Source organism: Enterococcus sp. 125944 (assembly GCF_051909435.1).
In the GTDB taxonomy this organism is placed as follows: Bacteria; Bacillota; Bacilli; order Lactobacillales; family Enterococcaceae; genus Enterococcus_D; species Enterococcus_D gallinarum.
Genome location: NZ_JBQASY010000016.1, coordinates 55,060 through 96,720 on the forward strand (window position 1 = coordinate 55,060; position 41,661 = coordinate 96,720).

The 41,661-nt window shown below is 40.1% G+C and carries 42 protein-coding genes, 2 tRNA genes and 1 riboswitch (1 of these 45 only partly in view); of the genes, 3 read left to right on the forward strand and 41 right to left on the reverse strand.

From position 1 onward, the window contains the following. The 15 genes from ACTFWY_RS13325 to ACTFWY_RS13395 all read right to left on the reverse strand — a co-directional run. Nucleotides 1–1,902, reverse strand: the 5' portion of a protein-coding gene (locus ACTFWY_RS13325) for an ATP-dependent Clp protease ATP-binding subunit (RefSeq protein WP_081131176.1). 573 nt of this gene lie to the left of the window's left edge; only the first 1,902 of its 2,475 coding nucleotides appear in the window; its start codon is at nt 1,900–1,902; its stop codon lies beyond the left edge, outside the window. Nucleotides 1,903–1,907: 5 nt separating this feature from the next. Continuing rightward, the gene (locus ACTFWY_RS13330) at nt 1,908–2,375 is read right to left on the reverse strand and encodes a CtsR family transcriptional regulator (RefSeq protein WP_003128852.1); all 468 of its coding nucleotides are present in this window, start codon (nt 2,373–2,375) and stop codon (nt 1,908–1,910) included. Between the two features lie 239 nt (nt 2,376–2,614). After that, a complete protein-coding gene (pknB, locus tag ACTFWY_RS13335; RefSeq protein WP_005469756.1) occupies nt 2,615–4,606 on the reverse strand; it encodes a Stk1 family PASTA domain-containing Ser/Thr kinase in 1,992 nt (663 codons plus the stop codon). Continuing rightward, nucleotides 4,599–5,342, reverse strand: coding sequence for a Stp1/IreP family PP2C-type Ser/Thr phosphatase (locus ACTFWY_RS13340; protein WP_005469755.1), 744 nt, complete (start codon nt 5,340–5,342; stop codon nt 4,599–4,601). The genes pknB and ACTFWY_RS13340 overlap by 8 nt, the downstream gene beginning before the upstream one ends. Before the next feature lie 15 nt (nt 5,343–5,357). Further along, nucleotides 5,358–6,716 carry a 16S rRNA (cytosine(967)-C(5))-methyltransferase RsmB gene (gene rsmB, locus ACTFWY_RS13345; protein WP_081131177.1) on the reverse strand — a complete coding sequence of 453 codons (1,359 nt, stop codon included), beginning with the start codon at nt 6,714–6,716 and terminating at the stop codon, nt 5,358–5,360. Then, on the reverse strand, nt 6,706–7,659 hold the full coding sequence (gene fmt / locus ACTFWY_RS13350) for a methionyl-tRNA formyltransferase (protein WP_005469753.1): 954 nt from the start codon (nt 7,657–7,659) through the stop codon (nt 6,706–6,708). Before fmt ends, rsmB begins: the two co-directional genes overlap by 11 nt. Beyond that, complete coding sequence (gene def, locus ACTFWY_RS13355) at nt 7,652–8,143, reverse strand: peptide deformylase (protein ID WP_003128845.1); 492 nt, start codon at nt 8,141–8,143, stop codon at nt 7,652–7,654. Before def ends, fmt begins: the two co-directional genes overlap by 8 nt. A 10-nt stretch (nt 8,144–8,153) precedes the next feature. Next, nucleotides 8,154–10,553, reverse strand: a complete 2,400-nt coding sequence (gene priA / locus ACTFWY_RS13360) for a primosomal protein N' (protein WP_221686075.1) — start codon at nt 10,551–10,553, stop codon at nt 8,154–8,156. 131 nt (nt 10,554–10,684) lie between these two features. Next, a complete protein-coding gene (gene rpoZ, locus ACTFWY_RS13365) occupies nt 10,685–10,990 on the reverse strand; it encodes a DNA-directed RNA polymerase subunit omega (protein ID WP_005469752.1) in 306 nt (101 codons plus the stop codon). Between the two features lie 5 nt (nt 10,991–10,995). Further along, nucleotides 10,996–11,610, reverse strand: coding sequence for a guanylate kinase (gene gmk, locus ACTFWY_RS13370; protein ID WP_003128842.1), 615 nt, complete (start codon nt 11,608–11,610; stop codon nt 10,996–10,998). A 119-nt stretch (nt 11,611–11,729) separates the two neighbouring features. Continuing rightward, on the reverse strand, nt 11,730–12,011 hold the full coding sequence (locus ACTFWY_RS13375; protein ID WP_003128841.1) for a hypothetical protein: 282 nt from the start codon (nt 12,009–12,011) through the stop codon (nt 11,730–11,732). 12 nt (nt 12,012–12,023) lie between these two features. Further along, complete coding sequence (locus tag ACTFWY_RS13380; protein WP_003128840.1) at nt 12,024–12,908, reverse strand: YicC/YloC family endoribonuclease; 885 nt, start codon at nt 12,906–12,908, stop codon at nt 12,024–12,026. Nucleotides 12,909–12,921: 13 nt separating this feature from the next. Beyond that, complete coding sequence (locus ACTFWY_RS13385) at nt 12,922–13,137, reverse strand: YdbC family protein (protein WP_003128839.1); 216 nt, start codon at nt 13,135–13,137, stop codon at nt 12,922–12,924. After that, a complete protein-coding gene (locus tag ACTFWY_RS13390) occupies nt 13,130–14,788 on the reverse strand; it encodes a patatin-like phospholipase family protein (protein ID WP_081131178.1) in 1,659 nt (552 codons plus the stop codon). Before ACTFWY_RS13390 ends, ACTFWY_RS13385 begins: the two co-directional genes overlap by 8 nt. A gap of 80 nt (nt 14,789–14,868) precedes the next feature. Continuing rightward, nucleotides 14,869–15,582, reverse strand: a complete 714-nt coding sequence (locus ACTFWY_RS13395; protein ID WP_003128837.1) for a class A sortase — start codon at nt 15,580–15,582, stop codon at nt 14,869–14,871. A 229-nt stretch (nt 15,583–15,811) separates the two neighbouring features. Between ACTFWY_RS13395 and ACTFWY_RS13400 the strand changes: the two genes are divergently transcribed. After that, entirely contained in the window at nt 15,812–16,594 is a 783-nt protein-coding gene (locus tag ACTFWY_RS13400; RefSeq protein ID WP_003128835.1) for a hypothetical protein, read from the forward strand. A gap of 40 nt (nt 16,595–16,634) precedes the next feature. Here the strand turns inward: ACTFWY_RS13400 and thiT are convergent, their stop codons facing one another. The 8 genes from thiT to ispE all read right to left on the reverse strand — a co-directional run bounded on the left by thiT (nt 16,635) and on the right by ispE (nt 24,583). Further along, entirely contained in the window at nt 16,635–17,177 is a 543-nt protein-coding gene (thiT, locus tag ACTFWY_RS13405) for an energy-coupled thiamine transporter ThiT (protein WP_409532053.1), read from the reverse strand. Nucleotides 17,178–17,269: 92 nt separating this feature from the next. Next, a riboswitch (TPP riboswitch) is annotated at nt 17,270–17,371 on the reverse strand. Between the two features lie 142 nt (nt 17,372–17,513). Further along, nucleotides 17,514–18,488 (reverse strand): ribose-phosphate diphosphokinase, encoded by a 975-nt coding sequence (locus ACTFWY_RS13410; protein WP_003128833.1) that lies wholly within the window; start codon nt 18,486–18,488, stop codon nt 17,514–17,516. A 101-nt stretch (nt 18,489–18,589) separates the two neighbouring features. After that, nucleotides 18,590–19,978: a bifunctional UDP-N-acetylglucosamine diphosphorylase/glucosamine-1-phosphate N-acetyltransferase GlmU gene (gene glmU / locus ACTFWY_RS13415; RefSeq protein WP_003128832.1), complete on the reverse strand. Its 1,389-nt coding sequence runs from the start codon at nt 19,976–19,978 to the stop codon at nt 18,590–18,592. A gap of 125 nt (nt 19,979–20,103) precedes the next feature. Further along, the gene (gene purR / locus ACTFWY_RS13420) at nt 20,104–20,928 is read right to left on the reverse strand and encodes a pur operon repressor (protein WP_003128831.1); all 825 of its coding nucleotides are present in this window, start codon (nt 20,926–20,928) and stop codon (nt 20,104–20,106) included. Between the two features lie 136 nt (nt 20,929–21,064). Next, nucleotides 21,065–21,898, reverse strand: coding sequence for a metal ABC transporter permease (locus ACTFWY_RS13425; protein ID WP_003128830.1), 834 nt, complete (start codon nt 21,896–21,898; stop codon nt 21,065–21,067). Then, nucleotides 21,871–22,551, reverse strand: coding sequence for a metal ABC transporter ATP-binding protein (locus tag ACTFWY_RS13430; protein WP_003128829.1), 681 nt, complete (start codon nt 22,549–22,551; stop codon nt 21,871–21,873). Before ACTFWY_RS13430 ends, ACTFWY_RS13425 begins: the two co-directional genes overlap by 28 nt. A 12-nt stretch (nt 22,552–22,563) precedes the next feature. Then, entirely contained in the window at nt 22,564–23,496 is a 933-nt protein-coding gene (locus ACTFWY_RS13435; RefSeq protein WP_156247643.1) for a metal ABC transporter substrate-binding protein, read from the reverse strand. Between the two features lie 235 nt (nt 23,497–23,731). Beyond that, nucleotides 23,732–24,583, reverse strand: a complete 852-nt coding sequence (gene ispE / locus ACTFWY_RS13440; RefSeq protein WP_176333292.1) for a 4-(cytidine 5'-diphospho)-2-C-methyl-D-erythritol kinase — start codon at nt 24,581–24,583, stop codon at nt 23,732–23,734. A 169-nt stretch (nt 24,584–24,752) separates the two neighbouring features. On the opposite strand from ispE, the gene ACTFWY_RS13445 reads away from it, so the two are divergent. Next, nucleotides 24,753–25,160: an Hsp20/alpha crystallin family protein gene (locus tag ACTFWY_RS13445; RefSeq protein WP_005469744.1), complete on the forward strand. Its 408-nt coding sequence runs from the start codon at nt 24,753–24,755 to the stop codon at nt 25,158–25,160. A gap of 68 nt (nt 25,161–25,228) precedes the next feature. Here ACTFWY_RS13445 and ACTFWY_RS13450 read toward each other — a convergent pair whose 3' ends face one another. The 3 genes from ACTFWY_RS13450 to ACTFWY_RS13460 all read right to left on the reverse strand — a co-directional run bounded on the left by ACTFWY_RS13450 (nt 25,229) and on the right by ACTFWY_RS13460 (nt 27,136). Then, nucleotides 25,229–25,981: a DUF6681 family protein gene (locus ACTFWY_RS13450; RefSeq protein ID WP_003128824.1), complete on the reverse strand. Its 753-nt coding sequence runs from the start codon at nt 25,979–25,981 to the stop codon at nt 25,229–25,231. An 8-nt stretch (nt 25,982–25,989) separates the two neighbouring features. Continuing rightward, complete coding sequence (locus ACTFWY_RS13455; RefSeq protein WP_003128822.1) at nt 25,990–26,415, reverse strand: hypothetical protein; 426 nt, start codon at nt 26,413–26,415, stop codon at nt 25,990–25,992. 169 nt (nt 26,416–26,584) lie between these two features. Beyond that, nucleotides 26,585–27,136 carry a hypothetical protein gene (locus ACTFWY_RS13460; protein ID WP_005469738.1) on the reverse strand — a complete coding sequence of 184 codons (552 nt, stop codon included), beginning with the start codon at nt 27,134–27,136 and terminating at the stop codon, nt 26,585–26,587. Nucleotides 27,137–27,262: 126 nt separating this feature from the next. On the opposite strand from ACTFWY_RS13460, the gene ACTFWY_RS13465 reads away from it, so the two are divergent. Beyond that, the gene (locus ACTFWY_RS13465) at nt 27,263–27,784 is read left to right on the forward strand and encodes a type 1 glutamine amidotransferase domain-containing protein (RefSeq protein WP_029487366.1); all 522 of its coding nucleotides are present in this window, start codon (nt 27,263–27,265) and stop codon (nt 27,782–27,784) included. 120 nt (nt 27,785–27,904) lie between these two features. Here ACTFWY_RS13465 and ACTFWY_RS13470 read toward each other — a convergent pair whose 3' ends face one another. The 15 genes from ACTFWY_RS13470 to ACTFWY_RS13540 all read right to left on the reverse strand — a co-directional run bounded on the left by ACTFWY_RS13470 (nt 27,905) and on the right by ACTFWY_RS13540 (nt 41,625). Then, entirely contained in the window at nt 27,905–28,198 is a 294-nt protein-coding gene (locus ACTFWY_RS13470; RefSeq protein WP_005469722.1) for a hypothetical protein, read from the reverse strand. Nucleotides 28,199–28,330: 132 nt separating this feature from the next. Next, complete coding sequence (locus ACTFWY_RS13475; RefSeq protein ID WP_003128816.1) at nt 28,331–29,479, reverse strand: mannitol-1-phosphate 5-dehydrogenase; 1,149 nt, start codon at nt 29,477–29,479, stop codon at nt 28,331–28,333. Nucleotides 29,480–29,491: 12 nt separating this feature from the next. Further along, nucleotides 29,492–29,929 carry a PTS sugar transporter subunit IIA gene (locus tag ACTFWY_RS13480; RefSeq protein WP_003128815.1) on the reverse strand — a complete coding sequence of 146 codons (438 nt, stop codon included), beginning with the start codon at nt 29,927–29,929 and terminating at the stop codon, nt 29,492–29,494. Nucleotides 29,930–29,941: 12 nt separating this feature from the next. Next, entirely contained in the window at nt 29,942–31,705 is a 1,764-nt protein-coding gene (locus ACTFWY_RS13485) for a PTS mannitol transporter subunit IICBA (RefSeq protein WP_113849006.1), read from the reverse strand. Between the two features lie 158 nt (nt 31,706–31,863). Then, nucleotides 31,864–32,298: a PTS sugar transporter subunit IIA gene (locus ACTFWY_RS13490; protein ID WP_003128813.1), complete on the reverse strand. Its 435-nt coding sequence runs from the start codon at nt 32,296–32,298 to the stop codon at nt 31,864–31,866. Between the two features lie 16 nt (nt 32,299–32,314). After that, nucleotides 32,315–34,345: a BglG family transcription antiterminator gene (locus ACTFWY_RS13495; protein WP_003128812.1), complete on the reverse strand. Its 2,031-nt coding sequence runs from the start codon at nt 34,343–34,345 to the stop codon at nt 32,315–32,317. Continuing rightward, nucleotides 34,332–36,002 carry a PTS transporter subunit EIIC gene (locus tag ACTFWY_RS13500; RefSeq protein ID WP_409531050.1) on the reverse strand — a complete coding sequence of 557 codons (1,671 nt, stop codon included), beginning with the start codon at nt 36,000–36,002 and terminating at the stop codon, nt 34,332–34,334. Before ACTFWY_RS13500 ends, ACTFWY_RS13495 begins: the two co-directional genes overlap by 14 nt. 144 nt (nt 36,003–36,146) lie before the next feature. Next, nucleotides 36,147–37,460, reverse strand: coding sequence for a C40 family peptidase (locus tag ACTFWY_RS13505; RefSeq protein ID WP_081131188.1), 1,314 nt, complete (start codon nt 37,458–37,460; stop codon nt 36,147–36,149). A gap of 187 nt (nt 37,461–37,647) precedes the next feature. Beyond that, entirely contained in the window at nt 37,648–38,157 is a 510-nt protein-coding gene (mreD, locus tag ACTFWY_RS13510) for a rod shape-determining protein MreD (RefSeq protein ID WP_021150867.1), read from the reverse strand. A gap of 2 nt (nt 38,158–38,159) precedes the next feature. Then, complete coding sequence (mreC, locus tag ACTFWY_RS13515; protein WP_005469711.1) at nt 38,160–39,017, reverse strand: rod shape-determining protein MreC; 858 nt, start codon at nt 39,015–39,017, stop codon at nt 38,160–38,162. Nucleotides 39,018–39,163: 146 nt separating this feature from the next. Beyond that, nucleotides 39,164–39,796 (reverse strand): thiamine diphosphokinase, encoded by a 633-nt coding sequence (locus ACTFWY_RS13520; protein WP_003128805.1) that lies wholly within the window; start codon nt 39,794–39,796, stop codon nt 39,164–39,166. Nucleotides 39,797–39,799: 3 nt separating this feature from the next. Then, complete coding sequence (gene rpe / locus ACTFWY_RS13525) at nt 39,800–40,447, reverse strand: ribulose-phosphate 3-epimerase (protein WP_034707063.1); 648 nt, start codon at nt 40,445–40,447, stop codon at nt 39,800–39,802. A 14-nt stretch (nt 40,448–40,461) separates the two neighbouring features. Next, the gene (gene rsgA, locus ACTFWY_RS13530; RefSeq protein ID WP_003128803.1) at nt 40,462–41,346 is read right to left on the reverse strand and encodes a ribosome small subunit-dependent GTPase A; all 885 of its coding nucleotides are present in this window, start codon (nt 41,344–41,346) and stop codon (nt 40,462–40,464) included. 101 nt (nt 41,347–41,447) lie between these two features. Further along, nucleotides 41,448–41,521 (reverse strand) — tRNA-Pro (locus tag ACTFWY_RS13535). 30 nt (nt 41,522–41,551) lie between these two features. Then, a tRNA-Arg gene (locus tag ACTFWY_RS13540) sits at nt 41,552–41,625 on the reverse strand. Nucleotides 41,626–41,661: the final 36 nt, after the last annotated feature.

Consider the following 41,661-nt stretch of genomic DNA (forward strand, 5'->3'; position numbering starts at 1 on the left):
GACATCTGGATGAGCTTTTTCCACTTCATCTAGTAAAATCACTGAATAAGGTTTTGAACGAATCTTTTCAGTTAATTGTCCACCCTCATCGTAACCAACATAACCAGGAGGGGAGCCAATCAAACGACTTGTACTGTATTTCTCCATAAACTCAGACATATCCACACGAACGAGTGAATCCTCACTGCCAAACATTGCTTCTGCCAAGGCTTTTGCCAGCTCTGTTTTTCCGACACCCGTAGGACCTAGGAACATGAATGAACCAATTGGACGATTCGGATCTTTTAGACCACTACGTGCTCGACGAATCGAACGTGCGACTGCTTTCACAGCTTCTTCTTGACCAACAACTCGCTGATGCAGGATTTTTTCTAGATCGAGAAGCCGTTCACTTTCTTTTTTCTCCATTTGCTGTAAAGGAACGCCCGTCCATTGCGACACGACTGCCGCAACATCTTCGCCAGTGACACTGTCTGCGTAGCCAGAAGCTTCTTTCACTTCCATGAACGCAACTTCAGTCAACTGCTGGGTCAATTTCTTCTCTTTGATGCGCAAACGAGCTGCGGCTTCAAAGTCTTGTTGGCGAATCGCTGCTTCTTTTTCTTCAATCAGATTGGCGATTTCATTTTGTAAATCGGCCAACTCAGAACTTTCGTCTGTTTTATCCAAGCGCACTTTTGCTGCCGATTCGTCCATCAAGTCAATGGCTTTGTCTGGCAACTGCCGTGAATTGATATAGCGTACCGACAATTGGACAGCGGCATGCAGGGCATCATCTGAAATCTCTACGCCGTGATGCTCTTCATAACGGGGACGTAATCCTCGTAAAATTTCTTCTGCTTCTTCTGGCGTTGGCTCATCCACTTGAACACGGGCAAACCGTCTTTCCAATGCAGAATCTTTTTCGATATACTTTTGATATTCATCTAAGGTCGTAGCACCGATTGTTTGTAATTCACCGCGGGCTAATGCAGGTTTTAATATATTCGATGCATCGATAGCACCTTCCGCACCACCAGCACCAATCAGTGTATGCAGCTCATCAATAAATAAAATGATCTGACCATCTTGGTAAATTTCGTCGATGATTTTCTTCATTCGATCTTCAAATTCACCGCGATATTTCGTGCCAGCTACTAAAGCACCCATATCTAACATCATTAAGCGTTTGTTCTGCATATCTTCTGGTACTTCACCGTGAATGATTTTTTGTGCCAATCCTTCAGCAATAGCTGTTTTACCAACCCCCGGTTCCCCTACTAAAACAGGGTTGTTTTTGGTCCGGCGGCTTAGGATTTGAATCAATCGTTTCACTTCTTTTGCTCGACCCACTACTGGATCTAAGCGTTTATCTCTTGCCAATTTTGTTAAATCTCGAGCTAGTGAGTCCAGCGTCGGCGTTCCTTGTGCTTTTCCTTGAGGACGACGACGACCCGCACCACCGGCATTTTTTGTGTCATTGATACCCATTTTTTTCTTTAATAACTGCCGCATTTTAGCCAAACTCAACCCTAAGTTCAACATGATTCTTGAGGCTAAAATATCTTCATCCCGAAGCAATCCTAACAAAAGATGCTCTGTGCCGATTTGAAGAGCGCCTAAACGCTTAGCTTCATCTCCAGCATAAGCAAATGTTTGCTTCGCTCGTGGGGAATAGGCTAGATAGGCATTCTCTGGGTATTGGCGAACAGTTCCGTAACCTGTTAAATGCTCGATTTCTTCGCGAATATCATTTTCAGTGATATTCATTTCCCGTAACGTTTTGCCGGCAATGCCATTTTGTTCAATGACTAAGGCAAGCAAGATGTGTTCTGAACCTACGGACTGATGTTTAAAGTACTTTGCTTCTTCCTGTGCGATCGTCAGCACAGCTTTCGCTCGTTGTGTAAATAGTTCATCCATCTCATTCACTTCCTGTCTTCATAACTTAAACGTTCTAAAATTGCATGGAGCAAGTCTGCTCGTGTTCGATTTTCATAAGGAGAACGTCCTAATACTGACTTCGCAATGACGGTCAACAATAAATTGCCCTCACGCTTCGACAGGATTCCTTCCTCATAAAGTTTTTGGATTATTGCATAAGCATCTTTTTCCGAGATGGTTTCATCAAATAATTGATTCATTTCTTCAAGGTAGTGGTGGTTATCCGTGATCTTTACTTTTTCGATACGGATATATCCTCCGCCTCCACGTTTGCTTTCAACCGTATACCCTCTTTGAATAGTGAAACGGGTATTGATCACATAATTTATTTGTGAAGGCACACAATTGAATAAATTCGCCATTTCAGCTCGGCGAATCTCGATTGTTTCGCTGTCTTCAAGAATTTTCTTCAAATATGCCTCAATCAAATCGGAAGTGTTATGATGATTCAATTCATTCCCTCCCTTGACTAATTCTGACCTTCATTATACCCAATTTTTGAAAACTTGAAAAGATGTACGCCTAGAGATGCGGAATTACTAAAAGAAACTTAAACAGCTAGCTCTTTTTTCGCATCACAAAAAAACTATCCGCATCTTCAAGTGGTTACTTCTACAGTCTTTGGTTGCCATCTCACTGCGACCTATAGAGTAAACTTAAAAATCATTCGGATAGTTTTTTCAGCTATTGATTAATCTTCAGAGCTCGTTGAACTCGTACTTGTTGATTCACTGCTAGCGGAGGATTCACTCGTAGAGGACTCTGGTTTTGGTCCTTTAGAAATAGTAACATTTACTGAAGAACCAACAGCCACCGAAGTCCCTTCACCTGGCGAAACATCTGTGACTTCTCCAGCCGGAACAGAATCATTGTAGCCCGATTCTTCTTTGATCGAATATTTTAACCCAGCCTCATTTAGTGCTGCTACAGCATCATTTCGACTCTGTCCAATGATTCGTGGCACATTAACCATCTCTTGACCGCTGCTGACTGTCAGCGTGATAACAGTTTGAGAGGTAATGACTGATTCTCCTGCTCCTGGCGCTTGATTAATGACAGTCCCCACTGGTTCATCGCTTGGCGCTGATTGTTCATAAATATTTTCGGTTGGAACTCCTTTTGAGGTCAATGCCGCCCGTACATCTTCGATTCGCTGACCATAATAGTCTTCCATTGCAAACGATTCAGGTCCCGTGCTGACTACAAAAGTAATGTCATCCTCTTTCGGAGAAACTTTCTCGCCGACATCTGGTGATTGGCTAATGATCAGACCTTCTCCGATAGCATCACTGGATTTGGTCTCTTCTTTGATTTGGTCTTCTGAAAAACCTAACTTGATCAACTCGGCTTTTACATCTTCAAAATTTTTCTCTTCATAGTTTTTTAGGGTGATTTTTTCAGTCCCTGAGCTGATATACAAAGTGATCTCGCTATTTTTTTTGACTTCGGTTCCTTCTTGTGGATCCGTTTTAACGACATTGCCTTCTTCAATCTCATCGTCAGCAATTTCTTCGGTTTCATCAGCAACTTTTAATCCTGCTGCTTCCAGCTTTTCTCGAGCAACGGTCTCTGTGTCTCCGCTGACTTTAGGGATCTCAACATCGCCGCGCCCTCCGCCAAAAACAAAATAGCCGCCAATGACCAGCAGCGCTGCAATAACTAGTATTGGCAGGATCAGCCACCATTTCTTCCGCTTCTTCTTTGGTTTTTCTTGTTTCTGGTCTGCGGTCTCTTCTACTTCTGGCTCCGTCACTGCCGGTTCTGCAGGCTGTTCAGCTATCATTTCATCGGTAATAGGGGTCAGCGCTCGAGTTTCATCGTTTAGCGCATGTGGCTCCCACCTTGGTTCATTCAAGCGCTCAGGTGACAGGGCTGTTGAAAGATCTTCTCGCATTTCATCAGCTGTCTTATAACGATCGGCTTGCTCTTTCGCTGTTGCCTTTAATACGACATTCTCTAATGATTGAGGAACATTTTTATCATAGATACGAATAGAAGGGATCTCATCTTGAAAATGTTTTAAGGCAATTGTGACAGCGGACTCACCATCAAAAGGAACTTTCCCCGTCAGCATTTCATATAGGATGATTCCAATCGCATAGATATCAGATTGGTTAGTAGCCATACTTCCCCGTGCTTGCTCTGGCGATAAGTAGTGCACAGAGCCTAACATCGAGTTGGTTTGGGTGATCGATGTTTCCGATAAAGCAATCGCGATCCCGAAATCCGTGATCTTAACGACGCCTTCTTCATTGATCAGAATGTTTTGTGGTTTCAAGTCCCGATGAATGATTCGATGTTGGTGAGCCAATGCCACTGCTGACAAAATTTGTTGCACGATATCGACAATCTGTAGATAAGGAACTGGGTAATGGGTTTGAATATATCGCTTCAAGTCCATGCCTTTGACATATTCCATCACCAAAAACTGCATCCCATCTTCTTCGCCTACATCATACACTGTTACGATATTGGGATGAACCAACTCTGTGGCAGCCAATGCTTCCCGCTGAAAGCGGCGAATCGCATTTTTATCATTTTGGAAGTCAAATCGCAATACTTTGACGGCAACTTCTCGATCAAGAATCAAATCATGAGCCAGAAATACATTTGCCATGCCGCCACTGCCGATATTGCCAATGATTTTATAGCGGCCATTTAACTTTTTCCCTATTTCAATCATGGGCAGTTCCTCCAACTTTGATCAGTAACACTGTGATATTATCGACTCCGCCTTGTTGATTGGCTGCATCGATCAACTGCTGAACCGCTTCTTTAAGGGACGACGCGCCTTCAATGATGGCTGCGATCTTTTCATCTGCCAACATGTTTGTCAGTCCGTCTGAGCAAAGAAGCAAGTAATCACTTTCAGCAAAATAATGAATCGCTACATCTACTTCTACTGTATTAGGCATTCCAACAGAACGAGTCAAAACATTTTTGCGTGGATGGTTCAGTGCCATTTCAGCAGTAATTTGGCCAGATTTCACCAATTCATTGACAAGAGAATGGTCTTCAGTAATTTGTATCAACTCATGATCCCGCAAAATATAGGCGCGGCTGTCGCCAACATTCGCAATCGTAAATTGATCCTCAAAGAGTGCTACAGCAATGATCGTTGTTCCCATGCCATTCAGCGCCTCATCCTCGATGCCTTTTTCATAGATCGAGACACTTTCTGCCTGGATTTTTTGGATCAGCCATTGAGCAGCCTTTTCACTATCTGTCAATTCTGTTTTTTCCCAAGCGGTTCCCAAGCCACTCACAGCCTGACGACTCGCTACATCACCTGCCCGATGTCCTCCCATCCCATCAGCTAAGATCGCCAATGTGATACTTTTTTTGTTGACATACACAGCAGCAAAGTCTTGGTTCGTATTCCGACGTTTACCAACATCTGTTTGAAAATGGATTTCCAACTTCTTTTCACCTCATTACTTTTTGCGAAGGCAGCTTATGAAAAAGCCATCTGTCATAAAATCTTGCGGATAAATCGTTAGCATCTGATCATTGATATTCGCAGCAATATCAGCATTTACCGATACATCGATTCGTTCGAATTCTGGATGATCCGCTAAGAATGCCTCCACTACTGCCTGATTTTCTTCTAGCATTATAGTGCATGTACTGTAGATCATTATACCCGAATTTTTTAGCGTTGGGGCGGCACTTTCTAAAATCGCTAACTGAATTTCGGGTAAACGCTCTAGATCAGCTGCCTGCTTGTTGTATTTGATGTCTGGTTTACGACGCATCAATCCTAGACCGGAGCAAGGAGCATCCACTAAGATTCGATCAAACTGTTGTTCCTCAAAATGTTGAGCGACTTCCCTTGCATCCATCACTTCCGCTTGAACCACCTCTGAAACTGCAAGTCTTTCAGCATTTTCAGTGATCAATTTAACTTTATGAGGATGAATATCCAACGCAGTGACTTTCCCACCTGCTTCTGCAGATAGAAAGGACGCGATATGGGTTGTTTTACCTCCAGGCGCTGCACAAGCATCCAATACTTGGTGCTCTGGTGCAATGTGCAGTGCTGGTGCTACTAACATCGAACTTTCATCTTGTATTGTCAATAATCCGTTATGATATAAAGAAGAGCCGGCTAAAAATCCTTTATCAGCCACAATCCCATACGGAGATAGTTGGCTTTCTCGAGCTTCGATCCCTTCTTCCTGTAGTTGAAGGATGGCTTCGTTGCGAGTAATTCTTTGTAGATCAAGGCGTCCACTAGCATGGCTAGGTACTAGTAAAGACAGCCCTAACTCCCGGGTTTTATCGCTGCCGATCTGCGCTACGAATCTTTCAGTTAGCCATAATGGCATACTGATTTCTATAGCTAACCGCTCCAAGGGATCTTTGATTTGATCAAGTGCCGGCACACCCTCTCTTTGAATCGTACGCAACACGCCGTTAACAAATTTTCCGATCCCTGGATTTCCTTTTGCTTTCGCGATTTCCACGGCCTCATTTAAAATAGCATGATTAGGTACTTTGTCCAAGTACAGCATTTGGTAAAGAGAAAGACGCAATAATGATCTGACCCATGGATCGACTTTTTTTGCATTCTTGATAAAGTTCGCTAAATAATAATCCAATAGCAGCTGCCGACTAATGGTTCCATAGACCATTTCTGTCAATAAACGTCCATCTTTATCATTTAAACGGCCTTGATTCATCAGTTCTCTCAATAATAAGTTCGAATAGGCACCGCCTCTTTCGATACGAACTAAGGCCTCTAATGCAACAAAGCGAACAGTATATTGGATTTTTCCTATTTTACGCTTCATGAGTACCAACCTTATCACCTAGTTGAATGTGTTGCCCAGTGCCATTTAGAAAAGCCGCAATGGATTGACGACCTTTTCCAGCTGGTTGTAGCTCTTCTAAAGCTAAAACTGTCTGTTGACCACAAGCGATCCATAGCGCCTTTTTCGTTCGTTGTATGATGGTTCCTGGCGCGGCATCTGTTGTTTCATCGACTACTGCTACTGACCAAATCTTCCAACGGCTCCCTTGGTAAGTCGTAAAAGCAATTGGCCACGGTCGCATCCCTCGGACCTGATTGTCGATCTCCTGTGCTGTCTTTGTCCAATCAATTGCTTCTTGTTCTTGCGTAATATTGGGGGAGAATGTTGCCTGCTCTTCAGCTTGAGGCATTGGTTTCAGTTCTCCTGATAGGATTTTGGGTAATGTTTTCAGCAGTAATTCTTTACCCAATAAACTTAATTTCTCAAACATAGTCCCCACATCGTCTTGATTAGTGATCGGCAGTTTAGCTTGAGAAAAAATACCCCCAGCATCCATTTTTTTAATCATTTCCATGATGGTGACACCTGTTTCCGGTTCGCCTTCCATGATGGCATAGTGCACTGGGGCACCACCCCGATACTTTGGTAATAAGGAGGCATGGACATTGATCGCTCCAAATTTTGGTACTTGCAACAGCTTTTCCGGTAAAAATTGGCCAAAGGCCGCAGTGACTAAAATGTCTGGTGCTAATTCTTTGATCGTTTCCATTTCAGGTGAACCGCTGATTTTTTCTGGTTGCAAAACCAACAATTGGTGCTTCAATGCTGCTTCTTTGACAGGCGTTGGCGTGATTACTCGTTTTCGACCTACGGGCCGATCCGGTTGGGTCACTACCGCTGCAATTTCATAGCCTTCTGCCAGCAATCCTTCTAAGATTGGTACAGAAAACGCGGGGGTTCCCATAAAGACAACTTTAGTCATTTTCGTGTTCCTCCATATATTGTTCTAGTTCAGATTCTGGGATCTTATCGATCATTTTATCAATAAATAAGACACCATTCAGATGATCAATCTCATGCTGGATAGCCCGAGCCAAGTAGCCAAAAGCTTGAACCTCCATTTCTTCTCCTTCACGGTCAAAGTAGCGAACCGTAATCTCATCTGCTCGCTTGACCGTACCATAGGTATGAGGAATACTCAAGCACCCTTCTACATCAACAGATTCTCCTGATGACTCGATGATTTCTGGATTAATCAGTTCGAAACGATCCTCTTCATCTACTTCAACGATTGCCACTTGCAGGTTTTTACCAATCTGAGGGGCCGCAATACCTACGCCGTCATGCGCCACCATTGTTTCATACATGTCTTCTAGTAGTTGTACCAGCTCATCTGTAATCATAGATACCGGTTTTGGTTTTCGACGAAGCTGATCGTCGGGATGAATAATAATCGGATAGCGCATAATATCTCCTTTAAATAAAATTCAACGGTTCTTGGTCAATGGAAACATAGAGTCCTTTTCGCTGATCGATCTGACTTTGTTCCAATAACCGGGTCAACAGTTCAGGCAAATGTGGTTCATTTTTGTATTTAATAATCAGTTGGTAGTAATAGCGATTTTTGACACGCATGATCGCGCTAGGTGCCGGTCCAAGCAAAATACTTTGACCCGATAATTCTTTTTGTACTTCTTGGTAAATGGCAAACATCTTTTGGGCAGCTGCCTGCTCTTCGAGATGACTGCAGGTAATTTTTACCGTGTAGTAATAAGGGGGATATCCGCTTTGATGCCGAACCCACATTTCTTGTTGGTAAAAAGCTTCATAGTTTTGGGTTTGTGCTAGCTGAATCGCATAGTGTTCCGGATTAAATGTCTGAATGATTACTTCGCCGGCTTTCTCCGCCCGGCCAGCTCGGCCGCTTACTTGCGTCAGCAATTGAAATGTTCGTTCACTAGAACGAAAATCTGGCAGATTCAATGCTGTGTCAGCATTTAAGACCCCTACCAATGTAATATCCGGAAAGTCTAACCCTTTGGCAATCATTTGTGTTCCTAGTAAAATGTCTGCTTTCTTTTCGCCAAATAAAGTAAGTATTTTTTCATGTGCTCCTTTTTTGCGGGTAGTATCCACATCCATCCGCAATACCCGTGCTTCTGGAAATCTAGCAATTAGTTCTTCTTCAACTTTCTGCGTACCTATTCCATAGTAACGGATCTTATCTGCATGACAACTAGGACAGCGGTGAGGGATCTTTTCTTCATGCCCGCAATAATGACAGCGCATCGTCTTGGTATCCATATGAAGCGTCAAAGAAATATCACAGTTCGGACAAGGCAGAACATACCCGCAATCACGACACATAACAAAAGAAGAATACCCGCGTCTATTCAGCAGCAAAACGATTTGTTCTTGTTTATCTAAGCGATCTTGAATTTTTTCCTGTAATTGGCGAGAAAAGGTCTGGTAGTTTTTGTTGGCAAATTCTTCCCGCATATCTACTACATTGATCTGCGGCAAACGAGCACTGAGTTTTGCTCGTTGATTCAAACGCAACAATTGATAAACGCCTTTTTGCGCCCGAGCCCGTGACTCGAGAGAGGGAGTGGCACTCCCCAAAACAACAGGACAATGATGATATCCTCCGCGCCATATCGCTAAATCACGCGCATGATATCTTGGTGCCTCCTCCTGCTTATAGCTTGCTTCATGTTCCTCATCGACAATAATGACGCCAATGTTTTTTAAAGGAGCAAAAATAGCTGAACGTGCGCCGACTACTACTTGGGCTTCTCCCCGTTCAATTTTTCGCCATTCATCATATTTTTCCCCTTGTGACAGTCCACTGTGAAGCACAGCCACAGCGTTACCTAAGCGGCTCTTGAATCGTTCCACCATTTGTGGGGTTAAAGCAATCTCTGGCACCAGCATAATGGCAGTCTTTTTTTGTTCCAACAGCTCAGCGATCGTTTGAAGATAGACTTCTGTCTTCCCACTGCCAGTGATGCCTTCTAAAAGAAAGGTTTGTGCCTCTTGTCTTTTTGCTGCTGACAGAATTTTTGAAACCGCATCGGTTTGTTCTTCGTTCAATGCTAATGCTGCAGTTTGGGGAAATGATCGATCTTTGAAGGGGTCCCGATATGTCTCAACCTCATGAAATTCAAGCCAGCCTAATGCTTGCCCTTGATTCAAGACAGCTGTCGAAATGCCTGCTTCTGCAAAAAATGAAACAGGAAGCTGATCAGATTCTTGTAAGACTGTCAATAGTTGTTGTTGCCGTTTAGCCCCTTTCCTGATTTGCTTCATTGCCTCTGGAATTGCTTCTGGAGAGATCAGGCGTTTCACCATACGGATTTTCTTGGCTTTATTTTTATTTTTTACCACATATTGCAATTCAACGACTGCTTCTTCACGCAATACTTTCAATTGTGACAATAATCCCGCTTCCTCAGCAGCTTGCCAGCTCAGGCTATTCGTCTCAGGAAAATGCGCTTTTATTGGGTGCGTATCATCCAATAAAAGAATATTCTTCTGGTATTCTGCTTTCATCACACTAGGCAACATGGTCTGCAAGCAGGTAATCTTAAAAGCAAATGTCGTTTTTTTCATGTAATCAGCTAACTGTAATAATTCTTCATTCACCACAGGAGAAAGATCCAGCAAGCGAAGAATAGGTTTCAATGGTTGACCTGGCGGTGTATCCGTCAATCCTACGATAAAGCCTTGGATATGCCGATCCCCATTACCAAATGGCACTTCGACTCGCATGCCAGTCTCTGCTACAGCGCGCAAATATTCAGGTATTTCATATGTAAAAGGTTGATCTGTCTGCATCGTTGGTACATCTACGATCACTTCTGCTGCATAGGTCATCTTCTCTCCTCCTCCAGGCTTTATTTTACTAAAATGACAGACATTTGTCTGTAAACCTTACGAAAATTTAACGGCTATCGACTCAAAAGAAAAAGCCAGAACACGCATTGTGCTCTAGCTTTTTTAATTGTCTACAGATTCTGTTCGTCACGAATCCGGGCTTCCAGTTCTTTTTGCTCTTGGTCTTTTTGCGCTTTGCGCTCTTCTTGTTCCATTTTCAAGCGAGCACGTTTGATTTCTGGATGCGGATCATTAACAACAAGCTCTGCTTCGATTTCTTCCAATGCTTGTCCTACGCTTTTCACCGAATCAAATTGTTCCAATGTTGCTTGGGCGCCTGCATCTAGTTCATGCGCGCGTTTGCTGGCTAAAATCACAAGGGAATACTTTGAGTTCACACGATCCAATAATGAATCGATTGAAGGTTTTAACATCATTCGTTTTACAGCTCCTCTAACATTTTGATATACTTGCCGATTACTCGATCAACGCGAAAATGTTCACTTGATATAATTTCTCGAATCCGTTGTACTGCTTTAGATACTTCATCATTTACGACTGCGTAGTCATATAAAGCCATCATTTCGATTTCTTCTCTGGCAACACGCATTCGTTCATCGATCACTTCAGCAGAATCTGTCCCCCTGCCAGTGATACGTGAGCGTAGCTCTGCTAAATCAGGTGGGGTAAGAAAAATAAAGACCCCATCAGGCACTTTTTCTTTGACTTGTTTAGCTCCTTGAACTTCGATTTCCAAGAAAACATCTTTCCCTTGGTCCAATGTTTTTTGAACATAAGACAACGGGGTGCCGTAGTAATTGCCAACGTATTCTGCATATTCCAACATTTCGCCTGCTTCGATCAAGGCTTCAAATTCCTCACGGGTGCGGAAATAATAATCAACGCCTTCGATCTCACCTTCACGCTTGTTGCGTGTTGTCATCGAAACAGAATATTGAAAATCGTTGTCATCACTTTCAAAAATTGCTTTTCGCACAGTGCCCTTGCCTACACCGGAAGGTCCTGATAAAACTATTAGTAATCCTCGCTCTGACATAATGACGTCCTTTCACTGACTTTTGCTTAACGTCTATTTTGCACTTTTTTTCAGCAACTTTCAAGAACTACTTTATTATAATGGGAAATTCATGAAATTACTACTCATCTCTCCTACTTTTAGAACCCCATGTTGCTTAGCGTATTGATCACACCTGCCAACTCATCTTTTGTCGTGATAGCTTTCTCCGTAGGATCTTCTACTTCCTGGCAATCAATCCGAACGATATACCGACGATTCAACGATACCGCATTTCCATTGACCAAAATTTGCAAGAACTCTTGATCAATCGCGACACAAGCATCTTGCCAAGCATCAAAGTTTGCTTTATCTGATGGGACGCTCCGCTTAATGACGTTTTTTCCGCTTAATTCATGAAAAGTAATATCATAGTATTTCATTGTTGATCACTCCTATTCGATATTTTGGACTTGTTCTCTTATTTTTTCAATAATCGTCTTCATCTGTACTACACTGTTCTTGATTTCAATTGGGCTTGACTTGGAACCTATAGTATTTACTTCTCGGTTCATTTCTTGAATCAAAAAATCCAGCTCCCGGCCGATCGGCGATTTTGCCTCTAACAAAGTAGTCATAGAATCTAAATGAATCATCATTCGATCCAACTCTTCATGAATATCTCCCCGTTCCAACAGAATGGCCATCTCGGTCAACAAACGTTCTTGATCTACTTGCTCGCCTAAATATTCCGTCAGCTTTTTCTCAAAACGTTGGCGATGATCGGCTTCATAAACGGCAATAAACGTCTGTAATTCCATGATTTTACCAAGTAATTGCTGCTGATTTTCTTTTAACACTTGATAAATCCCTTGTCCTTCAATTTCACGGCTTTGATCGATAGCTGTTAGAGCCTGAGACAAAGCATCTAACACACCTTGCTCTAACTGGGTATCTTCTTGTTGTTTTTCTCGGATATCAAGAAATGCTTCATGGACGATTAATTTTTCCAAAAGATTTTTTTTCGACAGCTCTTTTATATCCAACCTTTGAGCAGCTTCTTCTTCGACCTGCTTCAAAAAAGGCACCAATAAATCCCATTGGACTATAACTTCTTTATGAGCCGCATTCTTTTCGTTCAATGTCAGATAAAGCTCCACCCGACCACGCTGTAATACTTTTTTGACTTCTTGTCGAATTAGTGCTTCCAAATCATTCAATTGTTTGGGCATGCGCAACTGCAAATCCATAAATCGCTGATTGACACTTTTAATCTCAATCTCTATTTGATAATCAGCTGTTTCTCCATTCCCTTTTCCAAAACCTGTCATGCTTTTCATTCATTTCTTCCTTTCACATAGAAAGCAGTGCTTTTTTTAATTCGGTGAATTCTTCATTTGATAATGTTAAGCCTTTACCCATTTTTTCATGTCCTGGACTCCAGTCACGCAAGTCAAACTTAGGCGGGCGACCATTCCAGCTGACTAAATTAAGCTCTTTACGCCAACCTTTAGGATTTTCCGAAAGAACGGCGATCTCCTCTACGATCTCATAAGAAAAATTATCCATTGTGTTCCTCTCCTTTTAAAAAATAAGCCAGATAGGCTGACAGCACAGCCAATTCTGGATACCGCGCACGAATCTGCTGAAATGCCGGTGTTTCAATTTGTTGGGTTCGATAGAAAAACAAGAACCGTTTTTGTTCAGATAACAAAAAGAACTGTTCGCGATAGTAATACAACCATTCTGACACTGACCATACTTCTGTTTCTTTCGTTGGTTCTGTCATGATTTTCTCACGTATCGCTTGCAGGAAAGATTCCTTTGTATAAATGACGGTCGGTGTAAGATGTAGTAATCTGCCTATGCATTCAAAAAAGACGCGCCCACAAATTTCCAAGGGGACCTCTTGCTGATATAACTTACGCACTTTCTTCCAAAATTCCTTTTTTTTCATAAATGCGTACAATCGCGGTGCATCTTGTCGAAGCAAATGAACGAATGGCTTCCACGAATCGTTGAAGACCTCTTCATCAAAAGTATACCAATAGCCACTGAACTTGCCAAAGTATTTCATCGTTTCTAAATACCCAAGAGTCATGTTTTCTAGAGAACGTTTGGCATCAAAAATCAAAAAACTACCTAGAGTCCAAGGTGAAGCAATTTGAATCTGCGCAATTGATTCTGAGACCTGAACCTTCTTATTGATTCCAGGCCCTTGGACATCGACGGCAATGACTTCTGTAGCGCCTCGCTCAATGGCTACATCAATTGGCAGATTGTTGCGGTACCCTCCATCAATATAATAGATCCCATCAATCAATTGTGCCTGCATTGCTGGATAAAAAGACGCTGATGCTAGCAACCATTGCAAACTATAATCAATTTTGCTGGAATCAAACTGATAAACAACCTCTTTGAAATCCGGCAGACGAGTCGTACAAAGTAAGAGCTGGCTTTTGCTGGCATTAAATTTTTCTGCATCAAAAGTCGCTGCTAACAGCTGTGCTAATGGTTTTGTACTCGCACCATTGTCTTTAAGTGCTGTCTTTACGAGTGAGCGTAATTGCTCCATCATATCTAATAAGGTTTCTTTTTTAGCAGCAGCTTTTGGGTATTGGAGGACCTGTTCACTAGAAATATTCGTCCATAATTGCTCAGCAGCTTCAATATCGTCCATTAAAACCAATGCACCATTCAATGCACCAACTGACGTCCCCGCTACCCACTCAAATATGATTCCATGTTTTTTCAGCGCTTGCCATACGCCAATTTGATAGGCGCCATGGGCGCCTCCTCCACCTAGGACGAAAGCTGTATGGTAGTCCAGTTGCTTGTGGTACCCCTGTGTCACCCTACCATATCCACGTCCCACAAACCACTGATCCATGATGGGGTTTCTTGTCATTTCCCAAAGTATCTGGTCTACGAAACGGCTTCTAGCAAAACTCTCAGTCATCGAAACAAGTGTCTCCCAAGTAAATGCATCACTTGGCACCTGCAACAAATTCTGAATGGTCAGAAGCGGCCCTTCATGGACACAAGACAGATAGACTGTGCCGTGTTGATTCGTCAATCGCCACCCCTGTTCGTTGACCACTGATTGAAAAGCGGCTCGCGCCTCCGAATGACTAGAAAAAAAAGGGAAAACTAGTCGGCTTTGTTGAAACACATCTTGGGATACATATAAATCAGAAAAATAAATTTTTGTTGTCTTCATCCGACTCCTCCTCAAATGCAAAAAAGAAACCACGGATGATCAATGAAAATTTCTGACATCATTCGTGGTATTCTTATCATTTAAAAAGTCCGCTGTTCCATATTGAATGCGGCCCGCATCTCGTCTGTCGCATCAGCAACTGGTGTAACCGATTCAAGATCACCCTGAACCACACGTCTGGTTACTCCACCCATTTCACCACATGTAATTAATGTGATCATTTTTCTCCCTGCTACTTCATCCAATAAATAAACATCTGTTGGTTGAACCCGCACGGTTGAAGTTGCTGTATATGTATAAATATTTTCTAAATCCGTAATATAAATTGTTGCGCCAATAGCCACATCATCTAAAGGTGTGAACAAAAGGTCTGGCGACTGCGCACGATGGCTAGCTAGTGCATAATTTCCTTCGCCCATTTTTTGTGTTGGGCTAAGAGTTCCTGCTCCATATAGCAAAGCTTCATTCGATAACCCCTTAAAAATCGGCAAATTAATCGCTACGCTAGGTATCGCAACACCACCGATCACTGGTAATGTGCTGTTACTTAGTTGCGCTTTAAGAACTGCTTCTGAGCTGGCCGGTTCAACGGCATCAAAATCAAAAGTAGTGTCTGCCTCCATATTCTTTTTGACATCGGCTCTAGAGATCTCGGAAACTGCGTAAGCATCTCCGTTGTGTTTGATCAGAAAATTTTTGATTTGATTATTAAAAATCAAAGCAAGACCAATCAATAACAAAAGGACCAAAAATAGATTCGAGAGCCAATGGAACAAAGTTCGTTTCTTTTTCATCGTTTTTCGTCTCCAATTTTTATTACTCCTATCATAACAAAATCATTGCAGAAGCGCCAATTTTGGATTTTTTTTAATAAAAAAGCAAAGTTTTTTGCTTCATAAAAAAACGTAATCTTAAAAATTGTTTTTTCCGTTATTTTGTAATATAACTTTAAACGAAAAGATACAAGCAATTTGATACACTTTATTGTAGAATGAACTTATTATCAGGGAGGGATTAATTGGCATGTCGAACACGATTTATGTACATATTGATACAACCAGCAATGCCGTTTCGACTCGCGGAGTGGATGCTCAAGATTTCAACAAGAGCATCGTTCACCAGCCAAAAAATCTATTGTTGCTTGATCCCTCTAGTGAATTTGGTGAATTTGAGTCGCATACAGGGCTAAAGATTATCCGAGGCATTGAAGATGTCCACCTTTTCTTTCAACAACTCAACCGCGGACGGATCACAGAAGAAATCAAATGGATCGACTTTAATGATTTAGAAATGGTAAAGGAGCTAACACCGCTAGAAATTTCAGAATTGTTATATTTTGGGCATATGAAAACGCATCTTCATTCTCCGTTTTTCTACAAACTGCAAAACAACTTTGTTTATTTCGACCTCAAAGATCAGCGTTCCCGTGTTTACTACCGCTACCTGGAAGAATATTACCGAATTTTGGCTGACAAAATCACGCACATCGTTCTAGAAAAAATAAATGATCGACTTTCTTTCTTCAAAAAGCCTACTCCGGTCTCTAAACTTGATTTAAATCTTCTCAAAGACTTGCGGGGGGTCATGCAGGAAGGAATCATCTTATGTTTCCATCAAGAACAATTGGTCGATAAAACCTACACAATCCCGATTTACTTAGTCGAGGAATCTGGGCTCAAAAATAGTCACCTCTCTCTGAAAGAAGACTATCAAGTGGCAACGCTTCGCTACTTTGCAAATAAAAAAGAATGGCAGTTGGAATTGGATCAAGATGATCTAGCTTTTGGTTTTATCGATAAAAAATGACTTGCTCTCCTATTTTGATTTTGGAGAACAAGTCTTTTTTTTACGCAGTCCGATTTAAATAATCGTCCTTAGGTACAAATACCTCTGGGAATGTTCGATAAGCAATTAGTAAGATAATTGCCGTGACGATTGCCGTAGCAAGTCCGCTGGCGGTATTCATTACCAGAGAGAAAAGCCAAGGTTTCATCCCCCAGAGAGCATATGCGCCCCAGTAAACCCAACCGGCAAGGAAATGCCAAAAATAACGAGCAAATGCGCCTGTGAATGTTGCTTGTACAAGTAGTCGTTGCACGCTACCCTTCGAACCATTTCTAATCGCCAAATGAATTTTATTTGCATAAAGTCCGGCAAAACCAACAAATGTAAAAGCAAATGGGTACTCAATCAATACTTGAAGAACACTCAAAAACCAGACTTTACCTAATGGGAAATGCAGCAATCCCCAAACCAATCCGGCCATTAATCCTGGCTTCCAGCCTCTACGGATAGCAAATATTGTTAATGGAATCTGTCCTAAAGAAATTGAAAAACTACTTCCAAAGTCTAAAGGAATCAGCGATAGTACCATCGCCAGTGCCGCCATAATCGTTCCCTCTATCCAAATTTTTGTACCATTTCCCACAAAAAAACTCCTCCTTTAGAATCATCACAATTCACAAAGGAGAAGTGTTAGACACTTCAACTCGTCACAATTCCTACGTTCGCATGATCGAAACAGGTACGAAGGGTTTAGAGTACTCTCATTCTCAGCCTTTTCAGACTCCCCTTTGTGATTAGATTCTATTTTATTTTGCTTGCACTGCTGCAAGTCATCTTCAAGAATACCACAAAATAAAAAAAAGAAAAGAAAACTCGCTCTGATAAAAAAAGAAACATCTCAACCGCGTCTAGACGAGATGCTTCTTTTGGGTTATCATTTTTAAATCGATAATTTTGATTCAAACAGTGGACTAACAGGTTTATTCTCATGGATTCGTTTGATTGCTTCTCCCATCAATGCACTAACACTGATTTCGTCAATTTTTTCAGATTTACGATCTTCTGGCAAGAAAATTGAATCAGTAACTACTAAGTGCTCGATAGCTGAATCTTCGATCCGTTGCAAAGCAGGTCCTGATAAAACAGGATGAGTACATGAAGCATAAACACTTTTTGCACCAGCTTGTTTTAATGCGTTCGCTGCTAGAGTAATTGTTCCGGCCGTATCGATCATGTCGTCGATCAAGACACACGTTTTGCCTTCTACGTGACCAATGATATTCATTACTTCAGCAACATTTGCTTTTGGACGTCGTTTATCAATGATCGCAATTGGTGATTTCAAGAATTCTGCTAATTTACGCGCACGAGTCACTCCGCCGTGGTCTGGTGAAACGACTACAACGTCATCTCCTTGAATATCTCTTTCCAAGAAATAATTAGCAATCAATGGTGCACCCATCAAGTGATCTACAGGAATATCAAAAAAACCTTGGATTTGTGAAGCATGTAGATCTAAGGTAACCATACGATTTGCGCCAGCTTTTTCGATCATGTTCGCCACCAATTTAGCAGTGATTGGTTCGCGGGAACGAGCTTTACGGTCTTGTCTCGCATAACCATAGTAAGGCATCACTACATTGATTGTTTTCGCACTTGCACGTTTCAAGGCATCAATCATGATCAGTAGCTCCATTAGGTTATCGTTTACTGGACTGCTTGTGGATTGAATAACATAGACATGTGAACCACGGATACTTTCTTCAATGTTGACTTGAATCTCGCCATCGCTAAATTGGTTCACTGAACACTTACCTAATTCCACACCTACTGCAGCTGCGATTTTTTCAGCTAACGGACGATTAGAATTCAGCGAAAAAATCTTCAATCTTGGATCAAAATAATGATTTGACATGAGAACCTCCACTTTCTTTGCGTTCATCTGGCAAAAAGACTACTAGTTCACCAGAATCTTCTTCCTAGTAAATAGTAGTCATTTTTGCTAAATAAATCAAGTCATTTCGCAGTTTCTTCATTCAAATAAGGCAATTTTTTTGCATAGCCTTCTTTGTTTTCCTGCCTTGCTCGGGCAATCGCCATGCTATGTTTAGGAATATCTTTTGTGATTGTAGAGCCAGCAGCGATCATGGTTTCTTCCTCAATCTGCAATGGCGCCACTAAATTCGAACCAGAGCCGATAAAACAATTGTCTCCGACAACTGTCTTGAATTTATTTTTGCCATCATAATTTACAAAGACGACGCCGCAACCAACATTGATATTTTTCCCTAGCGTTGCATCTCCGACATAAGAGAGATGCCCTACTTTTGTTCCCTCACCGATCGTTGCATTTTTTATTTCTACGAAATTACCAATATGGGCTCTTTCTTTAATGTCTGCTTTTGGACGCAGATGTGCATTTGGTCCGACATCTGCCCCGTTGTAGATTCGACTTTCTTCCACCACAGATGCCTTGATCGTTACATCATCACCGATTTGACTGTCTATGATTTGAGAAGATGCAGTGATGACACAGTCTTCACCAATTTTCGTTGCACCTTTGATGACGACACCAGCTTCAATCAGTGTGTCTGCTCCAATTTCCACGCCATCATCAATATAAGTAGTATCAGGGTCAATCAATGTCACACCATTGCGCATATGCTGCTGATTGATACGCTTGCGCATCAAACGATTCGCTTCTGCCAGCGCTAATCGATCATTGACTCCTAACGACTCATTGAAATCATCCGTTTGATAAGCAGCTACAATCTTCCCTTCTGCTTTCAAGATCTCAATAATATCTGTTAGATAATATTCCCCTTGTGCATTATCGGTATCTAATTTTGCCAATGCATCAAATAATAATTCATTGTCAAAACAATACGTTCCCGTATTGATTTCTTGGATCATCGCCTCTTCCACAGAGGCATCTTTTTGTTCCACGATTTTTTCTACGACACCCATTTGATTGCGTACAATCCGACCATATCCGGTCGGATCTTCAGCTTGCGCAGTTAAAATCGTTGCTGAGGCTTTTTGTTCCTGATGGAACTCAAAAAGATTATTCAATGTCTCAGTCGTTAACAAAGGGGTGTCTCCACTGATTACTAACGTTGTTCCCCGTTTTTCTCTTAAGAAAGGCTCTGCTTGAACAACTGCATGGCCAGTTCCTAACTGTTCTGCTTGTAAAGCATACTCACTGCGGTCCCCTAATTGTTGCTTGACCATTTCTGCTCCATGTCCGACGATTGTTACGATTGCATCAGGTTCTGTCTCCACTACGCGATTCATGATATGTTCTACCATAGGTTTTCCGCAAACGGGATGCAAAACCTTGTATAACTTGGATTTCATTCTAGTACCTTTGCCTGCGGCAAGTATAATTGCAAAACGTGATTCCACGTGTTCCACTCCTATCGATTCCGACTGATTGATTTCTGTATATGTCCAGTTTAGCCCAACTAAGGATGGTTTTCAATATATAAGGAAAAACACAACTAGACCAATTAAAAAAGACTGATTCAAAATCAGTCTTTTGTTTCAAAATAATTCCCCGGTACGACCGAGATCGTTTTCGTCTGAGTATCAACGTCTTCAACAAACAGCAGCGAACTATAATCAGAAATAGCACGTTTTCCTTTAAATTTAGCTTCCGCAAAAACCGTGATGCCAACAAGTTCAGCTTCAAATTCTTCGATCAAGCTCTTCATACCGTTCACAGTGCCGCCGCCTTTCATAAAGTCATCTACGACTAAGACTTTGGAACCGCGTTTTAAGCTACGCTTTGATAATTCCATTTTCTCGATTCGTTCAGATGACCCAGAAACATAATTCACGCTGACTGTTGACCCTTCCGTAATTTTAGAATCTCGCCGAACGATCACAAAGGGAACATTTAAATAATAAGATACCGCTTGTGCGATTGGCACTCCTTTAGTAGCAACAGTCATGACTGCATCAATTTGTTTATCCAGATACTTCGAAGCAATGATACGGCCTACTTGCCGCAGTAGCTCAGGTTCTCCAAGCAAATCCGAGAGATAAACGTAACCACCAGGCAGCAGTCGATCTTGCTCAGAAAGGCGTTCCGCTAACCCTTCAACATAGGCATAGGCTTCTTCTTTTGAAATCTCAGGCACAAAAAAAACACCGCCAGCTGCACCTGGAATTGTATCGAGAGTTCCCGTACCACGTTCTTTGAAGGTCTTTTTGATAATCGCTAGATCTTCACTGATCGATGATTTAGCAGAAGCATAGCGTTTTGAAAAAAATGACAATGAAATCAATTCATGCGGATGATTCAATAAATAATGTGTCATATCTATCAATCGTTCACTTCGACGAATTTTCACACATGCCCACTCCTTTAATTTATTCGTCTTATTATAAGGCTTTTTGCGTATAAATGCGAGCATTATCTTGAAAATCTAAAGAATTGTTCGCTTTTCATTCAATCAAAGAAAAAAAGAAACGAAAAATTTTCGTTTCTTATCGTTTTAACCGTTGTTTTCGTTGGAAAAGAATGACAATACGCTTGACCACATTGATGACTAAAAACAAACCGATAAATACTAATGTGATCGTAGCGCCTGGAGGTGTATCGAGATAAAAAGAGCTAGTCAATCCCGACAGCATACCGAATAGACCAATCAAGACACTGATCAAAATCACCGCATTAAAACTCTTGCCTAAACGCATACTGATTGCAGCTGGCAATACCATAATCGCAGAAATCAGTAACGCACCAGCGATGGGAATCATCATAGCGATAGCAATCCCTGTCAAAACATTAAAAAGCATCGACATTATCCGCACTGGCAAACGGTCTACATGAGCCGTATCCTCGTCAAAAGTCAGGACATACATCGGACGTTTGAATAGAAAGAAGAGAACGAATACAGCTAAAAATAAAAAGCCTAGAAACCAAACTTGATCCTGAGTAATTGTCACGATGGAACCAAAGAGATAGGATTGGATACTGGTCGCTGAGTTTCCTCCACTCAGATTCATAAGGACCAATGCTAATGCCAAACCGCCTGACATCAAAATCGCAATTGAGATCTCTGAATAACTCCGATAAAGTGTTCGTAAATATTCCAAAATGACCGCGGCGATGATTACGATTAATAAGGTCGTGAGATCTGGATTCAAATTAAGAAAAAAGCCTAATGCTACACCAGCTAATGAAACATGTGAGAGTGTATCGGCCATCAAAGACTGTCTTCGGATCACAAGAAACACACCTAGCATCGGTGCGATTCCGGCAATAAAAATTGCAGCCAAAAAAGCACGCCTCATGAATTCATATGAAAGCAACGCCATGGTGAATCCTCCTTTCGAACCAACCGAATTTGTCGATCCGCATACTCCTTAATATCTTCGTGATCGTGGGTGATCATCAAAATCGATTTCCCATGATCGTGTGCATTGTGACGCAGTAATTCATAAAATAAATTTCGTGATTGCTCATCCATCCCTGTCGTTGGTTCATCCAAAATAAATAAATCTGGATCAGTCGCAAAGATACGTGCTAAACTGATTCGCTGTTTTTGCCCTCCGGACAGTTCGCCAATCCGTTTTTTGCGCATTTCCCACATACCTACTGCATCCAATGCTCGCCGAACATGTTCATGATCCCGCTTTGTCAGCTTCTTAAACCATCGGTCTTTCGGATAACGGCCAGATTGGACCAATTCTAAGACTGTACTTGGAAAGCCTACATTGAACGAGGCAATCTGTTGTGGAATATAGCCTACACTTAGCTTTTGTCCTTCTCTGTTTTTGGTAGCCAGTATTACTTCTCCTTTTGATGGTTTCAACAACCCTAATGTTGCTTTAATCAAGGTAGATTTTGCAGCCCCATTTTCTCCTGTTAGAATGACGAATTCCCCATCTTCAACAAAATAAGAGATATCCTCTAATACAGGCTCATCATCATAATAAAACGTTAGTCCTTTTACATCGATATAACGCACAGATGTGCCTCCTTACTTGATACTTTTTTGTAAAGCTTGCAGATTTTCCTTCATTACTGTGAGATATGATTCTCCATCACTAATCTGTTTTTCCGTCAAACTTTCTAACGGATTCAATACAGCCAATTCAACCCCAGTCTCATTCGCTAAAGTTTCCGCGACTTTAGAAGAAGCATTTTCTTCAAAATAGATAACTTTGACTTGATGATCCTCAACATATTCTTTTAGCTCTGCTAACCGACTAGGAGTTGGTTCTTGATCTGGAGATAATCCAGCAATCGATTCTTGGACTAGATCATATTGTTTTGCCAAATATCCAAAAGCGGCATGTTGTGTGACAAATGTTCGATTGACCGCATCTTTCAAAGCAGCAGTGTACTCTTGATCCAATGCGTTCAATTGCTCAATATAAGCAGCGGCATTCTTTTTAAATGTAGCTGCTTTCGTTGGAAATTTCTCGCTTAACTGATCTCGAATCGTTTCAACTTCTTTGATTGCCATTACTGGATCTGTCCACACATGCGGATCTAATTCATGGGTATGGGCGTCTGTCCCATGTTCTGCTTCTCCATGGTCTTCATTTTCAGCTAAATCAATCTCTTTGGCCGCTTCGATCACAACTGTTTTGTCAGTATCGATCGAATCTGTCATTGTTGGCACCCATGTTTCCAATTCCGGACTATTGTACACAAAAGCATCTGCATCCATAATTTTTGCCATATCTTTCGCACTAGGTTCATAATCATGGGGTTCTGTGCCCGCCGGTATAAGCAAAGATACTTTACCTGTATCTCCAACAACCTCTTTGGTAAACTCATACATTGGATAAAAAGTCGTGATAACCTGCAAATCCTGACTTTCTTCTGCGACTTGTTCTGATCCTTTTCCGCAAGCCCCTAATAAAACAGTACTGGTAAGCAAAAATAGAGCTAGTAATTTTTTCATGATGATTCCTCTTTTCTTATTAAAACGGAACTAATCCGATTTATCAGCAAAAATTACTCTACCAAAGGAAACCTCATTCGTCAAGACAAATCGTATGTTTTCCGATTTAGAGTGTTCCTCTGCCAGTAAATCGGAAAACACGGGAAAATTGATTCATATATCCGCTAAGCAAAAAACAGATGTCACATTTTTTGAATGTGTGCATCTGCTTTTTAATTTGTCCTTTTGTTTCCTACTATTTTAATGTGCGAACTAGATAAACCTCTTCACAAAAACCTTTTAAAGCATTATACACTCGCTGAGCCCGTGAGTATTTCTGGCACAAGGCAAAAACAGTCGGTCCACTTCCAGTCATCAGTGCCACATCCGCGCCATATTTCATCATTCGTTCCTTGATTTGTTGTACGACTGGATGCTTAGGAATCGTGATCGATTCCAAACTATTTCCCATTGCAGCAATCATTCGTTGATAATCTTCAGCAAGAATTGCATCAGAAAGTTCTTGAATATCTGGATGATGCAACTGATCTAGATCAACTTCTTGAAAAATTTTACCTGTTGAAACACTTAGTCGGGGCTTGACTAAGACCACCCAGCACTGCGGCATCGGGCGCAACGGCGTGACTTTCTCTCCTTTACCAGAGATGAACGCAGTCGTTCCATAAATGCAATAAGGGACATCAGTACCTACTTCCATTCCTATATCGATCAATTCCGGCATCGTCAGACTTAATTGCCATAAGCGGTCCATCCCCCTTAGCGCTGCTGCACAATCTGTACTGCCACCGCCAAGGCCTGCTGCTACAGGGATATTTTTCGTAATCCGAATCAAGATACCTTTATTGATACCATAGCGTTTTTTGACAATACTGGCTGCTTGATATACATTATTGCGTTTATCGATCGGCAAGAAGGCCTTATTGGTTTCGATAATGATTTTATCTTCTTCTAGCTCTTCCATTATCAGACGGTCGGCTAGATCAACACTGGACATCACCATTTCCAATTCATGGTAACCGTCTGCTCGCTTACCCAAAACATCAAGTCCTAGATTTATCTTAGCAGGCGCTTTTTCAATAATTTCCATCTTATTCACCCAATCATCTGATAGTTAACTAGTTCTATCATAGCAGATTCTTTAGAGATAGTTGAGATATTTCTCCTGTTTTTGATCTTTATCAGCTTTTGGGTTGCTCTTTGAAATCGTTCCTCGTAAAATAAGAGTAACAAATTTGATCAAGAAGGCAGGGGAAATTATGGCAAATCTAATTCCTAGAGATCTACCTGGTGGAGAAGAACTATTAGGCAAATTGATGAACAGTTTCTGGCAAGAACGACAAATGAATACAGATATTAAAGAATATGAAGATCATTATGTAGTCAAAGCTGATCTTCCTGGTATAAAAAAAGAAAATATCCGTGTTAGTTTCGTGAATGATACTCTAACAATTTCTGCTTCCCAAATTGAAGAAAGCGAAGAGAAAGATGATCTTGGTCACTACTTGCGTAAAGAACGATCTAGCAGTGCTTATCAACGTGCATTCACTATACCTGACATTGATGAAGAAGCGATCAAAGCACGGTTCGAAGATGGTGTCCTTTCCTTGAATTTACCAAAGGCAAGTTACAAAGACGCGCCAGGTAAGCATATTCCAATCGAATAATTGAATTATCGCAAAAAGTAAAAAAGACTTCAGAAATATCAGTTTCTGAAGTCTTTTTTGTTGTATTTCTACCTTGCCTTACCAGTTTGACGATAAGCTTGTCGAGTTGTTGCTGTGGGTATTTCTTCTTTTTTGACATAAAGCTTCAAACTATAAGGTTCATGATATTTTACATCATTTTTGACAAAATCTCCGCCAGTAATGAACAACCCAACTGGTTCCAAAGCTTTTTCCCCGTTCCAATGAATACGGCCAATTGTTGTTAAGTCACTATAGCTCGTACCAATTTGCAACGAGTATTCAGAATCTGACCGTTGTTTGACAAAGTAGTAGGGATAAAGGGTATTTTTAGGAATCACAAATCCTTGTGCGATAGCATTCGTTGCTAATTCATCTTTTGAAATGAGTTTCTGTAAATAGTCAGCCAATACCAGTTGATAGTCTTCTTCAAAATCAATAACTGCTTTCTCTGTAGATAAACGATCGATTTGTGTGGTGCTAATTTTTTCTCCTTCAATATTGAATACTTCATCAGGTAAATACTTCACAAAAAGCTGAGTAATATCTACCTTAAGATTTTTATCAAAAAAGTAATAAAAAATATTTAGAACCCAGAAATAGAGCAACACGCAGAATCCTATCCCGTATAAAGCCATCTGTAAATAATTTTGATTGAGATAGAGACCATAAACAATACGCAGAATATAAGCCGTTGGAATCAAACTAAGTAATGTATAGGCCCGATTCAAGTATTTAGGACTAATATCCAGATAACCTAAGAACTTATGAATCCCATTGATCATATCTAATAAAAAAGTCATTTATTCACCTACTCATTTTCTTGATCCTCATTGATGACTGCTTCTTGGTCAGCCGCATTCTGATCCTGACTTGACGGCGTCGTTTCCTCGCTTTGCCCGTTCTCTGAAGAAGGGACATCTGTAGCTGGTGGTGTAGAGCTATCCTCTATCGAAGATGAAGGAACAGTTCGCTGATTATTTGTTGTGGAAGATGTAGTGCCTCCATGATCTTCAGCTGATGTTGAAGGTTCTGTGCTTTCAGACACAGGTTGACTGTCTACCGATTGCGAGTGACTAACATCGCTGGTTTCGGTCGTTTCAGTAATCTCAGTCGAGTGACTAGTTCCATTTGACTGCCGATAGCTACTGGAATTCACAACACCAGTTGCAGTAGCGATGATGGTTGAAATGGTCAAGAGAGCAATTGGTTTCAAAATAGGAGGTACTTTTCGCATAATTTTCCATCCTTGTCTTGATTCTTATCTTTTTTGCACTCATTGAGTACTTACTTTCTTTATAGTTCTTTCCTTGGAAATGGTCAAGACTACGAAGGATTAACGGAACAGATTTAAAAAAAAGTAAAAATGTTTTCGGTTACAAACAAAAACTAGCTTCTGCTAGGCTCTAAATAAGAAATTCGTAAAACTTTTGTACAGAACGAGTTAACGCAGAGTGATAATCCACTATCAGCTCTTTTAATAAGATCGATTCTTGTAGCTCAAATGGCTCAGTCAATTCTAAAGTGATCCGAGCACCGTCGATGAAATAAGCATAGGACAGTTCATCATCAGACAATTCGGCTAGTTGATTGCTCCACTCTTCGAAGAATTTCTCCGCGAGCACATCTCCAACTTCCTCAAGAACAGGTTGGAGAGTCTCTTCTACTTGATAAAAAGGTCGTGACAAAATAGATGCCGTTGTCTTTGAGTGGGTTGTATTTTGAAAATCCAAATAAAGCAAGTCAATGTAGTCTTCTTCTTCACCTGTTTCTTCCAGCCATAGAATGCCTTGCTTGACCAATGAGACACATGTAGATTCTACTTCCTTTGATAATTCTATAGTAGCATCTTTGAACCTCAGATTCTTTTCGACTATTTGCTCTTCACCCATAAATTGCAAGACAGCTTTTTCAAAAACGAGCGGCTCATCTGTAATAAATAATTGAATTGTTGCCATTTTTTTCTCTCTTTCTTTTTTATCTAATTTATTTTTGCTCTAAACAGATTATTTGTCAGCGGTATGAATCTTCGTTAGCATAGAAATTGAAGATGAATAAAAGCTAATTTTTAAGGAGGAGATTTGATGAGTAAAATTGCCACTATCATTACCGATCTAGTTGAAGATATTGAAGTAACCTCACCAAAAGAAGCACTGGAAAATGCTGGACATGAAGTTGTCATTATCAGTAATGAAGGCGTGGACACTGTCACAGGAAAAAAAGGAACCACTTTTGCAGTTGACGCGTCTATTGATACAATCAATTTTTCCGATTTTGATGCTTTGTTGATTCCTGGTGGCTTTTCTCCAGACCAATTACGTACAGATGAACGCTATGTCACTTTGACCAAAGAGTTTCTGACATCTGAAAAACCAGTTTTTGCTATCTGTCATGGACCTCAACTCTTTATTCAAACCGGATTGACAAAAGAATTAACATTGACTGGCTATGATTCCATTCGTCCAGATTTAACATATGCAGGTGCTACTGTCAAAGATGAGCCTGTGGTGATTGACGACACGCATCATTTGATCACTAGTCGTAATCCTGATGATTTGGATGCATTTAATCAAGCCATTACAACAGCACTTGAAGGCAACAAATAAAGCCTAAATTTTAAACGAAGAACTCACAAATAGGGTGTACGAATATCGTACTCCCTATTTTTCTATCCTTTAGCGATTTTACCTGCTGTTTTTGTTCGCAAGTTCTTTTAATTAATATTTCTATTCATCCATAGAAATGTCAAAACCATCAAATGTCTCACCATCATAATATTTAAGTAATTCATCGAGTGATAGCAAAGAAGAAGTCATCTCCTCTTCTTCCGTTTGTTGGTGTTTTTCCCAATAGATCTGATAGGCTTCCGCCAATTGTCGATAGACATCTTTCCGTGAACCACCTTCTGCCTGCAGCATTGGCAATTCTCGAATAAACGCACTATAACAAGGACGACCATCTTGCCAACTGATAGGTAATTCAATCACATGTAGTTGGGCTTCTTCAAACCATCTCTCCATCCCGATCCCTCATTTCTCCCTTTATTATCACGTGAATGATTCAGAAGGTCAAACTTCCTGTCAAAATAGACTAAAAAACACTGGCTACCGATGGCTTATCCATGATTTGGAATAGCAATCGGCAGCCAATGATCATGCAGCTACATAAGCATATTTTTCAATGTTTTGTTTGATCTTCTCAATGATTCTCTGATCCTCTACACCTGTGACTTCTGTGATCACTTGAGAAAGATTAGCTGCTTCCAGTAACTCTCTCAATTGTTGACTTTGCTCGTCCTCAGGATCATGATAGTTGAAAATCATACCAATCGTTTCATAGAGATGGAACGGTTGCACATTTCTCATTTGCAATTCAAGGACGGGGCGGATAAATCGTTCTTGTGCGCTTAATTTTCGCAAAGGGGTGCGGGCTACTCGAGCAATAGCATCCGAAATGTAGTTATTTTTGAATCGTTGAATAATTTTTTCAATATACTGTTCATGTTCATCAGGATCAAAATCCCATTTGGCGACTAAAAGTTGACCAGTTTCTTCTAGAACGGATTTCAGCTGAATCACAACTAGATGGTCACGCATGGCTTCATCGATGGTCTCATAGCCTTGTAGAGCTCCTGTATAAGCTACTGTAGCATGACCTGTGTTCACACTAAACAATTTACGCTCGATATAAGGTTTCAGATCTGGTACGTATTGTACGCCTTGTAGACGAAGCACTGATTTCATTGCTGTTTCTTGAACTACCCACTCACAAAATGGTTCTACTTGAACCAACAAAGGATCATCATGTTGTTGCATCGGAACAATGCGATCCACTGCTGCATCTGGAAAACCAACACTATTCTCCAGGTAAGCGAGTTGTTGGCTATACTTTTCTACTTCCTCTTTTAGAAAAGTGGATCCACCGATCATATTTTCGCAAGCGATGACATCAATTGCTTGCTCCTTTTTCTTGATTGCTCGCTGATCCAGCCCTTTTGCAATGAGCGGTGCAATGCGAGGCAATACTGCAGGACCAATGGCAGTGGTTAAAATATCGGCTTCGACAATTGCTTGAACAACCGCATCCGGTTCTTTTGCGTTATTGATTCCTGTCACGTGTTCAATAAAAATCTGTTCGCGGTTCTCATCTGCTAATTCAATTGTATAGGATTTACGTTGCTGAAGCGCAGCAATAATCGTTTCATTTACATCAACAAAGGTTATTTCAAAACCGTTTGCTGCCAAAATCTCTCCGATAAACCCTCGACCAATATTCCCTGCACCAAAATGAACTGCTCTCATCTTTTTCCCCTCCTATGCCACTGTTAGATTAGCGGCGACTTCTTCTTTGCTCAAAGCATCCGCTAATTCGACCACATTATCGATATCGCTACAGAAGAGAGCGATTTGTTGTACCAACTGCAAATGATCTTCACCTATTCCAGCAATGCCAAATAATACCGTAACGATTTTTTCATCCTCATCTGTCCCGAAATTTACGCCTTCAGGCACTTGAACAATGCAGATACCAGATTTTTTGACATATTTTTTTGCTTCATCTGTCCCGTGTGGTATAGCTATGAAATTCCCCATGTAGACAGATAACATTGCATCTCGTTCGATCATAGCGTTGACGTATTCCGGATCAACATATCCGGCCTCAACAAGTTTTTTCCCACAATAACGAATCGCTTCTTCTTTGTTCGCAAACTGTTGATTCAGCTCAATCATTTCTTTTTCTAATAGTTTCATTTTTCTTCCTCCTTAAAGAGCTTCTTTAAGTGTTGTGATTACACGCTGGTAGTTTGACGTTCGCATCAAATTGCTGACAGATAGATGGACTGCATCTGGTGCTAGCGACCGCGCTTGCTTTGTCAGCTCTTCTTTGGTAATTACCAATGATGAAGCATCCGCTTTTAGATTATCGATATGAACCTTTTTAAGTGATAATGAGAGAGATTCTTTCGCTAATAAGTCTTGAAAAACCTTTCTCGCCATGGTCGCTGAGCCTTCACGATCGTCATGGGCAAGAATAACTTCATGAATGCCCTTTAATTCCTCTAGAGGCAGTGGCTTATAATTTACTGCTTTCGTTTTTTTCTCTTCCTCAACTCCTGAGCCTGACAATGTGGCCACGATCTCATTATATTTAGGAGAATTCAAAAAATTTTCTACAGCAACAAATGTTGCATTTGGTGCTTTTAATTTTGCCCGCTCTTGTAACTCTTTTTGTGTCACAATCAATGTATGCGCATCATCTGTCAGATTATTGATTGCTTGATTAGTGACTTGTTGAGCCAAACCAGCATCTTTAACTTTCTTACGCAAAATGGAAGCCCCCATTGCACTTGAACCCATACCAGCATCGCAGGCAAAAATAATCTTCTGAATGCCTGTTAACGATTCTAGAGCCACTCCTTTTGAACGCTGTTTTGCTTGGTGTATTTCCTGTACCTTCTCATCAAAATTATCTACAGTGTCTTTGGCATCGGCTTTTAGAATTGCTGCCGCCACAAGAAACGATATGGTTGCTCCAACAGCAATCCCTGCTAAAACAGAGACGACACTCATCACCGAATTCAACGGTGTCATCGCTAAAATAGCAATAATCGAACCTGGAGAAGCTGGTGCCCTTAAACCTGCACCTAATAATTGAAAAGTGAAACTCCCAGAAACACCTCCTGCAATAACAGCTAAAAACATTAATGGCTTCATCATCACATATGGGAAATAGATTTCATGAATACCACCTATAAAGTGGATAATGATTGCTCCTGGAGCAGATGATTTTGCCGCGCCTTTGCCAAAGAAAGTGAATGCTAATAAAACACCTAATCCAGGCCCTGGGTTTGCCTCTAATAAATATAGAATTGATTTACCAAACTCGCTTACTTGTTCCGTACCTAATGGAGTCAGAATTCCGTGATTGATGGCATTATTCAAAAATAGGATTTTGGCAGGTTCAATAAAAATATTTGCTAATGGAATCAGATGTGCATTGACAATCACTGCAACGCCTGCTGCCATTACTTCTGTCAATGCGTTTACAACAGGTCCAATGACAACAAAGCCTAACAGAGCCAAAGCAAAACCTAGAAGACCCGCAGAAAAATTATTGACTAGCATCTCAAAGCCTGCCCGCACTTTATCTTGAAAAAATTCATCGAACTTCTTAATCGTATATCCGCCTAATGGCCCCATAATCATTGCACCTAAAAGCATTGGGATGTCTGTTCCCACAATGACCCCCATTGTAGCGATTGCCCCAACAACTGCGCCCCGATCTCCAGCAATTACTTTCCCGCCCGTGTATCCAATCAGTATCGGTATTAGATAAGTCAGCATCGGACCGACCATTGAAGCAAAGGATTCATTTGGCAGATAGCCATCTGGAATAAAGAGAGCCGTTAACACGCCCCATGCAATCAATGCGCCAATATTGGGCATTACCATACTCGACAATGTACTACCTAGTTTTTGGACCCTCGACTTTAAAGACGCCTTCCTGTCTGCTTGTACTTGTTCCATCTTCATTCTCCTCCCAACTTGTTTTTACACCTTGATTGTAGGCGCTTTCCGAAAGCTTCGAAAGTCGTACTTTGTCACAGGAAACTGTGACAAAATTTGTCTCTTATCTACAAAAAAAAGCCATGCATAATGCATGACTAATCAATAAATGCCCTTTTCTACTCTTCTAGCGATAGTATTTTTTGGACTTCCTCTATTGTAGCGGCGTCGCTTAATAGTTTTACATTTTGGATATCTGAACAAAAAAAAGCAATTTCTTGCAAGCATGATAACTGCTTTTCTTTGAGAACAACCACAAACAGAATCGTAGTGACCTTTGATTCTTTTGCATCGCCAAAATCGACACCGTCTGGTACTTGAACAAGACAAATCCCTTCTTCATTAATCCATTTGTCTGCCTCTTCTTCTCCATGAGGCAAGGCTACAAAGTTTCCTATATAAACACCATATTTTTTGTGTCGCTGAACTAAACTGTTTATATACTGAGGTTGAACCATTTTTTGGTCTACTAAGAATGTACCTATCTCATGCAATGCTTCTTCTGCACTTTGGAATCGCTGATCTAACAAAATATGTGTTGCTGGAATATCCACTATTTTCTCCTCCCCATTATTGTTTGATTTCTTCAATCAAAAGCGTAGCAAGCAATTGATAAATGATGGAAAAATTTCCTGAATTAAATATTTCTGTATTGAGATCATTCATAATGATGGAACCGCTAATCCTCCCTAAGATTTTACTGCTTTGCTCATCGATTGGATAAGGAGCGAGCATAACTAACAAGCGAGTTACGTTAATCTCTTGTTTATCCATCGCATAAAGTGATAGTCCTTGTGATAAATCAAAGATTTTGAAAACTGGTTGCAAAATTTCTGTACTTGACGCATGAAAAAGGGCAAAGTGAGTCTTCGGTATTCCAACAGGGGCTTGTAAATAGCGCTTCACTAATTTATTGGCTACTTTTTTTCTGTCTTGCACTAACGCTTTGGAAAAATGTTTCATCACTTCAGATAATGTTTCTTCTAAGTTGGGGCCATTGTCAATCGTTTGAAGAGTAAACAATTCTAATAAGCGGTTAATCTCCTCAATAAATGCTAGAACATCTTCATAGGTATCTTCCCTAGTAGAAACTGGCGTAGGTATTGCATGAGAAAGTCTCTTTTTCTGACTAAGCAGACGAAATTCTTCTTTTAGTTCCTGAATGTCTTCTTCCAATAAAATAGGAGATACTAGCTTATATTTTCCTCGATAACCTGGCAACAAAGATGTGGAAATCACCAAGTCGTAGTTGCCCTCAATTTTATCCTGTTCGATATCCCCCACACGGAAAAAAGTAATTTTATTGATAAATGGAAATTGCTTTCTTAGCTGCATCTCTAACAAACTAATTGAAGCCAGTCCGCTTGGTGATACACCTGCAATATTGACTTCCATCACTTTAGGATTCTTTTCTAATGAGTTTGCGAAGTGCAATACCATATAGGCAATTTCTTCTGTTGAAAACTGCTGTTGTGGGAAAACAAGCGGTAAGCTTAAACGGATTGCTTCTGCAATTTCCTCATATTGTTTCATTATTTTTTCTAAAATTGGATTGTTTAGATGGTTCTCTTCCAAAATCGCTCGGGTCATTACCCCAGAAATATGTGTTAGCAACATTTTATATAAAATTTCATCTTCAAAAAAATCAACCTCAGTGTGCTGGCTAATCAGTTCGATCAACCGTTTTACCTGATATGCCAAAGTTGTATCAAAATTCTCTTCAAAAAAATCGCGGTCAAAAGAATTAGAAAAATCCCCTAATAAAATCGCAAAAAAAACTATTTCATTAACCGAATACAACCGCTTCGTTTGTTCAGCAACTTGAGCAAAAATCTGTTTAGCTACCTTCAGCAAATCTTTGTTGATTTGACTTGGATAACTTTCTTCCTCTACTGAAAATCCTGTTGCTACTCGCTCCATGGCTAAAGCAAGCATAATACCAATAAAAGCCAACTTGCGATCACTTAACTCAGGATATTTAGGTTCAACCACTTCTCTTATAAGATCTTGCGCTAAAATCAAGTACTGTTTTTCAATAAACTCAAATAAAAAATGCGCCGTTTGTTCTGCTTCAGGAAAATGAAAAAACTGGTATTCATTTATTTCCATCATCAACGTATTCGCTGCTACTAAACGTCGATGTTTTTCTGGTCCTTTGAGCTCATATCCTTGATTACGGACAATTGTCAACGGAAGGCGCGCCAAACTTTCTTCTAATTGTTTAATATCAGAAAAAAAAGTAGTATTACTGATTTGATAGAGCTCTAAAAAACGATGACTACTAATCGGCTTAGCAGTAGTTGCTAATTGCAGCAAAATCCTATGTTGTCGCTCTATTGACGCAAACTCTTGGGATGGATCAGACATAATTGCTTCTTGCAGCTGAGTGATACTATTCCCGACAATGACTCGAAAATGTCCACGACCTTCTTTTTCTAAGGATGCCCCTACAGTACGCAACGAATTCTCTAAATTGGCTAGTTCGCGGTAGACAGTCCGCTTACTTACTTTCAAAAGCTGCATCATTCGGTCCATAGAAACAGGACCGTTACTGTTCATTAGCTCAGTCAACAAAATAGTTTCACGCTTAGTCAAGAACATAGGCGACTCCTTCTGTCATCAATTGACGATATTTGGAAGTTGTCACTAAATCATCGACAACTAAGTGGGTGACATTTGTTAATGCAGCCATTTGCTGAAAATCTTTTTGAACGATATATAATGCCTCTGGATTAAACTGGGTTGTCTCAATATCTTCTTTCTTTACCTCAATAGGTATGGCTAATTCATTGGCAATTTTACGAACGATTGCAACAGCCATCGTTTGAGCGCCTCTTTTCTTGCCTTCATACAAAAAAATCAATGTTGGGATTTTTTCCCCAACTTTAAAAGAAACATTTGCTACCGTTTCTTGCTCTTGCTTTAAAAGTTTAACTAGTGTTTCATACTCTGATTCCGCTAAAAAGTTACTCAAGAAGTAATGTTGTGCTTGAGGTGTCTTAGTTTGAGCTAAAGCACCAAGCCCTGATTGGGTAATAACTAAAAGATCTTCTCCATCCTTCAACTGATAAATTGATTTATAATCGACAGGTATGGAAATGGCTGCTTCTTCTAAATGTTTAGTTAATAAACTTGCCCCAATTGCGCTAGATCCCATCCCTGCGTCGCATGCAACGATAATTCTCTTTACTTTATCCATACATATTGTTCCTTCCGTACTTTTTTCATTCACTGAGTGATAGGTCAAAACAAAATAGGCAACAAAAAAAGAAACAAGCGTGCTTACCAATACTCCAGCTAATACGCCTGACCACATGTGATTTGGCGTATTTGTTAAGATAGCCAAAATAGAACCTGGTGAAGCCGGTGATCGTAAGCCAACTTTACTCATTTGAAAAATAAATGTACCAGTAGCTCCACCTAAAATCGGTGCGATAATCAATAATGGGTTCATTAAAATAAATGGGAAATAAACTTCATGAATACCTCCTATTGCTTGCACAAATGCAGCAGCAGTCGCCCCATTTCTTGCTTTTTTAGAACCATACCTCATACATGCAAACAAGACGCCTAAACCAGGACCAGGATTGGCTTCAAGCAGAAATAAAATCGACGTTCCATGAATACTGGCGCCTTCAACACCCAACGGCGTAAATAGACCATGATTGATAATATTATTAAAAAAAAGAACCTTTAGTGGCTCCAGAAAAAGATGAATAGCAGGAAATAAATTCTGCTTGAGAAAAAAATCAACTAAATGATAACTTTGTTGACTAAGCTGATCGAGCAAAGGGCCAAATACAAAAAAGTTACATAAAAATAGAAGACCTCCAATTAAGCCTGCAGAAAAATTACGAAAGAGCATCTCATAGCCAGTCTTTACTTTTCGAGAAAAGATATGATCAAAGAATCGAAGCATGCCACCCGTTAACGGACCGATAATCATTGCTCCAAAAACTTGTGGAAATTGAGAGGTTAAAATCATCCCTAAAATTGCAATTGCTCCTGAAACTCCACCTCTTGTTGGTTCAACCATTTTTCCGCCAGTGTAAGCAAGCAATATTGGTAAGAGAAAATGTAAAATAGCTTCTTCTGACTTGATCAAACCCCCCTGATCCGCATCTAGTACGGGTACGGCAAACGCAATGACTGCCCATGCAATAAAAATACTTACATTTGGCATCATCATATCAGAAAAATAATGAGTATAGAGTTTTAAAAATTGAATTGTTTGTCCTCTGTCTTTTATTCCCTTCATCCTCCTCACCTACCTAACACTAGTATAATTTGGTTTTCTCCAAAAAGGAATAACCATAGATTATGCTTCCTCCTTTTGAATGTACCAAAAAAGCTGACGAAAAACGTCAGCTTAAGTTATTGCCTTATTTTTACCATTTTTTATTTAATTAACACGCACAGCAAAACTTGGTGCGTAATAAGAGTAGCTGCTAACTGAAACGCTTTGTCCAGTGGTAGGTGCATGAATGTATTGTCCCCCACCAAGTGCAATAGCCACGTGGTGCGTACTTCCGCGCGATCCCCAAAATAATAGGTCACCAGCTTTTGCTTCATTGATTGAGATAACCGTGCCAGAATACTCTTGATCATAGGTCACACGAGGTAATGAAATTCCTACTTTTGCAAACACATATTGAGTAAAACCAGAACAATCGAATCCGTTCGGTGTCGTTCCGCCCCAGACATATGGTGTACCAAGATATTTCATTGCTTCTGAAACAATTGCTGACCCGTTTACAGATTGTGAAGGAACGTTTGTATTGTTTTCTGGTTTATTTTCAGGCTTATTTACAATTGTTTCTTGTTTTGGTGTATCATTTTCTACTGAGTCACTTGTTCCGGTACTGTTAGTACTGGAAGATTCATTTGTTGAGCTTGATTCATTTGAGCTTGACTCATTCGACGAAGTTGATTCGCCTGTTTTTGTTGTACTACTTGTGCTTGATTCGGCTTGCGCAGCTTCTTCACGTTCTCGAGCTGCTTTTGCCGCTTCTTTTGCGGCAGCAATTCGTGCCTGTTCAGCCTGATAGCTTTCTTTTTGTTTTTCTAGGTCGGCTTTTTCATCTTCTTTAGATGATTGTTGCAAAGCAAGATCTGCTTGCAAAACATTCAAGTCTGCTTGCTTCGATTGAAGTGCTCCTACTTGTTTCTCAAGTTCAAGTTGATTTGCTTCAATTTCTTTTAGTTTTTTATCATTTTCATTTTTTTTCGTTTTAACCGTTTCTTGATCCGCTTTTTGTTGTTGAACCAATTCGTTATTAGCACTAACAATCGTCGTCATAGCTTGAACGCGACCGATAGCATCCGTTAAAGAATCTGCTTCAAGAACGGCATCGATAAAATTGGTGCTTTGTCCATTCACTTGGACATCTCTTGCTTGTTCTTGAATCGCTTTTTCCCGTTTTTCAATACGAACATTCAAGTCGTCGATTTCTTTTTGTAATTTTTCTGAATCAGCATGTAAAGTAGATTGTTGCGTCAATAATGCTTCAGCTTTTTCATTGATAGCTGCAACATCATTTTCCAATGCTTTGATTTGTGCTTGAGCATCAGCTTGTTGATTTTTTAGGTTACTGATTTCTTGATCTTTTTGTTCGATTTTGCTATCAAAGTCGTCTGCCGCGACAAGTGTTGGTGCTACAACTGAAGTAAGCGCAATGGAACTCACTAATATTACTGATAGAATACGTTTTTTCACCCTTCATTCCTCCGCCTGACTTTTCATTGAAAGTTTAAGTTAATTTTAAAATATATAAGAATATCTAAAGTCTTTTTACGATAAAGCGATTGTAACATAGATACATGTCAAGCAGATAAAAAGAATGTTACAAACAGATTTCAAATAATCTACCAGATTCGATACAAAACATAACAAAAAAATGAAGCTATTCTTCTTTGAATAGCTTCATGAATGGAATAACTAAAATAACAAATAAAATAATATTTAATAGCAGTGTCGGTGCTAAGAAACGAGAGACAAAAAATGAAGTATTGACTGTTGCTATTTTAAATAACAACTGTATCCCCAAAGTTACCATTTCAAGACCCGTAACGAAAATAATCATTCCAAAAAACATGGTGAATATGTTTTGGTATAGCGTTTTATTTAAAATATACATGATCCACACAATCATCGGGAATGCGACAGCATAAATACCAATTATGCCAATATAGTAAAGATCATACAAGCATCCAATGATCAATGCGGTTATAATCAAGTAGTTTTTAGGCAAATATCTGGCACTACATAGGAAGGCAATCAATAGTAAATGTGCACTCGCTATATAATTATCTTGCGTCCAGCGCTCAAGTAAACGGGTTAATTGTCCATCTAACAACATCATCAAGAAAAAAAATGCTCCGGCAAAGTACTTTAAATACGTATTTTTTTTCATGCCTATTTGTCACCCGCCAAACGTTTGATAATAGTAACTGCTTGAATATCATACATTTGTGCATAAGGTTTTACATATACTTTTGTATCTAATCCAAATTCATCTTTGGTGGTACTAACAACTGTCCCAACAGCAAGGTCGGCTGGAGAATTCCCTCCTAATCCCGAGGTTTGTACAACATCGCCTTCTTTCAATTGTGTACTTCCAGTCAATTGACTGATAACCAAGGACTTCTCTTTTTGATCATAACTACTTAGAATTCCAAAAGTTTCGCCGTCTTTCCCGCTGATTCGAACAGGAAAATGATTTGAATTTTGATTTTCAGAAGTCAACAATTCGATTTTTGAAGATGCTGCATTCACTTCAATCACACGCCCAATCAAACCTTTTTGGGACATAACCGCCATATTTACTTCGACACCATCTTTCGTGCCACGATCCACAACAAGCATGTCTTGCCATGTATCTGGTGAACGATTAATAACATTGGCAGTAATTTTTTCATAGTTAGTCAATGTTTCGTTTAACTCAAGCTCTTCTTTCAATGATTCGATTTCTCGCTTGTAATTTTCATTTGATCGAGCAATCTCATCATAACTATCGATTTTCTCTTTTAAACGTTCGTTTTCTTCATACGTGACAAAAAGTTTCTTTACAGAGTTTGCACCGGTTTCGATCCACCGTACTGGAGCTGTAATCACCTTGTCCACGATACCAATCGTGTCGTTGACTGCCGATTGCACAAAACTGGATGAATTCCCAACTGCTCTTCTAGCAATCGTCACACTCAACACAGAAACAACTAAAATCACAATAATTAACGTGATTATGATATTTTTATTAGGATTAAACTTTTTCACAAAGACACCTCAATGAGTTCCAAACTGATAGCCTTAATTTTACCACTAAAACGATGTAAACAAAAGTTAAGTTGTACGTCTTAATGCTTTTTTTGTAATTAGCTTTCTGAAATTTTCAAAAATAAAAAAAGAGACTTGACTGTCTCTTAATCTTTGCTTTGAATAACAGCAATAATTCCCGTTTCAAATATAAAGGATGCTTCATCCGTTATGAATTCATTACTAGCAAATGATGTAGGATGTTCAACCTTCACATTTTCCAATAGGTATTTGCTTTCCATTAATGAAAGATTGTCAATGGGAGTCAGACAACAATATGCCAGATATTTCATGCCCTTTTCTTTACGTATGGAATACTTCCCTGGCAAAAAGAACCGAATGACATTTTGCTTATCTAATAGACTAATATTATGAGCGAAAGGCTGAAACCGTTTCTCCAGTACAATCCATAAATTTGCTAAAAAATGATCGATTCTTCCACCAGTTGCACCGATAATATCAATCTTTGCATTGGGAAAATGCTCAATAGCCATCAATAATGCGAGTTGCGTATCCGTATCGTCTTTTTCTGCCGGAGCTTGAAAAAAATTTTTTGCATTCTGTCGCACTCGTTCTCTTTCTTCAGAAGAAAGAGAGTCAAAATCACCAATCGCAAAATCTAAAGGCAAATCCTCCTCAAGCAGATAAAATGATCCCCGATCAATACCAATGTATTTATCATACTTCTTTAGAGACGGCCAAGTTTGCTTTTTGCCACCTGCAACTAGAAGAATATTCATTTATTACAACACTTCTTTCAATGCTTTGATTTGATCAGCAGGACTGTCCGCGTCATAGATGTAGCTACCAGCAACAAACACATTGGCACCAGCTTCTAAACAGATCCGAGCTGTTTTTGGAACGATTCCACCATCTACTTCGATATCATAGTGATACCCATTTTTCTCTTTCAATTGTGCTAGTTCCTTGATTTTAGCAACTGTTTCTTCGATAAAAGATTGTCCACCGAATCCAGGGTTCACAGTCATTACCAATACTTGATCACACATGGATAGTACATGTTGAATAGCGGCTACTGGCGTACCAGGGTTGATAACAATTTCCGCCTTTACATTTTCATTTAAAATCATTTGAATTGCGCGATGAATGTGGGGAGTAGCTTCGGCATGAACTCCAATTATATCGGCACCAGCTTCGGCAAACGCATGAATATAATTTTCTGGTTGAGTAATCATCAAATGAACATCCAGTGGCAACTTAGTTATCGGACGAATAGCTTTGACAACATTTGGTCCTAAAGTAATATTAGGAACAAATTGGCCATCCATTACATCTATATGGATGTAATCCGCGCCGTTTTTTTCTACAAGTTCAATGTCCCGTTGCAGATTCGCAAAATCCGCACTTAAAATTGATGGTGCTAGTTTAATCATATTCGTTTCCCTCACTTATTTTTCTTTTTATAAATTGGACGACGATTTTCAATCTCCTCTAAAAATTGAACATAGTTTTTATACCGGGTAAGTGCAACTGTTTGCTGTTCAACTGCTTCTTTTACAGCACAATTTGGCTCATTTAAATGCATACACTCACGAAAACGACATTGGTGTGCCAATGCTAAAAATTCTGGAAACTGTTTGGGCAATTGTCCACTATCGATTTCCAAAAAATCGATTGAGCTGAATCCAGGGGTATCAGCCACTAACCCATCATATAATGTCAATAATTCTACATGTCGCGTTGTATGTTTCCCTCGACCTAATGACTCAGAAATTTCGGCCGTTTCCAAATCTAGCTCTGGGACTATTCGGTTAAGCAATGTGGATTTTCCTGCGCCAGATTGTCCCATAAAAACTGTCAGTCGTTCCGGGAAAATTCTTTGTAACTCCAGAAGATCGCTATTATCTGCTTTTGAAACAATGACTTGGTAACCAATTTGTTGGTACAAAGCGGCAATTTTTTGAACCTCACTTTGATCACTCACTAAGTCTGTTTTACTCAAAAAGATAATTGGTTCAATCTCTTTATACTCCAGTGTAACTAAAAACCGATCTAATAGATTAAATGAGAAATTAGGCTGGATCAAACTTGTCACCACTACACCTTGATCCACATTGGCCACTGGTGGACGTATCAATTCATTTTTTCTCGGCAGTATCTCTAACAAGTATCCATCAGTTGGATTACTACTTTCAAAAATAACTTCATCCCCAACAAGCGGCGTGATTTTTCTGTTTCTGAAGTTTCCTCTTGCTCGAGTTTGAAAGATAGTATCTTCAGACTCTACATAATAGAATCCACTAAGAGCTTTGATTATTTGTCCTTTCAAAAATTCTCCTCCTCATTTCTTTTTATTGTAACATATTTATAACTCATGAATAAATTTCTCACCAATAAAAAAAGCCTGAAGAAGACTCTTCAGACAAAAAATCGGGAAGACAGGATTCGAACCTGCGACCCCTTGGTCCCAAACCAAGTGCTCTACCAAGCTGAGCTACTTCCCGATAATAGATATTAAAAAAATAAAAAGACTACGCGCCCAAGAGGAGTCGAACCCCTAACCTTTTGATCCGTAGTCAAACACTCTATCCAATTGAGCTATGGGCGCATATTAAGAAATGCCGAGGACCGGAATCGAACCGGT

Bases quoted from the DNA above. Each gene is read 5' to 3' on its own strand.
- ACTFWY_RS13450 (WP_003128824.1), bottom strand. From the start codon at position 25,981: ATGACTTTTTTATTAGATATGATCAATGGGATTCATAAGTTCTTAGGT.
- pknB (WP_005469756.1), bottom strand. From the start codon at position 4,606: ATGATTGAAATAGGGAAAAAGTTAAATGGCCGCTATAAAATCATTGGC.
- mreD (WP_021150867.1), bottom strand. From the start codon at position 38,157: ATGAAAAAAAATACGTATTTAAAGTACTTTGCCGGAGCATTTTTTTTC.
- ACTFWY_RS13375 (WP_003128841.1), bottom strand. From the start codon at position 12,011: ATGAAATACTATGATATTACTTTTCATGAATTAAGCGGAAAAAACGTC.
- priA (WP_221686075.1), bottom strand. From the start codon at position 10,553: ATGACCTATGCAGCAGAAGTGATCGTAGATGTACCAACGATGCAGACA.
- ACTFWY_RS13435 (WP_156247643.1), bottom strand. From the start codon at position 23,496: ATGAAAAAATTACTAGCTCTATTTTTGCTTACCAGTACTGTTTTATTA.
- ACTFWY_RS13455 (WP_003128822.1), bottom strand. From the start codon at position 26,415: ATGCGAAAAGTACCTCCTATTTTGAAACCAATTGCTCTCTTGACCATT.
- fmt (WP_005469753.1), bottom strand. From the start codon at position 7,659: ATGACTAAAGTTGTCTTTATGGGAACCCCCGCGTTTTCTGTACCAATC.
- def (WP_003128845.1), bottom strand. From the start codon at position 8,143: ATGCGCTATCCGATTATTATTCATCCCGACGATCAGCTTCGTCGAAAA.
- ACTFWY_RS13425 (WP_003128830.1), bottom strand. From the start codon at position 21,898: ATGGCGTTGCTTTCATATGAATTCATGAGGCGTGCTTTTTTGGCTGCA.
- ACTFWY_RS13460 (WP_005469738.1), bottom strand. From the start codon at position 27,136: ATGGCAACAATTCAATTATTTATTACAGATGAGCCGCTCGTTTTTGAA.
- gmk (WP_003128842.1), bottom strand. From the start codon at position 11,610: ATGTCAGAGCGAGGATTACTAATAGTTTTATCAGGACCTTCCGGTGTA.
- ACTFWY_RS13470 (WP_005469722.1), bottom strand. From the start codon at position 28,198: ATGGAGAGATGGTTTGAAGAAGCCCAACTACATGTGATTGAATTACCT.
- ACTFWY_RS13410 (WP_003128833.1), bottom strand. From the start codon at position 18,488: ATGTCAAATCATTATTTTGATCCAAGATTGAAGATTTTTTCGCTGAAT.
- rsmB (WP_081131177.1), bottom strand. From the start codon at position 6,716: ATGAAGCGTAAAATAGGAAAAATCCAATATACTGTTCGCTTTGTTGCA.
- ACTFWY_RS13495 (WP_003128812.1), bottom strand. From the start codon at position 34,345: ATGTTCTTGACTAAGCGTGAAACTATTTTGTTGACTGAGCTAATGAAC.
- ACTFWY_RS13385 (WP_003128839.1), bottom strand. From the start codon at position 13,137: ATGGATAATTTTTCTTATGAGATCGTAGAGGAGATCGCCGTTCTTTCG.
- ACTFWY_RS13480 (WP_003128815.1), bottom strand. From the start codon at position 29,929: ATGAAACTATTAGAAAAAGAAATGATTGAGCTGAATCAACAGTTTGCG.
- ACTFWY_RS13380 (WP_003128840.1), bottom strand. From the start codon at position 12,908: ATGAAAAGCATGACAGGTTTTGGAAAAGGGAATGGAGAAACAGCTGAT.
- ACTFWY_RS13395 (WP_003128837.1), bottom strand. From the start codon at position 15,582: ATGAAAAAGAAACGAACTTTGTTCCATTGGCTCTCGAATCTATTTTTG.
- rpoZ (WP_005469752.1), bottom strand. From the start codon at position 10,990: ATGATGTTAAAACCTTCAATCGATTCATTATTGGATCGTGTGAACTCA.
- ACTFWY_RS13465 (WP_029487366.1), top strand. From the start codon at position 27,263: ATGAGTAAAATTGCCACTATCATTACCGATCTAGTTGAAGATATTGAA.
- thiT (WP_409532053.1), bottom strand. From the start codon at position 17,177: ATGGCGGCACTGGCGATGGTACTATCGCTGATTCCTTTAGACTTTGGA.
- ispE (WP_176333292.1), bottom strand. From the start codon at position 24,583: ATGGAAATTATTGAAAAAGCGCCTGCTAAGATAAATCTAGGACTTGAT.
- ACTFWY_RS13500 (WP_409531050.1), bottom strand. From the start codon at position 36,002: ATGAAGGGAATAAAAGACAGAGGACAAACAATTCAATTTTTAAAACTC.
- ACTFWY_RS13520 (WP_003128805.1), bottom strand. From the start codon at position 39,796: ATGAATATTCTTCTAGTTGCAGGTGGCAAAAAGCAAACTTGGCCGTCT.
- ACTFWY_RS13400 (WP_003128835.1), top strand. From the start codon at position 15,812: ATGTCGAACACGATTTATGTACATATTGATACAACCAGCAATGCCGTT.
- ACTFWY_RS13485 (WP_113849006.1), bottom strand. From the start codon at position 31,705: ATGGAACAAGTACAAGCAGACAGGAAGGCGTCTTTAAAGTCGAGGGTC.
- ACTFWY_RS13445 (WP_005469744.1), top strand. From the start codon at position 24,753: ATGGCAAATCTAATTCCTAGAGATCTACCTGGTGGAGAAGAACTATTA.
- ACTFWY_RS13390 (WP_081131178.1), bottom strand. From the start codon at position 14,788: ATGAAGACAACAAAAATTTATTTTTCTGATTTATATGTATCCCAAGAT.
- ACTFWY_RS13475 (WP_003128816.1), bottom strand. From the start codon at position 29,479: ATGAGAGCAGTTCATTTTGGTGCAGGGAATATTGGTCGAGGGTTTATC.